This window comes from Betaproteobacteria bacterium, assembly GCA_016720065.1.
In the GTDB taxonomy this organism is placed as follows: domain Bacteria; phylum Pseudomonadota; class Gammaproteobacteria; order Burkholderiales; family Rhodocyclaceae; genus SSSZ01.
On sequence record JADJXY010000002.1, the window covers coordinates 1498481 to 1555875 of the forward strand.

At 60.9% G+C, this 57395-nt stretch carries 57 protein-coding genes and 1 pseudogene (1 of these 58 cut by a window edge); 49 read left to right on the top strand and 9 right to left on the bottom strand.

Annotated features, from left to right (window positions below; translation table 11 throughout):
- The 27 genes from IPM73_10175 (at window position 1) to IPM73_10305 (ending at window position 28589) form a co-directional block, all read left to right on the top strand.
- A complete protein-coding gene (locus tag IPM73_10175; protein ID MBK8918394.1) occupies window positions 1-561 on the top strand; it encodes a hypothetical protein in 561 nt (186 codons plus the stop codon).
- Window positions 558-1580, top strand: a complete 1023-nt coding sequence (locus IPM73_10180; protein ID MBK8918395.1) for an HlyD family efflux transporter periplasmic adaptor subunit — start codon at window positions 558-560, stop codon at window positions 1578-1580. Before IPM73_10175 ends, IPM73_10180 begins: the two co-directional genes overlap by 4 nt.
- Window positions 1581-1815: 235 nt before the next feature.
- A complete protein-coding gene (locus tag IPM73_10185) occupies window positions 1816-4935 on the top strand; it encodes an efflux RND transporter permease subunit (GenBank protein ID MBK8918396.1) in 3120 nt (1039 codons plus the stop codon).
- A 25-nt stretch (window positions 4936-4960) separates the two neighbouring features.
- A complete protein-coding gene (locus tag IPM73_10190; protein ID MBK8918397.1) occupies window positions 4961-5344 on the top strand; it encodes a hypothetical protein in 384 nt (127 codons plus the stop codon).
- Window positions 5345-5356: 12 nt separating this feature from the next.
- Window positions 5357-5785: a hypothetical protein gene (locus IPM73_10195; GenBank protein MBK8918398.1), complete on the top strand. Its 429-nt coding sequence runs from the start codon at window positions 5357-5359 to the stop codon at window positions 5783-5785.
- A 429-nt stretch (window positions 5786-6214) separates the two neighbouring features.
- Window positions 6215-7441, top strand: coding sequence for a TolC family protein (locus IPM73_10200; protein ID MBK8918399.1), 1227 nt, complete (start codon window positions 6215-6217; stop codon window positions 7439-7441).
- Entirely contained in the window at window positions 7438-8004 is a 567-nt protein-coding gene (locus IPM73_10205; protein ID MBK8918400.1) for a hypothetical protein, read from the top strand. The genes IPM73_10200 and IPM73_10205 overlap by 4 nt, the downstream gene beginning before the upstream one ends.
- A complete protein-coding gene (locus IPM73_10210; protein ID MBK8918401.1) occupies window positions 8001-9173 on the top strand; it encodes an HlyD family efflux transporter periplasmic adaptor subunit in 1173 nt (390 codons plus the stop codon). The genes IPM73_10205 and IPM73_10210 overlap by 4 nt, the downstream gene beginning before the upstream one ends.
- A gap of 9 nt (window positions 9174-9182) precedes the next feature.
- Window positions 9183-12287 carry an efflux RND transporter permease subunit gene (locus IPM73_10215; GenBank protein ID MBK8918402.1) on the top strand — a complete coding sequence of 1035 codons (3105 nt, stop codon included), beginning with the start codon at window positions 9183-9185 and terminating at the stop codon, window positions 12285-12287.
- Between the two features lie 24 nt (window positions 12288-12311).
- Entirely contained in the window at window positions 12312-12764 is a 453-nt protein-coding gene (locus IPM73_10220; protein MBK8918403.1) for a hypothetical protein, read from the top strand.
- 121 nt (window positions 12765-12885) lie between these two features.
- Entirely contained in the window at window positions 12886-13326 is a 441-nt protein-coding gene (locus IPM73_10225; protein MBK8918404.1) for a DUF411 domain-containing protein, read from the top strand.
- Window positions 13327-13352: 26 nt separating this feature from the next.
- Window positions 13353-13697, top strand: a complete 345-nt coding sequence (locus IPM73_10230; GenBank protein MBK8918405.1) for a copper-binding protein — start codon at window positions 13353-13355, stop codon at window positions 13695-13697.
- Between the two features lie 79 nt (window positions 13698-13776).
- Window positions 13777-15048: a TolC family protein gene (locus IPM73_10235; protein MBK8918406.1), complete on the top strand. Its 1272-nt coding sequence runs from the start codon at window positions 13777-13779 to the stop codon at window positions 15046-15048.
- Window positions 15045-16661, top strand: a complete 1617-nt coding sequence (locus tag IPM73_10240) for an efflux RND transporter periplasmic adaptor subunit (GenBank protein ID MBK8918407.1) — start codon at window positions 15045-15047, stop codon at window positions 16659-16661. The genes IPM73_10235 and IPM73_10240 overlap by 4 nt, the downstream gene beginning before the upstream one ends.
- A gap of 24 nt (window positions 16662-16685) precedes the next feature.
- The gene (locus IPM73_10245) at window positions 16686-19817 is read left to right on the top strand and encodes an efflux RND transporter permease subunit (protein ID MBK8918408.1); all 3132 of its coding nucleotides are present in this window, start codon (window positions 16686-16688) and stop codon (window positions 19815-19817) included.
- Between the two features lie 258 nt (window positions 19818-20075).
- Window positions 20076-20312, top strand: a complete 237-nt coding sequence (locus tag IPM73_10250) for a DUF2933 domain-containing protein (GenBank protein ID MBK8918409.1) — start codon at window positions 20076-20078, stop codon at window positions 20310-20312.
- Window positions 20296-20682 carry a cytochrome c gene (locus IPM73_10255; protein ID MBK8918410.1) on the top strand — a complete coding sequence of 129 codons (387 nt, stop codon included), beginning with the start codon at window positions 20296-20298 and terminating at the stop codon, window positions 20680-20682. The genes IPM73_10250 and IPM73_10255 overlap by 17 nt, the downstream gene beginning before the upstream one ends.
- Window positions 20683-20891: 209 nt before the next feature.
- Window positions 20892-23240: a heavy metal translocating P-type ATPase gene (locus IPM73_10260; protein MBK8918411.1), complete on the top strand. Its 2349-nt coding sequence runs from the start codon at window positions 20892-20894 to the stop codon at window positions 23238-23240.
- Window positions 23241-23255: 15 nt separating this feature from the next.
- Window positions 23256-23681: a hemerythrin family protein gene (locus IPM73_10265; protein ID MBK8918412.1), complete on the top strand. Its 426-nt coding sequence runs from the start codon at window positions 23256-23258 to the stop codon at window positions 23679-23681.
- A gap of 160 nt (window positions 23682-23841) precedes the next feature.
- Window positions 23842-24108: a hypothetical protein gene (locus IPM73_10270; GenBank protein ID MBK8918413.1), complete on the top strand. Its 267-nt coding sequence runs from the start codon at window positions 23842-23844 to the stop codon at window positions 24106-24108.
- A 106-nt stretch (window positions 24109-24214) separates the two neighbouring features.
- On the top strand, window positions 24215-24718 hold the full coding sequence (locus IPM73_10275; protein MBK8918414.1) for a YHS domain-containing protein: 504 nt from the start codon (window positions 24215-24217) through the stop codon (window positions 24716-24718).
- 227 nt (window positions 24719-24945) lie between these two features.
- Window positions 24946-25293, top strand: coding sequence for a hypothetical protein (locus tag IPM73_10280; protein MBK8918415.1), 348 nt, complete (start codon window positions 24946-24948; stop codon window positions 25291-25293).
- A 190-nt stretch (window positions 25294-25483) separates the two neighbouring features.
- Window positions 25484-25690 (top strand): hypothetical protein, encoded by a 207-nt coding sequence (locus tag IPM73_10285; GenBank protein MBK8918416.1) that lies wholly within the window; start codon window positions 25484-25486, stop codon window positions 25688-25690.
- 181 nt (window positions 25691-25871) lie between these two features.
- The gene (locus IPM73_10290) at window positions 25872-26162 is read left to right on the top strand and encodes a hypothetical protein (protein MBK8918417.1); all 291 of its coding nucleotides are present in this window, start codon (window positions 25872-25874) and stop codon (window positions 26160-26162) included.
- A gap of 304 nt (window positions 26163-26466) precedes the next feature.
- The gene (flgB, locus tag IPM73_10295) at window positions 26467-26928 is read left to right on the top strand and encodes a flagellar basal body rod protein FlgB (protein ID MBK8918418.1); all 462 of its coding nucleotides are present in this window, start codon (window positions 26467-26469) and stop codon (window positions 26926-26928) included.
- Window positions 26929-26944: 16 nt separating this feature from the next.
- Window positions 26945-27187, top strand: a complete 243-nt coding sequence (locus IPM73_10300; GenBank protein ID MBK8918419.1) for a hypothetical protein — start codon at window positions 26945-26947, stop codon at window positions 27185-27187.
- Between the two features lie 73 nt (window positions 27188-27260).
- A complete protein-coding gene (locus IPM73_10305) occupies window positions 27261-28589 on the top strand; it encodes an HD domain-containing protein (protein MBK8918420.1) in 1329 nt (442 codons plus the stop codon).
- On the opposite strand, the gene copK (IPM73_10310) is transcribed toward IPM73_10305, so the two are convergent.
- The 3 genes from copK (IPM73_10310) to IPM73_10320 all read right to left on the bottom strand — a co-directional run bounded on the left by copK (IPM73_10310) (window position 28586) and on the right by IPM73_10320 (window position 29758).
- A complete protein-coding gene (gene copK / locus IPM73_10310; protein ID MBK8918421.1) occupies window positions 28586-28864 on the bottom strand; it encodes a periplasmic Cu(I)/Cu(II)-binding protein CopK in 279 nt (92 codons plus the stop codon). The two genes, IPM73_10305 and copK (IPM73_10310), sit on opposite strands and share 4 nt — an antisense overlap.
- 105 nt (window positions 28865-28969) lie before the next feature.
- A complete protein-coding gene (gene copK, locus IPM73_10315; GenBank protein MBK8918422.1) occupies window positions 28970-29257 on the bottom strand; it encodes a periplasmic Cu(I)/Cu(II)-binding protein CopK in 288 nt (95 codons plus the stop codon).
- 108 nt (window positions 29258-29365) lie between these two features.
- A complete protein-coding gene (locus IPM73_10320) occupies window positions 29366-29758 on the bottom strand; it encodes a CzcE family metal-binding protein (protein ID MBK8918423.1) in 393 nt (130 codons plus the stop codon).
- A 440-nt stretch (window positions 29759-30198) separates the two neighbouring features.
- On the opposite strand from IPM73_10320, the gene IPM73_10325 reads away from it, so the two are divergent.
- The 22 genes from IPM73_10325 to IPM73_10430 all read left to right on the top strand — a co-directional run bounded on the left by IPM73_10325 (window position 30199) and on the right by IPM73_10430 (window position 51069).
- Window positions 30199-30696, top strand: a complete 498-nt coding sequence (locus IPM73_10325) for a hypothetical protein (GenBank protein ID MBK8918424.1) — start codon at window positions 30199-30201, stop codon at window positions 30694-30696.
- Between the two features lie 186 nt (window positions 30697-30882).
- A complete protein-coding gene (locus tag IPM73_10330) occupies window positions 30883-31431 on the top strand; it encodes a lytic transglycosylase domain-containing protein (GenBank protein ID MBK8918425.1) in 549 nt (182 codons plus the stop codon).
- The gene (locus IPM73_10335) at window positions 31428-32102 is read left to right on the top strand and encodes an OmpA family protein (GenBank protein MBK8918426.1); all 675 of its coding nucleotides are present in this window, start codon (window positions 31428-31430) and stop codon (window positions 32100-32102) included. The genes IPM73_10330 and IPM73_10335 overlap by 4 nt, the downstream gene beginning before the upstream one ends.
- A 130-nt stretch (window positions 32103-32232) precedes the next feature.
- Entirely contained in the window at window positions 32233-32583 is a 351-nt protein-coding gene (locus IPM73_10340; GenBank protein ID MBK8918427.1) for a hypothetical protein, read from the top strand.
- Between the two features lie 29 nt (window positions 32584-32612).
- Entirely contained in the window at window positions 32613-32912 is a 300-nt protein-coding gene (traL, locus tag IPM73_10345; protein ID MBK8918428.1) for a type IV conjugative transfer system protein TraL, read from the top strand.
- A gap of 17 nt (window positions 32913-32929) precedes the next feature.
- The gene (traE, locus tag IPM73_10350) at window positions 32930-33496 is read left to right on the top strand and encodes a type IV conjugative transfer system protein TraE (protein MBK8918429.1); all 567 of its coding nucleotides are present in this window, start codon (window positions 32930-32932) and stop codon (window positions 33494-33496) included.
- On the top strand, window positions 33483-34364 hold the full coding sequence (locus IPM73_10355; GenBank protein MBK8918430.1) for a type-F conjugative transfer system secretin TraK: 882 nt from the start codon (window positions 33483-33485) through the stop codon (window positions 34362-34364). The genes traE and IPM73_10355 overlap by 14 nt, the downstream gene beginning before the upstream one ends.
- Complete coding sequence (locus IPM73_10360) at window positions 34361-35746, top strand: conjugal transfer protein TraB (protein MBK8918431.1); 1386 nt, start codon at window positions 34361-34363, stop codon at window positions 35744-35746. Before IPM73_10355 ends, IPM73_10360 begins: the two co-directional genes overlap by 4 nt.
- Entirely contained in the window at window positions 35733-36545 is an 813-nt protein-coding gene (locus tag IPM73_10365; protein ID MBK8918432.1) for a DsbC family protein, read from the top strand. Before IPM73_10360 ends, IPM73_10365 begins: the two co-directional genes overlap by 14 nt.
- Before the next feature lie 2 nt (window positions 36546-36547).
- Window positions 36548-37129 carry a type IV conjugative transfer system lipoprotein TraV gene (gene traV / locus IPM73_10370; GenBank protein MBK8918433.1) on the top strand — a complete coding sequence of 194 codons (582 nt, stop codon included), beginning with the start codon at window positions 36548-36550 and terminating at the stop codon, window positions 37127-37129.
- Between the two features lie 7 nt (window positions 37130-37136).
- A complete protein-coding gene (gene traC / locus IPM73_10375) occupies window positions 37137-39704 on the top strand; it encodes a type IV secretion system protein TraC (protein MBK8918434.1) in 2568 nt (855 codons plus the stop codon).
- Window positions 39701-40069 carry a hypothetical protein gene (locus IPM73_10380; GenBank protein ID MBK8918435.1) on the top strand — a complete coding sequence of 123 codons (369 nt, stop codon included), beginning with the start codon at window positions 39701-39703 and terminating at the stop codon, window positions 40067-40069. Before traC ends, IPM73_10380 begins: the two co-directional genes overlap by 4 nt.
- Window positions 40066-40662: a conjugative transfer signal peptidase TraF gene (traF, locus tag IPM73_10385; protein MBK8918436.1), complete on the top strand. Its 597-nt coding sequence runs from the start codon at window positions 40066-40068 to the stop codon at window positions 40660-40662. Before IPM73_10380 ends, traF begins: the two co-directional genes overlap by 4 nt.
- A 10-nt stretch (window positions 40663-40672) precedes the next feature.
- Window positions 40673-41041: a hypothetical protein gene (locus tag IPM73_10390; protein MBK8918437.1), complete on the top strand. Its 369-nt coding sequence runs from the start codon at window positions 40673-40675 to the stop codon at window positions 41039-41041.
- Window positions 41038-41673: a type-F conjugative transfer system protein TraW gene (gene traW / locus IPM73_10395; protein ID MBK8918438.1), complete on the top strand. Its 636-nt coding sequence runs from the start codon at window positions 41038-41040 to the stop codon at window positions 41671-41673. Before IPM73_10390 ends, traW begins: the two co-directional genes overlap by 4 nt.
- Window positions 41670-42698: a TraU family protein gene (locus IPM73_10400; GenBank protein ID MBK8918439.1), complete on the top strand. Its 1029-nt coding sequence runs from the start codon at window positions 41670-41672 to the stop codon at window positions 42696-42698. Before traW ends, IPM73_10400 begins: the two co-directional genes overlap by 4 nt.
- Entirely contained in the window at window positions 42685-43443 is a 759-nt protein-coding gene (gene trbC, locus IPM73_10405; protein MBK8918440.1) for a type-F conjugative transfer system pilin assembly protein TrbC, read from the top strand. Before IPM73_10400 ends, trbC begins: the two co-directional genes overlap by 14 nt.
- 9 nt (window positions 43444-43452) lie before the next feature.
- A complete protein-coding gene (gene traN / locus IPM73_10410; GenBank protein MBK8918441.1) occupies window positions 43453-45573 on the top strand; it encodes a type-F conjugative transfer system mating-pair stabilization protein TraN in 2121 nt (706 codons plus the stop codon).
- Complete coding sequence (locus tag IPM73_10415; GenBank protein MBK8918442.1) at window positions 45570-45944, top strand: hypothetical protein; 375 nt, start codon at window positions 45570-45572, stop codon at window positions 45942-45944. The genes traN and IPM73_10415 overlap by 4 nt, the downstream gene beginning before the upstream one ends.
- Before the next feature lie 8 nt (window positions 45945-45952).
- Window positions 45953-46816, top strand: a complete 864-nt coding sequence (locus IPM73_10420; protein ID MBK8918443.1) for a thioredoxin family protein — start codon at window positions 45953-45955, stop codon at window positions 46814-46816.
- A complete protein-coding gene (locus tag IPM73_10425; GenBank protein ID MBK8918444.1) occupies window positions 46813-48261 on the top strand; it encodes a conjugal transfer protein TraH in 1449 nt (482 codons plus the stop codon). Before IPM73_10420 ends, IPM73_10425 begins: the two co-directional genes overlap by 4 nt.
- A gap of 33 nt (window positions 48262-48294) precedes the next feature.
- Entirely contained in the window at window positions 48295-51069 is a 2775-nt protein-coding gene (locus tag IPM73_10430; GenBank protein MBK8918445.1) for a conjugal transfer protein TraG N-terminal domain-containing protein, read from the top strand.
- A 4-nt stretch (window positions 51070-51073) separates the two neighbouring features.
- Here IPM73_10430 and IPM73_10435 read toward each other — a convergent pair whose 3' ends face one another.
- From IPM73_10435 to IPM73_10460, 6 genes and pseudogenes are all read right to left on the bottom strand, one after another.
- Window positions 51074-51394 (bottom strand): hypothetical protein, encoded by a 321-nt coding sequence (locus IPM73_10435; protein MBK8918446.1) that lies wholly within the window; start codon window positions 51392-51394, stop codon window positions 51074-51076.
- A gap of 107 nt (window positions 51395-51501) precedes the next feature.
- A pseudogene (locus IPM73_10440) lies at window positions 51502-52416 on the bottom strand (hypothetical protein).
- Window positions 52413-53492, bottom strand: coding sequence for a nucleotidyl transferase AbiEii/AbiGii toxin family protein (locus IPM73_10445; GenBank protein ID MBK8918447.1), 1080 nt, complete (start codon window positions 53490-53492; stop codon window positions 52413-52415). The pseudogene IPM73_10440 and the gene IPM73_10445 overlap by 4 nt, the downstream one beginning before the upstream one ends.
- Window positions 53489-54298, bottom strand: coding sequence for a hypothetical protein (locus IPM73_10450; GenBank protein ID MBK8918448.1), 810 nt, complete (start codon window positions 54296-54298; stop codon window positions 53489-53491). Before IPM73_10450 ends, IPM73_10445 begins: the two co-directional genes overlap by 4 nt.
- A gap of 125 nt (window positions 54299-54423) precedes the next feature.
- Window positions 54424-55596: a hypothetical protein gene (locus tag IPM73_10455; GenBank protein MBK8918449.1), complete on the bottom strand. Its 1173-nt coding sequence runs from the start codon at window positions 55594-55596 to the stop codon at window positions 54424-54426.
- Window position 55597: 1 nt separating this feature from the next.
- Window positions 55598-57395 carry the 3' portion of a hypothetical protein gene (locus IPM73_10460; GenBank protein ID MBK8918450.1) on the bottom strand. The gene runs 125 nt beyond the window's last position, so 1798 of the gene's 1923 nt are visible here — the last part of the coding sequence; its start codon lies beyond the right edge, outside the window; its stop codon occupies window positions 55598-55600.

Genomic DNA, 57395 nt, shown 5'->3' on the forward strand with positions numbered 1-57395 from the left:
ATGAGAACAACAAACACGCTGGCCGCTGTGGGATGGGCCGCCTGGATCGCCCTGGCGGCCCCACTGGCCTGGGCCGGTGACGGGCACGACCATGGCGAGGCGCCAGCATCATCGGCCGGTCCCGCCTCGCCGCGTTTTGCGGCAACGTCCGAAACCTTTGAACTGGTCGGCGTCGTCAATGGCAAGCAACTGACGCTCTATCTCGACCGCTATGCCGACGGCAGCCCGGTCAAGGATGCCCAGCTCGAACTGGAACTGGGTGGCGTCAAAGTCCCCGTCGAACCGCATGCCGAGGGGGAGTTCGAGGCGACGCTGGCGCAGGAACTCAAACCGGGGGTCGTGTCGGTCGCGGCGACCGTCATCGCCGGCGAGGAAACCGACTTGCTGGCTGGCGAACTCGACGTCCACGAAGAGGCACATGACGAAACGACCGCCCACACCCATGGCTGGAAAGAATATGCCCTGTGGGCCGGTGCCGCCGGCGGGGCGCTGCTGCTCCTTGCCGCTCTATTGCGCCGCCTGCGCGCTTCCCGCAACCCGCGTTTCGGAGGTGCCGCATGAAGCCCCGTCTGTTATTTAGCGCCCTATGTCTTTCCTTCTTGTTTTCCTCAACCTTGGTGCTGGCCGGTGATGGCCATGACCACGGCGACGCCTCGCCCGCTGCCAGCGGCAATGGCCCCAAGCGCCAGCCGGACGGCAGCGTCTTCCTGCCCAAACCGGCGCAACGCCAGATCGGTGTTCGCACCCTGCTGGTTGAGCTAGGTGAACTGCCCCGCACCCATGAGCTGGCCGGCAAGGTGGTCATGGACCCGAATGCCGGCGGCAAAGTGCAGGCCATCGTCGCCGGCCGTGTCACGCCGGGGCCACGCGGTCTGCCATTGCCCGGTCAGCCGGTCAAGAAAGGCGAGGTGCTGGCTTACGTCACGCCGGAAGTCGGCGGCAACAGCCGCTCCCTGGCGGAAAGTCGCCTGCGCCGCCTGCGCGAACTGGCCGACACCGTGCCGCGCAAGGTCATCGAGGAAGCGGAAGCCGCCGTCGCCAACGAACAACTGGTGGCGCCGGTCAGCGGCGTTATCGCGTCGGCCAACGTCGTCTCCGGTCAGGTGCTCGAAGCCCGCGAAACCCTGTTCGAGATCGTCAATCCGGAACGCATGCTGATCGAGGCGCTGGCTTTCGATATGGCCATCGCCAGCGATGTCGCCGGGGCCTTTGTCGCCGTTGGTGAGCAGAAGCTGCCGCTGCGCCTGGTCGGCGTCGCCCGCAGCCTGCGTGAGCAAGCACTGCCGCTGACCTTCCGGGGTGAAGGCGGCGCTTTGGCGGCGTTGGCCGTCGGCCAGCCGGTTCGGGTCTTCGTGCAGACGCGCAGCACGGTGCCGGGCATCCGGGTGCCGGCAGCGGCGCTGATGAAGAACCCGGCTAACCAGAGCATCGTCTGGGTCAAGACGGCACCGGAACGCTTTGAGCCGCGCACGGTAAGCGTCGAGCCGCTGGACGGCACCCACGTGGCGGTGACCAGCGGTCTGAAAGCCGGGGATCGGGTTGCCGTCCGCGCTGCGACCCTGATCAACCAGGTCCGGTAAAGGGATGACGATGGAACCTATTCTCGACTCCACCCTGACCTGCCCGATTTGCGGACTATCAGAAAAACTGCACATGCCGACCGATGCCTGCTTGTTCTTCCATGAATGCTCAGGTTGCAAATCATTACTCCGACCCAAACCGGGTGACTGTTGCGTCTTTTGCAGTTATGGCAACGTGCCATGTCCGCCGATTCAGCAGCAATCGGATTGCTGCACACGACGGGAGCGCTAAATCATGTTCAAGTGGCTTCTCGATAACAGCCTTGCCAACCGTCTGCTGGTCATCATCGCCAGCCTGGTGCTGATGGCCTATGGGGCATTCACCCTCTCCCGCACGCCGGTGGACGTGTTTCCTGACCTCAACAAACCAACGGTCACCATCATGACCGAATCCGGTGGCATGGCCGCCGAGGAAGTGGAGCAACTGATCACCTTCCCGCTGGAAACGACCATGAACGGTCTGCCCGGTGTGGAAAGCGTGCGGTCGGTGTCCAGTGCCGGCCTCTCTTTCATTTATGTGACCTTCAACTGGAAAACAGAGATTTTCCGGGCCAGGCAGATGGTGTCTGAACGTCTGTCCTCAATGGAGGAAGGGCTGCCAGCGGGCGTCACGCCGCGCATGGGGCCAATCAGTTCGATCATGGGCGAAATCATGCAGATCGCCATTCCCATCGACACGGCGAAGATTTCGCCGATGCAGGTGCGCGAATACGCCGACTGGGTGCTGCGTCCGCGTCTGATGGCAATCGCCGGCGTGGCGCAGGTCATTCCCATCGGCGGCGAGGTGCGGCAGTTCCAGGTGCAGCCGAACACGACCCGCATGGCGGAACTGGGCATCTCGCACGAGCAGTTGACCGGGGCGCTCAAGGGCTACTCGGCCAACACCTCCGGCGGCTTCCTTGAACTCAACGGGCGCGAATACCTGATTCGCCATCTCGGCCGCACGTCGCGTCTGGACGACCTGAAGAACCTGGCGCTGACGGCCCGCCACGGTCAACCCGTTTTATTGCGGCAAATCGCCGACGTGACCTTCGCACCGGCCATCAAGCGGGGCGATGCCGGTTTCGAGGGCAAACCGGCGGTGATTCTGGGCATCCAGAAGCAGCCGACGGCGGACACCATCCATCTGACCCGGAGCATCGAGGCCGCAGTGGAGGATCTGAAGAAATCGCTGCCGGCCGGCATGGAGGCGCCCAAGGTAACTTTCCGTCAGGCGAGTTTCATCGAGTCGTCGATCAGCACGCTGCAAGGCAAGCTGATCGGGGCATCGGTCTTCGTCGCAGTCATCCTGTTCTTCTTTCTGGGCACCTTGCGCCCGACGGTGATCGCCCTAACCGCTATCCCGGTGTCGATTTTCATGACGGCGCTGGTCTTCGACTATTTCGGTCTGTCGATCAACACCATGACGCTGGGTGGTCTGGCCATCGCCATTGGCGGGCTGGTCGATGACGCCGTGGTCGGCGTCGAGAACGTGCTGCGACGGCTGAAGGAAGACCGGGCCAAGCACCACGATCACCGGATGCATCCGATCGAGCTGGTGGCCCATGCGACGATGGAAGTGCGTTCGGCCATCCTCTACGCAACGATCATCATCGTGCTGGTTTTCCTGCCGCTCTTCGCGCTGCCCGGTATGGAAGGGCGCTTGTTCGTGCCGCTCGGTATCGCTTTCATCGTTTCGACGCTGGCCTCGCTGGTGGTGTCGGTGACGGTGGCGCCGGTCCTGTCCTTCTACCTGCTGCCACGCATGAAGTCGCTCGATCATGGCGACACGAAACTGCTGGCCTGGCTGAAAGCCAGCTATGGCCGCAGTTTGCAGACGGTGCTCAACCACCCCAAAGCGGCGTTGGCGGCCGGTGCCGTCGCCATTTTGGTGGCAGCGGCAGCCGTGCCCTTTTTTCCCAAGACTTTCCTGCCACCCTTCAACGAGGGAACGTTGCTGATCGGCATGCGCCTCAACCCCGGCGTCACGCTGGCCGAGTCGTCGGCTCTGGCACAACAGGCCGAGGTACTGGTCAAGGCGGTGCCGGAAGTCGTGCACGTCGGGCGACGCAGCGGCCGGGCGGAACTGGATGAGCATGCGGAAGGCGTCCATGTCAGCGAACTGGATGTCGGCCTGAAGCCAGCATCCGAAATGACGCGCTCAATGGGCGAAATCTCGGCCGATATTCGCGCCCGCCTGATCAACCTGCCCGCGGCGATTGCCATCGGCCAGCCCATCTCGCACCGGATCGACCACATGCTGTCCGGCGTGCGTTCGCAGATCGCCATCAAGATTTTTGGCGATGACCTCGACACGCTGCGCGGTCAGGCCGATGCGCTGCGCGGCAGGCTGGCCGGTATTCCCGGCATCGCCGATCTGGAAATCGAGAAGCAGGTGCTGGCGCCGCAGATCAAGGTCAGCGTCAACTATGCGACGGCCGCGCAATACGGCGTGCCGACGCCACAGATTCTGGCGACCCTGCAAAGCCTGGTCGAAGGCGAAAAAGTAACGCAGGTGGTCGAGGGCGGCCGGCGCTTTGCGCTGGTCGTGCGCCTGCCCGAGTCGTCCCGCTCGTTGCAAGGGCTGGGGCAGATATTGCTGGAAACACCTGGCGGGCCGATTCCCTTGTCAAAAATCGCCACCATCGAGGATGGCGACGGGCCGAATCAGGTCAGCCGCGATGACGGCAAGCGGCGTATCGTGCTTTCAGCCAACGCGCAAGGTAGGGCGCTGTCCGAGATCGTCGAGGACATCCGCAAGGTGGTCGGCGACAGCAAACTGCCTGAAGGATACTTCATCACCCTGGGCGGACAGTTCCAGGCGCAGGAAGAGGCTTCGCGGCTGGTTGGCCTGCTCTCCATCGTCTCGCTGGTGCTGATGTTTGTGGTGCTGTTCAGTCGCTACAAGTCAGTTGTGTTATCGGCGATGATCATGGCCAACATTCCGCTGGCGCTGGTTGGCGCAGTGTTCGGCTTGTGGATTTCCGGGCAGCCGCTGTCGGTCGCCGCGCTGGTCGGTTTCATCACGCTGGCCGGCATCTCGGTGCGTAACGGCATCCTCAAAGTCAGCCACTACATCAACCTGATGCGCATGGAAGGCGAGAATTTCGACCACAAGATGGTCCTGCGCGGCTCGCTGGAACGTCTCGCGCCGGTCTTGATGACGGCGCTGGTCACCGCCTTTGCGCTGGCGCCATTGTTGTTCGAGGCCGAGCGACCGGGCACGGAAATCCTGCATCCGGTAGCGGTGGTCATTTTCTCGGGCCTGATCAGTTCAACCCTGCTCGATACCTTCCTAACGCCTGTCATGTTCTGGCTGTTTGGCCGCAATGATGTGGAACGTCTGATGGCCGACCGCGATGCCGGTGCGCTTTAATTATTTCTCAACGAAAGGAAAAACCATGAAACCGATTCATCTTTTCGCCGCTGTTACCCTCTCCATATCCGGCCTTGCCTTCGCCGCCGGTGGCCACGAGCATGGGCACGAACACAAACCGCTCCACGGTGGCGTCGTCAGCGAGGTCAAGGATATGGATTACGAACTGGTTGCCAAGCCGGATTTGATCCAGTTGCATTTGCGCGATCATGGCAAGCCGGTGGATGTCTCAAAATCCAACGCCAAACTGACCATCCTCGTCGGCACCGACAAACAGGAAGTGGAGTTGAAACCGGCGGGCCAGCAACTGGAGGCCGCAGGCAGTTTCAAATTTGCCAACAGCAAGATTGTGGCCTTGGTATCCGTCCCCGGCAAAGCCCCGGCAACCGTTCGCTTCGTGTTGAAGTAGAAGGGAGGTCGCATGTCTGCGATCACAAAAATTCTCGCCACATGTTTTCTGGGCGTGACGCTTTCCGGTTGTGCTGGGCATACTCATCGACTGGTATCGGAGAACGACTCGCTATCCGTCACTGGCTCCTTTAGCCACGAAGGCACACAAGCGCCGGTCATGGTTTTGGAACTCGAAGGAGCGCGATATGAGGGGCGGGGATTTGTGATTCAGCATTCTCAAGACCTCACAAAATTACGTAAATTGTTTGGCCCAGGCAAACATTACGACCGAATTACCAGCGGCATGGACAGCGATCACATAAAGAATTCGGCTTCGCCGATACTACGTTCCCAAAGTGGGGAAACAATTCTATGCCTGCTGGCTTGGAGTTCAGGCCAAAGTCCAGCCGGGGTTTGCACGAAGTCTGATGGAAAGCAGATTGATGTTCGTTTCGACTGATTCTGGGTAAGCATGCTTCGGGAAGCATAAAAAACCAAAAAGGCGACAAGCCTATGGCTTTTCTTGCTTCCCAAATAGCGAATGTTCGTTGTGTGCCGTCTTGGTGTCATTTTGAGCTATACCCCAAACGGATGTCAGGGTAGGCCGCTCAAAGAAGTCCAGATAGAGTCAAATATTCAATTTATTGGCACCTGCCACGACAGGGCATAGATTTTTAGCTGACCGAATTCGCTCGGGAAAGGAGTTTAACGGGTCAAAGTGTCGGCTATGTCCGGTTCGGGATATTTCGAAGCGAGGATGAAAGGCAAGATCACTGTGCACCGGTAGGGGTCGCAAGATTACACAAATGTAATTTATAGGTCAGCATCCCGTTGGGCAACGCTCCGTACCATCAGTGTCTATTGATCTGAACTCGGTGAACTTGCCCCAATGAATTGCTCTCCGCCAACGCCAAAATTGCGCGCCGGGACCGGCTTCCTGCTGGTGGCCTTGCTGGCCGCCCCATTTGGTTTCGCTCAGGCGGAAACCCTGCGCGATGTGTTTGAAAAAACATGGGCCAATTCCCCGCAGGGAAAAACGGTCGTGGCGAAACGCGAAGAAGCGAACGCCAGCCGAACCGTTGCTGAATCCTTGTTTCCCGGCACCCCTAGGATAGGCCTAGCACAGCGCACGGACCGCTGGAACGACAATCTCGGCAAAGAAGAAAGCGAAATCGGAATTTCCGTTCCGCTCTGGCTACCCGGTCAAAAATCAGCCCGGATAGCCGTTGCCGAGGCCGATAGCGACGAGAGTCAGCGTAGCATTTCCGCCACCCGGTTGGCCGTCGCTGGTGAATTGCGGACGGCCCTATGGACGCTCTATCTGGCGCAAAGCGAAGCGGCGGTTGCCGGTGAACGTCTGGATGCGGCGGCCAAACTGGAAGCTGATGTGGCCAGGCGGGTCAAGGTCGGTGAAATGGCCCGCTCCGATCTGCTTCTCGTCAAACAGGAAACGAGCAGCGCCCGGGCCGCCGCGGCCGAAGCGAACGCACGTGTGGTACGCAGCACGCAGCGCTACCGGGTCCTGACCGGCAGCGACCGCTTGCCGGACAATCCGCAAGAGTCGGTCATGGCGGCAGCCGCTGACGATATTCATCCCCGCCTGGCGGCCGGGCAGGCCATTGCCGAGCGTGCCCGTGCCGGCATGAAACTGGCCCAAGAGTCGCGCCGCGATTCGCCCAGCATCGGCGTGCAATATCGCCGGGAGCGCGATGCCTCCGGCGCCACTCCACGCGACAGTGTCGGCTTCGCCATCACCATTCCCTTCGCTGGCGAGGTGCGTAATGCGCCCTTGGTTGCCAGCGCCAACACGGCGCTGATCCAGGCCGATGCCCAGTATCAGCGGTTACTGGCCGACGTCGAAGCCGAAGTGAGGGAGGCTGAGGCGCAACTCGATTCGGCCCGTATCGGTGCCGAACTGGCGGTCGAACGCGAGCAAGCCGCCGCCGAGCGGCTGACCCTGATGCGCCGTTCTTTCGAACTGGGTGAAACCGCGCTCGTCGAGTTGCTGCGCGCCCAGACCCAGGCGACCGAAGCCCGCATTGAATTGGGCCGCAGCCGCGCCCGCCTGTCGGCCGCTCAGGCCAATCTGAATCAAGCCCGAGGAATTACACCGTGATCGACAAGCCATTCATCCTGAGTTGGGCAGCCCTAAAAGCCTTTATTGCAGCCATCCTGCTGGCGCTGTCCATGCCGCTCCTCGCCCATGAAGGCCATGACCACGGAGCCCCCGCCAAGCCGGCCGATGTCAACTTGGCACCACGTTTCGAACTGCGCAGCGAAGACCTTGAACTGGTCGGTGTGCTCGCTGGCAAGGACCTGATCATCTATCTCGACCGCGCCGCCGACAACGCACCCATTCCCGGGGCACAAATCGAAATCGAGGGACAGGGGATCAAAGGGATCGCCACCGAGATGGCGGGTGGGGTCTACCAATTATCGGCCTCCTCCCTGACGCAAGCTGGCAAATACCCGCTGACCATCACCGTCCAGGCGGGCGAAATTGTCGATCTGCTTTCCGCCAGCCTGGAAGTTGGCGAAGTAGCAGCCGCCTTGACTGAAGCCGGACACCCTGATCGCAACTGGTGGCTCTACGCCGGAACTCCGCTGTTGCTGCTGGCCGGGGGCCTGATCGTGCGTCGCCTGCGTCGCCAACCGCAACATGGAATTCACTCAGCATGACCGATATCAAGAATCTTACCCGCTACGCCCTGGCTCTGCTCGTGGGCAGCACCCTGGCTGTTCAGGTCTCCGCCCATGGCGGCGAGGACCATGGCGATGAGCAAAAAGCTCCAGTTGCACCGGCACCGGTCGCTGCAGTCGACGCCCAAGGCCAGGTGACGTTCAACGAGCCGGCCTTGCGCTTGCCGGACGGCAGCGTCTTTGTCCCGAAATCGGCCCAACGGCAGTTGAGCCTCCGCACACGGACCGCACTCAAGGGAGAATTCCCGCGCACGGTCGAACTCAATGGCCGCATCGTCGCCGATCCCAATGCCGGCGGCCGGGTGCAGACTTTCCAGAGCGGGCGGATCGAGGCCGGCCCGAACGGGCTGGCCGTGCTTGGTCAACAGGTCAGCAAAGGGCAAATTCTGGCCTGGCTGCAACCGGCTGCAACAGCCCTCGAACGCGGTACTCAGCAGTCGGCCCTGGCCGAATTGGCTGCGCAGGAAAGCGTTCTCGAACGCCGGCTGGCGCGGCTCCAGCAACTGGAAGGCAGCGTCCCGCAGAAAGACATCGAGCAGGCGGAGATCGAACTCGCCGCGTTCAAGAAACGTAAAAATGCGGTGGGTGGCAGCCTCGGCCGCGAAGCCCTGGTCGCACCGGTGAGCGGCGTGGTCAGTGCGGCCAACGTCGCGGTCGGCCAAGTGGTCGATGCGCAGGCGGTGGTCTTCGAGGTCATCGATCCGAAGCGGCTGGCGGTCGAGGCCATGGCCTACGACCCGCTGTTGCTCGACGGACTGACCAAGGCCAGCGCCCCGATTGCCGGCGGCGTCCTCGACCTCGCCTTCGTCGGCTTGGGACGCACCTTGAAGGAACAGGCCATGCCGGTGCTGTTCCGGGTCGAAACGCCGAAAAATGGCGCCCTGCCCGCCGTCGCGGTCGGCCAAACCCTGAAGGTTCTGGCGCAAACCAAGGCCCGCCAAGCTGGTGTGGCGATTCCCGCCGCCGCCGTGGTGCGCAATGCGGCCAATGAATCGGTGGTCTGGGTGCATGAAAGCGCCGAGCGCTTTGTCTCGCGCAAAGTCAAGGCAGCGGCGCTGGACGGTCATTCGGTGGCCGTGACCGATGGCCTGACAGGCGGTGAACGCGTCGTCGTTCAGGGCGCTGCTTCCCTGGCGCAGATTCGCTAAGGGGACGCCGTGTTCGACTTCATAATCAATGCGAGTCTCAAGCAGCGCCTGATCGTACTGGGCGTTTCGCTCCTGCTGATCATCTACGGGGCGCTGACCGTGCGCCAGATGCCGGTGGACGTGTTCCCCGACCTCAACAAACCCATGGTCACGCTGATGACCGAAGCCGGCGGCATGGCCCCGGAAGAGGTCGAGCAACTGATCACCTTCCCGGTCGAATCGGCGATGAATGGCATGCCGGGCGTGACGCGGGTGCGCTCGGTGTCGGGCATCGGCCTGTCGGTGGTCTATGTCGAGTTCGAGTGGGGCAGCGAGATTTACCGCAACCGCCAGCAGATCGCTGAGCGACTCAACCTAGTGCGGGAGCAGTTGCCGCAGGGGATCGTGCCGCAGATGGGACCGATCTCTTCAATCATGGGCGAAATCCTGCTCATCGCCTTGCCGGCCGATCCGGACAAAGCCAGCCCGATGCAGGTGCGCGAATACGCCGACTGGGTTATGCGGCCGCGGCTATTGACCATCCCGGGCGTCGCCCAGGTCATCCCGATCGGCGGCCAGGTCAAGCAGTACCGCGTCGAACCCGATCTGGCCCGCTTGCAGGCGGTCGGCGTCACGCTCGCCGAACTCGAAGCGGCACTGAAGAACTTCGGCGGCAACACGGCCGGCGGCTTCGTCGATGCCGGCGGTCGTGAGTACCTGATCCGCAACATCGGCCGGACGACCCGGCTGGTCGATCTGCAGAACCAGCCGGTGGCGACGCGCAACGGCCAACCCATCCTGCTGCGCCAGGTGGCTGCCGTCACCTTTGCCGCCGGTGTCAAACGCGGCGACGCCAGCTTCAAGGGCAAGCCGGCCGTCATCCTTTCGGTGCAGAAGCAGCCGACGGCCGATTCGGTCGAATTGACCCGTGCCGTCGAACAGGCCATGGCCGAAATGGGCAAGAGCCTGCCGCAGGGAGTCGACACGCCGCAGTTCCTGTTCAAGCAGGCCAACTTCATCGAAGCCTCAGTGCGTAACGTCGAGGAAGCGCTGCGCGACGGGGCGATCATGGTCGCCGTCATCCTCTTCCTGTTCCTGGCCAATTTCCGCACCACCTTCATTTCGCTGACCGCCATCCCGGTCTCGCTGCTGGTCACGGCCCTGGTCTTCAGCTACTTCGGCCTGTCGATCAACACCATGACCCTGGGCGGCCTGGCCATCGCCATCGGCGAACTGGTCGACGATGCCGTGGTCGATGTCGAAAACGTCTTGCGCCGCCTGCGCGAAAACCGAACCTTACCCAATCCCCGGTCGGCGCTGGAAGTGATTGCCGCCGCCTCGAAGGAAGTCCGCTCCGGGGTCGTCTATGCGACCTTGATCGTCGTCCTGGTCTTCATCCCGCTGTTCGCTCTGCCGGGGATCGAGGGCCGGCTGTTCACGCCGCTCGGTGTCGCCTATATCGTGTCCATCCTGGCCAGTATGGCGGTGGCGATGACTATCACGCCGGTGCTCTGCTACTACCTGTTGCCGAAAATGAAGCATATCGACCACGGCGACAGCGCCCTGGTCAAGAAACTCAAGGCCTGGGACGAACGCCTGCTCAACTGGTCATTCGATCGCGCCCGTGCCTTGCTGATCGGCGCTGTCGCCGTCGTCGTCGTCGCGCTGGCCTCCATTCCCTTCTTCGCGAAATCCTTCCTGCCGCCATTCAATGAAGGCACGCTGACCGTCAATGTCGTGCTCAATCCCGGTTCCTCGCTGGCCGAATCGAACCAGATCGGCGCGCAGGCGGAAAACATCCTGCTCGCCGTGCCCGAAGTGACCGAAGTCGGCCGCCGCACCGGCCGCGCCGAACTGGACGAGCACGCCGAAGGCGTCCATTACTCTGAGATCGAGGTCGATCTGAAGGCCTCCGAGCGGGATCGGGAGGCGATCATCGCCGACATCCGCCAGCGTCTGGCCATCCTGCCTGCCGTGGTCAATGTCGGCCAGCCGATTTCCCACCGCCTCGACCATTTGCTGTCCGGCGTCCGAGCCCAGATCGCGCTAAAGATTTTTGGCGACGATCTGGATACCCTGCGCGGCCTGGCCGGCGACCTCAAGGAACGCCTGGCCAAAATTCCGGGCATCACCGACCTGCAGATCGAAAAGCAGGTGCTGATTCCGCAATACAAGATCCATCTCGATTACGATGCCGCCGCCCGCTACGGCGTGGCTTCCGGCGAATTGCTGCAACGCCTGGAACAACTGCTGGCCGGCGAGCGGGTCGGTCAGGTCATCGAAGGCAATCGTCGTTTCGACCTGACCCTGCGCCTGCCGGAAGAAGCGCGCGGCGAACGCGGCCTGGAAAACCTGCTGATCGAGACGCCGACCGGCCGCGTGCCGCTGTCGCTGCTCGCCCGCATCGAGGATGGCGAGGGTCCGAACCAGATCGGCCGGGAGAACACCCGGCGCCGCATTGTCATCTCGGCCAATACCGATGGTTCCGACATGAGCCGGATCATCGCCGACATCCGTGGCGAAATCGACAAAAAGCCCGTGCCGGAAGGCTATTTCACGCTGCTCGAAGGGCAGTTCCAGGCGCAGGAACAGGCGGCCAAGCTGATTGCGCTGCTCGCCGTCGTCTCGCTGACCATGATCTACCTGGTGCTCTACAGCCGCTACCGGTCGGCGGTGCTGACCGCCATCATCATGGGCAACGTGCCGCTCGCCCTGGTCGGCTCGGTCGTCGCGCTGTGGATTTCCGGCCAGCCGCTGTCGGTCGCCGCCCTGGTCGGCTTCATCACGCTGACCGGCATCGCCACCCGCAACGGCATCCTGAAGATCAGCCACTACATCAACCTGTGCGCATTCGAAGGCGAAGTGTTCGGGCGCAAGATGATCGTCCGCGGCTCGCTGGAGCGCCTGACCCCGGTGCTGATGACGGCGCTGGTCGCCGCCTTCGCGCTGACCCCGCTCATGCTTTCCGCCGACGCACCGGGCAAGGAAATCCTGCATCCGGTCGCCGTCGTGATTTTTGGCGGCCTGATCAGTTCGACCCTGCTCGATACCCTGCTGACCCCGGTCATGTTCTGGCTGTACGGCGAGAAGCCGCTGCAACGCCTGCTCGCCGAAAAGGCGCAAGAGTCTTTCTAACCCCCACCTGATGAGGAAAAACCCGTGAAACTCCCCCTGATTCCCAACCTGTTTTTATCTGCTGCCTTGATGTTCGCCGGCAACGCCGCTTTCGCCCACGACGATGCCACCCTCGACAAAATGAAAGCCCCGAATGGCGGCCAACTGCGTATGGCCGGGCCGTATCACTTCGAACTGCTGGTCGACAAAAACAACAAGGAGGCCAAGGACAGTCCGATTACGGTCTATCTCACCGACCATGGTGAGAAAAAGATCCCGGCGGCCGGCGTCAGCGGTACGGCAACGATTCTGGCCGGCAAGTCGAAAGTGACGGTGCCGCTGTCCCCGGCTGGCGACAACAAGCTGAGCGGGGTCGGCAAGTATGTCTCCGATGGCCATATGAAGGTGGTTGTCTCCATCGTCTTCCCGGATAAAAAGACTGAGCAGGCCCGGTTTTCCCCGCTGGCAGCGGAGCATGCTGAAGAGCATAAGCATTGACCGGCAAAAGCCACGGCAAGTACCGTCTGTGCAAATTACAAAAATGTAATCAAGGAGTCAGTCTTTTGTTGGTATTGCTTGGCCATACTGCCCTCAGTCAATCGAACGAGGAGTGATTTCCATGGCAAAGCCGATAACTATTCTGCTGACGCTGTTTGCCCTTGGCGCAGCGGTAAACCTGCCGGCCAGCGCGGCAGATGCGGTCGACGTCTATAAAAGTCCCTATTGTGGATGCTGCGAAAAATGGGTCGAGCATCTGCAGCAGGCGGGATTCGCTGTGCGAACCCACGACGTCAATGACGTGCCGGCTGCTCGCCAGCGGCTGGGCATGCCCGAGCGCCTCGGTTCATGTCACACAGCCAAGGTCGCCGGCTATGTTGTCGAAGGACACGTCCCCGCCGCCGACATCCAGCGCCTGCTCAAGGAAAAACCGAAGGCCATCGGCTTGGCCGTGCCTTCGATGCCGCCCGGATCTCCCGGCATGGAGAGCCCCAAGCCGGTTCCCTACAACACGCTGCTGGTCCAGGCCGGTGGTGCAACCACCGTATTTGCCAAACACTGACCCCTATTCCTCAACAGGAGAAAACCATGAAAGCACTCTTCACCTCAACCCTGATCGCCCTCGTCACCTTGGGTGCTGCGCCGGTTCAAGCGGCTGGCGATCATGCCGGCCACGGCATGGCGATGCAGGCAACTGCTTCCACAGAAATGCAGATGGTTGATGGCGTAGTCAAGAAAGTCGACAAATCGGCCGGCAAGGTGACGCTCTCCCATGGGCCGTTGACCAATCTGAGTATGCCGGCGATGACCATGGTTTTCCGGGTCAAGGATGCGAACTGGCTTGATCAGATGAAGGCGGGCGACAAGATTCGCTTCATGGCTGACAATGTCAATGGCGCGGTAACCATTGTGCATTTCGAACCGGCCAAATAACAACGAGGGCGATGGCATTCCGGGTAAGCCACCCGGAGTGCCCATCGCTTTGTGAAGTCGCGTTTCACAGGGAGGTCGTATGCGACGATTCAGGCTTGCCCCCATTTTCGCCTTGCTAATGGCCATCGGCTTGGGCATGCCCGCACTGGCTCAGGAACCGGCTATCGGCGCTTCGGTCGACAGCCTGCTCGATTTCGCCAAGACGCGGAACCCCGAGTACGCGGCAATGCAGGCTGAAGCGGAGGCCTCCGGCCAACGCATTACATCGGCCGGGGCGCTGCCCGACCCCAAGTTCCGGGCCGAGTTGCGGGACATTACCCGCATGGGCGAGCAGAACGCCACGCTTTCCCCAAGTCGCGTCGGCAGTACCAAATATCTGTTGATGCAGGATATTCCCTGGTTCGGCAAGCGCGACCTGAAGCGGGAAATTGCCGAGTTCGAGGCCGAAGGTGCCAAGGGGCGGGTTATGGGGACATGGGCCGACATCGCCGGCCGGATCAAGGTCAATCATGCCCAGTTGTACTACCTCCACGGCAGTGAACGACTGACCCGCGAAATTCTCGACCTGATGATCCGTCTGGAAAAGATCGCCCAGGTCCGCTACGCCGGCGGCCTGGCCGCCCAGCAGGATGTCATTCGCGCCCAGGTTGAACAGACCACAATGCGCAATGAACTGATCGCGCTGGAAACCGAGCGCCATCATCTGCATGCCCGCCTGAACGCCTTGCTGGCCCGGCCGAGTCGGGCTCCTCTGGCTGAGCCGAGCCAACTGCGGACACTGCCGCCACCGGCCAGACTCGACTATGTCGCCCTCGAAGAGCGCGTCCGCGCCAGGAATCCCCAGTTGTTCGCCGACGAGTCGCGGATCAGAGCTGCCGAAAAATCCCGCGATCTGACCTATAAGAATCGCTATCCCGATATAACGCTCGGCGTCTCGCCCATCCAGTACCAGAACGAGGTCAAGGAGTGGGAGTTGATGCTCGAAATGAATATCCCGCTGCAGCAGTCCTCGCGCCGGGCTCAGGAACGAGAATCCGAATCCATGCTGAATGCGGCCCGGGCGCGCAAGGAAGCGACCGCGAACCAGGTGGTCAGTGACCTCGCGGAAGGTCTGGCCGGTATCGAGGCCGCCCGGCAGACCGAAAATCTGCTAACCAATAGCCTGCTGCCGCAGGCTGAACTGACCTTTCAGGCCGCCTTGGCCGGCTATGAAACCGGCAAGGTCGATTTCGCCACGCTGCTCGATGCCCAGCGGCAAATCCGCCAGGCCAGACAAAATCAGATCAAGGTACAGGCCGAGGCGCAAATGCGCCTGGCGGAAATCGAACGGCTATTAGGGGAAGATCTATGAACAAGGGTGCAGGACTGACCATCGGCGCCATCGCGGTCGCTATAGCGGCCGGCGGCGGCTATTGGCTGGGCGGGAAAGGCGGCACCTCACACGGTGAATCGGCAACACCGGCGACAGCCGCTTCCCCGGAGCCAGCCAAAAAAGAAAAGAAACTGCTCTTCTACCGCAATCCGATGGGGTTGCCCGACACCTCGCCGACGCCCAAGAAAGATCCGATGGGGATGGACTACATCGCCGTCTATGAAGGTGAGGCGGACGACGAGCCGGCGGCCGCCAATCAGATCAAAATCAGTACCGAGAAGGTACAAAAATTGGGCGTGAGGACCGAAGACGCGCAACTGCGCGCCCTCGACAAAGTGGTCCGCGCATCCGGTCGGATCGAGCCGGATGAACGCCGCATGTATGCGATTTCGCCCAAGTTCGAGGGCTACGTCGAGCGCCTGCACGTCAATGTCACCGGCCAGCCCGTTGGCAAGGGGCAGCCGCTTTTCGAGGTGTACAGCCCGGAACTGGTTTCCGCCCAGCGCGAATACGCGATTGCCGCCCAGGGCGTCGAATCGCTGAAGGAAGCCGGCGGACCAGCGCGGGACGGCATGAAGCAACTGGCCGATTCCAGCCTGCTGCGGCTCAAAAACTGGGACATCTCGGAAGAACAAGTCAAGGCCTTGGCCAAATCCGGCGAGGCGAAGCGGACGATGACTTTCCGCTCGCCGGTGGCCGGCATCGTCACCGAGAAAAAAGCCGTCCAAGGCATGCGCTTCATGCCCGGCGAGGCACTCTACCAAGTGGCGGACCTCTCCTCAGTGTGGGTCGTCGCCGATGTTTTCGAACAGGATATCGGCCTCATCAAGACCGGAGCCAAGGCCAAGGTCATGATCAATGCCTATCCGGGCAAGACTTTCGAAGGCACGATCAGCTATGTCTATCCGACACTGAATGCGCAGACCCGTACCGTGCCGGTTCGCGTCGAACTGGCCAATCCGGGGCTGCTGCTCAAGCCGGCCATGTTCGCCCAGGTCGAACTGCCGGTGGGCGCCAAAGGCCAGGTCGTCACCGTGCCGACCTCCGCCGTCATCGACAGCGGTGCCCGCCAGATCGTGCTGGTCCAGCAAGGCGAAGGCCGCTTCGAGCCGCGCGAAGTCAAACTCGGCGCCCGCAGCGACAACCATGTCGAAGTGCTGGAGGGTGTCAAGGATGGCGAGCAGGTGGTGGTCGCCGCCAACTTCCTGATTGATGCCGAGAGCAACCTCAAGGCAGCGGTCGGCGGTTTCGGCCACGCCGCCCACGGCGCCGCCCCAAAAGACGGGCAAGCGGCAGCCTCCGGACAGCCAGCCGCCAAAGGAACTAGCCACCAGGCCGAAGGCACGGTGGATGGCATCGACGCAGCGGCCGGCACGATTAGTCTCAATCACGGCCCGGTCGCCAGCCTCAAATGGCCGGCAATGACGATGGAGTTCACGGTCGCCAACCAATCGCTGCTGCAAGGGCTGAAACCGGGAGCCAGGGTCGCCGTCGAGTTCGTCGAACGGCAGCCCGGCGAATGGGTTATCACGGCGCTCAAGCCGCTGAGCGGCACGCCGGCCGCCGGTGCCAACCCGCACGCCGGTCACTGACCGGTAGCCACGGAGAGTCGCCCCATGTTGGCCAACATTATCGAATGGTCGGGCCGGAACCGCTTCCTGGTCCTGCTCGCCACCTTGTTCATCACCATCGGCGGCATTTATGCCGTGTTGCGCACCCCGATCGATGCCTTGCCCGACCTCTCGGACGTCCAGGTCATCGTCTATACCGAGTATCCCGGCCAGGCGCCGCAGGTCGTCGAAGACCAGGTCACCTACCCGCTGACCACGGCCATGCTGTCGGTACCGAAATCGAAGGTGGTGCGCGGCTTTTCCTTCTTCGGCGCGTCCTTCGTGTACATCATCTTCGAGGATGGCACCGATATCTACTGGGCCCGCTCGCGTGTGCTGGAATACCTGAATTTCGCCTCCAGTCGCATGCCCAAGGGCGTCACCCCCTCGCTCGGACCGGACGCCACCGGCGTCGGCTGGGTCTACCAGTACGCGCTGCTGGCCAAGGACAAGACGCTGGCCGAACTGCGCACCATCCAGGACTGGTACGTCCGCTATCAGTTGACCAAGGCGCACGGCGTCGCCGAAGTCGCATCGATCGGCGGCTTCGTTCAGACCTACCAGGTCACCGTCGACCCGGTGAAACTGCGTTCCTACGGCATTCCGCTGATGAAGGTAGCGCAGGTGATCCGCGACTCGAACCGCGATGTCGGTGGCCGTGTCGTCGAGATGGCCGAAACCGAGTACATGGTGCGCGGCAAGGGCTACCTGCGCGGCAAGAGCGACCTCGAAACGCTGGTCGTCAAAAGCGACAAGGGCACGCCAGTGCTGATCCGCGACATCGCGCGCGTCGAACTGACGCCGGACGAGCGGCGCGGCCTGACCGAACTCAACGGTGAAGGCGAAGTCGTGTCGGGCATTGCCATGGCGCGCTACGGTGCGAACGCGCTGGAAGTCATCCACAACCTGAAAGCCAAGATCGACGAAATCGGCGGCGGCTTGCCCGAGGGCGTCACGGTGCAGACGGTGTACGACCGTTCCGAACTGATCCACCGCGCCATCGACACGCTGAAGCGGACGCTGCTTGAGGAGGCACTGATCGTCGCGCTGGTCTGCATCGTGTTCCTGATGCACGTGCGCAGCGCCCTGGTCGCCATCCTGATGCTGCCGGTCGGCGTGCTGATCGCTTTCATCGCCATGCGCTCGCTGGGCATGAATTCCAATCTGATGAGCCTGGGCGGTATCGCCATCGCCATCGGCGCCATGATCGACGCCGCCATCGTGATGATCGAGAACGCCCACAAGCACCTGGAACGCCTGCCCGAGGAGCACACCAAGGCCGAGCGTGCCGACGCCATGCTCGCCGCCTGCAAGGAAGTCGGCCCGGCGCTGTTCTTCTCGCTGCTCATCATCACGGTTTCCTTCCTCCCGGTGTTCGCGCTGGAAGGCCAGGAGGGGCGGCTGTTCTCGCCGCTGGCCTTCACCAAGACGTTCTCGATGGCCGGTGCGGCGCTACTTTCGGTGACGCTGGTGCCGGTCCTGATGATGCTGTTCATCCGCGGCAAGGTCATGCCGGAAGCAAAGAATCCGGTGAATCGTTTTCTGATCTGGGTCTATCGGCCGATCATCGCCGGCGTCATGCGCTGGAAGAAAATGACCATCGTTGCTGCCGTCGTCGCCTTGGTGGCCTCGATCTACCCGGCCTCTCAACTCGGCTCGGAGTTCATGCCGACGCTCAACGAGGGTACGCTGCTCTACATGCCGGCGTCGCTGCCCGGCATGTCGATCACCAAAGCCGCCGAGTTGATGCAGACGCAGAACAAGATCATCAAGAGTTTCCCCGAGGTCGCTTCGGTCTATGGCAAGGCCGGGCGCGCCAATACGGCGACCGATCCGGCGCCGACCGAGATGTTCGAGACGGTGATCAACCTGAAGCCGGAGTCCGAATGGCGCCCGGGCCTGACCACCGACAAGTTGATTGCCGAACTCGACAAGGCCCTGCAATTCCCCGGCGTCGCCAACGCCTGGACGATGCCGATCAAGGCCCGCATCGACATGCTGTCCACCGGCATTCGCACGCCGATCGGCATCAAGGTCTTCGGCAAGGATCTCGGTGAGATGGAAAAAGTGGCCAAGGAAATCGAGGCCGTGGTCAAAGCCGTGCCCGGCACGACCAGTGCCTTCGCCGAGCGCATCACGGGCGGCTTCTATCTCAATATCGAACCGGACCGCGAGCAACTGGCGCGCTACGGCCTGGCCATCGGCGACCTGCAGGATGTGATCGGCACGGCGCTGGGCGGTGAGATGGTGACGACCACGGTCGAGGGGCGGGAACGTTTCGGTGTCACCGTGCGCTACCCGCGCGAATTGCGCTCCGATCCGCAGCAGATCGCCCGCGAAGTGCTGATCCCGACCATGGACGGGGCGATGATTCCGCTCGGGCAACTGGCCAAGGTCGTTGTCGCCAAGGGCGCACCCAGCATCCGTACCGAAAACGCCCTGCTCTCCGCCTATATTTATGTCGACATCCGCGACCGTGACATTGGCAGCTACGTGGCCGATGCCAAGAAGGCGGTCGCCGAACAGGTCAAGTTCCCGGCCGGCTACTACGTGACCTGGAGCGGCCAGTTCGAATACATGGAACGGGCCATCGAGAAAATGAAGATCGTCATCCCGGTGACACTGCTTTCGATCTTCCTGCTGCTCTACCTCAATTTCAAGCGCATTACCGAAACGCTGATCGTCATGCTCTCGGTGCCCTTCGCGCTGGTCGGCGGCATTTGGCTGATGTGGTGGCTCGGCTACAACCTGTCGGTCGCCGTTGCCGTCGGTTTCATCGCGCTGGCCGGCGTTGCGGCCGAGACCGGCGTCATCATGCTGATCTATCTCGATCATGCCTGGGAGGAACTCAAGGCCAAGCGGCGCGCCGAGGGCCAGGTACCCGGCCTGGCCGATCTTTACGAGGCGATCATGGAAGGCGCAGTCGAACGGGTGCGACCGAAGATGATGACGGTCGTGGCAATCATGGCCGGCCTGCTGCCCATCATGTGGGGTACCGGCACCGGCTCGGAAGTGATGAGCCGCATCGCGGCGCCGATGGTCGGCGGCATGATTTCTTCGACGGTCCTGACCCTCGCGGTGATTCCGGCAATCTACGCGCTGGTTAAACAGTGGCGCCTGAATCGGGGTGTCGAGTAATGAATCTTATCAACGCAAGGAGAACGTGATGTCGAAGAAGCTCTTGGTGGTTGCTGTGACGGTAGTCGGACTGTTGCTGGGCGGGTGTGCCAGTAGTGAATATGCGGGCGGCTCCGGAAACGACTCGCACGCCGGTCATTCCCACTAATCGGTTCCCATGCTTGGCACCAGAGCCGCCAAGCAAGGCACCACCAGCCAGCCGCTCATTTTCTGTTCTACCGCTCCACCCGGTGTCAATCAAGAACAAGGAGTCAGCTCATGAAAGCAGAATCTGAACATCATCACCCCGAGCCGTGGTATCGATCTCGTGGCGCGGTCGTCGCTGCCATGATCGCGGTCATCCTGGGGTTCTTCATCGTTCGCGAGCATTGGGAACATCTAGCCGGACGGTGGATTTATTTGCTCCTTCTGCTCTGTCCGTTGATGCACTTCTTTGGTCACGGCGGACATGGCGGTCACGGCAAGGAAAAAGGCAGCGATGAACAAAATTCGTAGACGACAGTTCGCCGTGGGGTTGATCGCGTTGTTCAGTCTGTCGGTGCAAGCCCAAAGCTGGCAGGTGCCCAAACCCAGTCCAGGCCTGATGCCCAATCCGGCAGCCGGCAAGACACTATTCGCGAAACATTGCGCGGCCTGTCACGGTACGGAATTGAAAGGTTCGGACAAGGGACCGCCTCTCCTGCACCGCATCTACGAGCCCTCGCACCATGCCGATGCCGCTTTCCAACTCGCCGCCAAGAACGGCGTGCGCGCCCATCACTGGAAATTCGGCGATATGGCGCCGGTGCCGCAGGTAACACCCGACGACGTGGCACACATCACGGCCTATGTGCGCAGCGAGCAGCGCAAGGTTGGTATCGACTAAATAGAAAGTAGTCATGAGGCAAAATCTGGCTGGAGCCTGTGCAACTTTAGCAAGATCCCTTTTGCGGTCGGCTTTCTCTCCTGCGCGACTGTTGCTGATGGCCTTGCTGCAGAGCAAGGCCAATTTTTTCTAAATTGGCCCACGGGGCATGCTGGATCAACTTTGAGCAAATTGCATAGTTGTGATTTTTTGATTAAAGGGAAGTAGCCATGACCAGCGAACACTCAGGGCAACATCACGACCATGCTCATCATCACAACCATTCGTCGTCGGTTTTGAAATCCATGTCGAGCAACGTTATCGATCCCGTCTGCGGCATGACCGTCAAGCCGGACTCGGCCCATGCGACGGATCTGGATGGCATCCATTACCGATTCTGCAGTGCCAAATGCAAGTCAAAATTCGATGCCGAACCGGCGCGCTACCTGGCGCCCGAGCCTGAAGAGGCCGCCGTTCCGGGCGCCGAGTACACCTGCCCGATGCATCCGGAAATCCGGCAGATCGGCCCCGGCACCTGCCCCAAGTGCGGCATGGCGCTCGAACCGCTGCTACCCGATTTAGACAAGGACGAGGACAACACCGAGTACCTGGACTTCCGCCGCCGCTTCTGGGGCAGCCTGCCGCTGACCGTGGTCGTGGTCGTCCTGGCGATGGTCGGGCACCGGCTGGAAGGTCTATCGCCAGCGGCCCGCACTTGGGGCGAACTGCTGTTCAGCCTGCCCATCGTGCTCTGGGCCGGCGCGCCGTTCTTCGTGCGGGGCTGGCAGTCGCTTGTCCAGCGCAGTCCTAACATGTGGACGCTGATCAGCCTCGGCACCGGTGCGGCATTCGCTTACAGCGTCGTGGCGGCGCTAGCGCCTGGCCTGTTTCCACCTTCCTTCATTGCCCACGGCCGGATCGGCGTTTATTTTGAGGCGGCAGCGGTCATCATCTCGCTGACCCTGCTCGGCCAAATGCTTGAACTGCGCGCCCGTTCGCAAACCACGGCCGCCATCAAGTCGCTGCTCGGTCTTTCCCCGAAGACGGCCCGCCGCATCAACCCGGACGGCATAGAGGAGGATGTGCCGCTGACTCATGTCCATGTCGGCGACATGTTGCGCGTACGTCCTGGCGAGAAGGTGCCGGTAGACGGCGCAGTGATCGAAGGTTCGAGCGCCATCGATGAGGCGATGCTCACCGGCGAGCCGCTGCCGGTAACGAAACGCCCCGGCGACCAGGTGATCGGTGCCACCATGAACACCGCCGGCAGCCTGGTCATCCGTGCCGAGAAGGTCGGCGCCCAGACCATGCTCGCCCAGATCGTCCAGATGGTCGCCCAGGCCCAGCGCTCGAAGGCGCCGTTGCAGCGGCTGGCCGACGTCGTCGCCGGCTATTTCGTCGTCGTCGTGGTCGCCATCGCCCTAATCAGTTTCTTCGCCTGGGGCTTTTTCGGCGGCGAGCAGGGCTGGGTCTTCGGCCTGATCAACGGCGTCTCGGTGCTGATCATCGCCTGCCCCTGCGCCCTCGGGCTGGCGACGCCGATGTCGATCATGGTCGCCACCGGCAAGGCGGCGACCCAGGGCATCCTGTTCCGCGACGCGGCGGCCATCGAGCGGCTGCGCGAGGTGGACACGCTGATCGTCGACAAGACCGGCACCCTGACCGAAGGGCGGCCGGCCTTCGAACGCGTGCTAGCTGCACCCGGCATCGCCGAGGACGAAGTGTTGCGCCTGGCGGCCAGCCTTGACCAGGGCAGCGAGCATCCGCTGGCCGACGCCATCGTCCGCGCCGCCCGGGAACGCGGGCTGGCCCTCGACAAGGCCGAGCAGTTCGAATCGGCCAGCGGCATCGGCGTACGCGGAACGGTCGGCGGCCAGCGCCTGGCCCTCGGCAATGGGGCGCTGATGGCCGAGGACGGCATCGATATCGACGCCCTTGGCAAGGAAGCGGAAACCCTGCGCCAAAGCGGGGCCAGCGTCATGCATCTGGCGGCCGACGGCCGCCTGCTCGGTTTGCTGGCGGTCGCTGACCCAATCAAGGCGAGCACCCAGGAAGCCCTGACCATCCTGCGCCAGGCCGGGCTGCGCATCGTGATGGCCACCGGCGACGGCCTGACCACCGCCCGGGCGGTCGGCGCCAGCCTGGGCATCGACGAAGTGCACGGCGAGGTCAAGCCGGCCGACAAACTGGCGCTGGTCGAACGCCTGCAACGTGAGGGACGCATCGTGGCGATGGCCGGCGACGGCATCAACGACGCCCCGGCGCTGGCCAAAGCGGATGTCGGCATCGCCATGGGTACCGGCACCGACGTCGCGATGAACAGCGCCCAGTTGACGCTGGTCAAGGGCGACCTGCGCGGCATCGCCCGCGCCCGTCTGCTCTCCGTCGCAACGGTCGGCAACATGCGCCAGAACCTGGCCTTCGCTTTCCTCTACAATGCCCTCGGGGTACCGGTCGCGGCCGGTATCCTCTACCCCTTCTTCGGGCTGGTGCTGTCGCCGGTGATTGCGGCCGCGGCGATGAGTCTGTCGTCGGTCAGCGTGGTCGGCAATGCGCTGCGTCTGCGCGGGCAACAATAAAACAGAGATCTGCTGATGTCCTCACGATTGCCTGGCATAACTACCCAATACGAATGGCGCGACTGCTACAGCGTCGGGAACGCCATCATCGACCAGCAGCATAAAAAGATGTTGCTACTGTGTGCTGAGTCGGAGAAATGCTTGGAGAGCGCCGGTCCCGAAAGTTGTGAAAAATTTCATGATCTCCTCAACGAAATGGCTGTCTGTGCCAGAGAGCATTTTGCGAAGGAAGAAGAATTGCTGCTTGCGCGACATTACCCGATGCTGGCCGAGCACGCAGAAGAGCATGAACGATTCCAAACCGCGCTAGTCGATTTTTTAGTCTCCGCAGTGCAAGGCGAACAAGACAAGACCGGGGTGTTCCGTTTCCTGTCCGAATGGTGGATTCACCATATCCTCGTATCAGATTTGGACTGTAAGCCGTATTTCGAAGAAAGCTGAGCCCTTACGGAATACTCCTCAACATCAGATTGCACCGCAGTTTCCTGACATAAATGTAATCAATAAGTCATCCCGGTGACAGTTGCGAAAGCGCAGACTTCAAAGTGTCAGGTATTTATCAGCGATCCGACATTTCTCACCACTCTTCTGGAGATCCATCATGAAATTGCAATCCACGCTTTCAGCAATCCTGTTGGCCACCGCCGCGCTGTCCTTGGGAGTCCAAGCCGCCGACGCCGACAAAGCAGCGCCTGCCGCAGAAATGAAGATGGAGCAAGGCGCCAAGCCCGCCAAGGCAGTCAAGCCGCACTCGCACGTTGAAGAAAAAACCGGCGTTCCGCAAAAGGCGCCGGCCGCCGTTGATCCCGACAAGAAGAATGCTGCGCAGGACAAGGACAAGCACTACCACCCCCGGGATATGAAATAACGGGTTTCCGTTACCAGGCTGTTCGCAGAAGCCTGCACAGTTCGGCTGACTTGGTATACGGCTTGGCACTGATTGAGATGGCGCCAAGCCGGGAGGGAGAGCGACCGTGACAAAAGCCGTGACCACAAGCCGCGATCCGGTGTGCGGCATGGCTATCGAGGTCGCTCGCTCCTCACGCTTCATCACCTATCGCGGCATGCTCTACCACTTCTGCTCGGCCCACTGCCTCGAACGCTTCAATGATATCCCGGCCCTCTACACCGGCTCACAGCGGATTGCCGATATCCGCCCCATCCCGAAACGACGCAAACTGCGACTGGCGAACGGCAACGAATCGGACATCCAACGCGCCGGCCGACGTGTCGGCGAAATGATTGGGGTAATCTCCGTCATCACGGGGAAAAACCAGCTGCTGGTCGAATACGATTTGAGGAAAACCATCCTCTCCCAAATCGAAGCGGTGGCCACCGCCGAGAGCTTGCGGTTTAAAGATGGGTTCCATGGCTTCAGACGACGCCTTTGGAAACTGGCGGAAGCCAACGAGTTGGAAAATGCCGCCCACCCCGGACCCGGAGCCTGCTGTAACCGGCCTCCCGTCAGGTTGCGCTGACCGAACCCGCGAAACGACGGCATCTACCTTTTCCGGACATCTGTCGAATTCCATGCACCGAGTGCTGCGGGCCAATGCCTGCGATGCGACTACCGGCTGCATTGACGCGTCGCGAAAGCCCAGATTTATCATTACATTTCGCCAGCTGTTTTGTAATTCGATGGTTATGTTGTCGACAGTCGCCGGGTCGCACACTGGATACATCATTACAAGCAGAGGAGAAGATCATGCGTATCGCACTCGCTCCAATTCTTGCCGGGATTGCCTTTCTGACCCTAACGGCATGCACCTCGGTGCCGTCGGTCGGTGAAATTCCGGCGAGCATTGCCAATGCCACCACAGCCGCCGAGCACCAGCGAATAGCTGCCTATTTCGCGGAGAAGGCGGCCAGCTACGATGCCGAAGCGGCTTGGCACGAAAAAATGGCGCTCTCCTACGCGAGCCGCCCGAAAGGCGATCTGGCGGCGATGCAATCTCACTGCCGCTCGCTGCAGGCGCAGTTCACCAATGCCGCCAAGGATGCGCGCACCCTGGAACAGGCACACCGCCAATTGGCCGGCAACTCCGGCAAATAGATGCGGTCACGGCAGGCAAGCCGTTGCCCTAAACGTTCGCGTCGCGTAATCCGAAATAAATAGCGCGCCGCCACTCTCGACAGCCACAAGGTATCGCCCACAAATTGCCAAAGGAATACAAGGAAAAAGGCGAGGACTGACAAGTAATCGCCCTTTTGATTGAGTCAAACCAAAGTTCAAGGAGATTTTCATGGCTATCGATTCCATTAGCCGCAATACCATCACCAGCGCTACGCGCCAGCCCGTCGAGAGTCCACTAACCCAAGAGCTAAAACAAGCCGAACGCCAGGAAGTCAGGGCGCAAGAAGTCTCACAGCGCCAAGCAGAGGAAACGTTACCGCCGGTTGTGAATATTCAGGGCCAAACCACCGGGACGCTAATCAACATCGTCGCCTGAGTTGGGGAACGTGTTTGGGTGAAAAGCACTTGGGCCGACAGTTTGGCCAAAAACGGTTCCCGCCCGCTATGTTGTTGCACCTGACATTTGAATGACAAACTTGTAACCGCGGGGTTATGTATGCGTCAGTCTCACCGCCGCATACTGCAATTATTCAATATCCTGGATAAAGGAAGAAAAAATGCTGGAAGTTGCTGATCGATTGAAAAGCCAGTGTCAGTCACAACTTGAACTGACCTTGAATCTTTGCAATTTAGGGCTGGGATGCTGCGAGCGCCTAACGGAAATCAATGGACAGTTTGCCCGAGCACTCCTGACTCAGGCCGGAACGGATAGCCAGTCGTGGCTGCGGGGTGATGCGAGCGGTTTCATGGTGGGAACGGGGCGGACCGTCCTGGATCATTGGGCTTCGATGCTCGCCTGTTGCACTGATTTTCAGCGGCAGGTATTGACCGGTTTGGCAAAGAAATGACCTCTTGTTCGGTGGTGGGGCGTAACTCCGGCACCCAACGGTCAGGCAAGCACTAGCCGGCCCGCAGTCGAGTTCGCGCGCATCAGCAAGTAAAGCCCCAATGCCGCGGATCGACGCCATCGCCAATTCTCCACCCCTTCAGCCGCCGGTCGATGGCGGTCATGCCAATCACGGCGCCACGGCGGGAGCCTCTTTTGCCGATGCGCTTTCGCAAGCCATCGGCCAAACTGGCGCGGCAGCACCGCATGGCAAGCATGGTGGTGGCACTACCGGCAATAGCCAGCATGGCGGGCATGGTGGCGGCTTGACTTCGTCCAGCAGCGAGCCGCACCCGCAGCATGTTCCCTTGTCCAGCCAGGCACAGGGCGGAAAAGAACATAGCGTTCAGGAAATGGCCCTTGGAGTGCGCGCCTACCGCCAGCAGGTGATTGCCTCCAATATCGCCAACGCCGATACGCCCGGCTACAAGGCGGTGGACATCGATGTCGAGGAAGCCATGCGCATCGCCCGATTGGCCTCCCAGGTGCTACCAACAACGCTGGCGACGACCGGCAGCGGCCACATTTCCGGGATGGCTGTTTCCGCCCAGCCACCCTATCCACTCAAGTACCAGGTGCCGAGCCAGGATAGCGCGGACGGCAACACGGTTGATATGGATGTCGAGCGCACCAAGTTTTCCGATAACTCGATCATGTACCAGTTTTCAGTTGATCGGGTTAGCGGCCACTTCAAGATGCTGATGGAGTTGTATCAGTCCTTGAAATAAATGACATCGCCTTTCCATGGAACTTCACAAACCTCCTGAACATGGTGATCGCTGCACCTGTCGTATGCTCGCCGCGGCCGTCGGTTGTAATCCCAAGACTTTGACTTATAACTATTGCCGAACGGTGCTGCAAAAACGTTGGTTTGTGGAGTGCAATCACGGTTGCTGCAATGAGCAAAAAACCGTCGCGCCCCGTGATGCATGGCACGATCTTGGGCCCATCGACCCGATCAAGGCTATCCTGATCATCAACGAGTGATCGATCAACTCATGCCCATCATGAATGCCCAAACCGGCTTTTACACCGCCAACCCGGAAGGCGCCCCGCCCAAATGAAAAACGCCACCCTACCGCAAACTCCCCGGCAACTGCGTTGGATGCTGGCTAGCAAGTTGGGAGCCACCTCGATCTTGATCGGACTGGCAGCAGGAGGGGGCTCGTACCTGCTCGAAACGTCGAGGACCGAGCAAGCGGCACTGGATCGCGCGACGACCAGCGCCCGCCACTTCGAGTCGCCGGCCATGCAAATGGCCTTTGATGGAAAAGCACAGGAGGAGCACGGTACACTCAACCGCCTGCTGGATCGAACCCGGTTTGTCGGCATTCGCGTATTCAGCCCGAGCCGAGCGCTGATCTACGAAACTTGGGAAGATATTCCGGCAACCCTCGTCGCTGCCGCCAAGTCCCGGCAGCATGACTGGCCGGAACGCGGTCAAAGTCACCGAAACTGGATCGAAGTGTCAGGCGAACGGCTGATCCAAGTCGTCTTGCCATTGTTCGGGAGCGATGATTCGCTGGCCGGCTATGTGGAAGGCGTCAGCCGTCTCGATGAGGAAAGCTTGCTAGCTCAGCGAGAACAAGTCCGCGCCGCAGCCCTGACCGCCACCTTGTCTGTCCTGCTCACGGCACTGCTACTCTATCCCTTGCTGTTGGCCATGCTGAAGCAATCGACCGGGCTGTCCCGACGCCTGCTGGACTCCAATCTCTCCCTGATGCACTCCCTCGGCAACGCCGTTGCCAAGCGGGATTCGGATACCGACGCCCACAACTACCGGGTCACTTACTATGCAGTCGCTTTGGCCGAGGCGATGGGCCTGCCGGAAAAGGAGATTGCCGATTTGGTGGTCGGCGCTTTTCTGCACGATGTCGGCAAGATCGGCATTCCCGACCGCATTCTGCTCAAACCCGGCAAACTGACCGCCGAGGAATTCGAAATCATGAAAAGCCATTCCCTGCTCGGCACCGAGATCGTCGCCGGGAACCGTTGGCTGGCGGGCGCGGCGCAGACCATTCGCCATCACCATGAGCGGTTTGACGGTGCTGGCTACCCAGACGGCCTGCGCGGCGAGGCGATTCCCCGTATTGCCCGCGTTTTTGCAGTGGTTGATGTCTTCGACGCACTAACCTCGAAACGCCCCTACAAGGAGCCGATGACGCTCGCTGAAGCGCTGAGCATTATCGAGAGAGATGCCGGTCAACATTTCGACCCGTTGGTCGTTGCCGTATACATCAAGATTGCGCCTGGCTTGTACACCAAGGCGGTGCAGGTTGACGATGCCGAATTGCGGCAGGGAATGCGCATGTTGCTTTCCCGCTATTTCAAAACAGAAACGGCCCCCGAAGAAGGAGCCGCTTTCGTAACGACACAGTCGGTGATTTAGCCGCGATGATCCTTATGGAGCAGACTGTCGAGACGCATGACTTCGTCACCATGCATAATGATCTTCTGGCCATCCTTGGCTTCCATCACGGTGTCTTTCTTCATGCGCACCGCGCGGCCAAGTTTGTCTTCCATGCCCATTTTTCCGTCCTTGAAAATGTAGACCGTGGAGCCATCTTTCAACTCGATCGATTTTTCAACCTGTGCCGCATCCACGGCAAATGCGGTCGCCGTAACGGCACTCATCGCAACAACCATCAACAATTTTTTCAGCATTTTGTTTCTCCACTAATTTAACGCACTGGTAATACCTCTGTTTGCAACGCTTACAAGCGTTCAACTTGCTTGATAGCCGCTTCACGCTCCGTGAGAGTCGATCGATTAGCCGCCCTCATGCCCTTTCTTGAGCAGAGAATCGAGACGCATGACTTCGTCGCCGTGCATGATGATCTTCTGACCATCCTTGGCTTCCATCACGGTGTCTTTCTTCATACGCATGGCGCGACCATATTTATCCTCCATGCCCATTTTGCCGTCCTTGAAGATGTAGACCGTCGATCCGTCTTTCAATTCGATCACCTGCTTGGCAGCAGCACGGGCTTCATCAGAAGCAAACGCAGTAGCGGTCACCGCGCTCATCGCGACAACCATCAACAGTTTTTTCAGCATTTCTTTCTCCTTGAGAGTAATGGACTTGCATTTCAATGCTACCTACGAGAACCTGTCAGCTCCCCGACGAGGCAATGACATTTGTGTCATCGCCTCGTAATCTTTCACTCAGCCGCCGGTGTAGGCCGGGTTCTCCGTGACATACACCGTCACGCCCTCAGCCCCCGGAATAACCTTGGCAAGCGGAAACGACGCAGTGCCCAGGGTATCGAACGTCCAGGTGACGCTCTTGCTGCCAACATTGATCCGGATGGTTTCGAGGCGTGTGACATTCAGGTACTTGGTGCCGCTGTCGATATTCACCTCCCGAACAGCTGCGCTGGACGCTGCGTAGCCGTAGGGCGCGAGTTGGTTGGTGGTCGGCTGACTCTTGGATTCCGAGACATGTGAAAGCCAGTGCAAACTCTGCCCTTCTGAGTAGTCCTCGTGGGCATAGCTGGTTCCGGCAACAGAAAAACCGAGAGCAGCGATCAGGGTTAGTTTGGCAATGTTCGTTTTCATGATTCTCTCCTTGTGAGATCGGGTTAATCGTGTCGGACCTCTTTCGTCCAACCGTGATGTCATCTTAGGAGTGCGCTACCAACAGGACGCTGACCTGGAGATTACGTTTCTGATAGCCAATTTGTAATTTCCTGACAGGTTTCCAGATGCCGCCAAGCCAATTACCCAGATTGGGCCATCACGAAAATTAACCATGAAATGCGCCTGAAAAAAATTACGTGGTCAGCACATTTGTTGGAGAGGCCCTCATGAAACTTACCGCAGATAATCTTGCAACCTTTCATACACATGTACTGATAACGTAAGTCCCCCTTTCCCGACCTCGATGGCGAAATCCCCCTCATAAGCTTCCCATTCCCGGGAGACGCCCCAGGTGGCACCGCCTACTCTTCGACCATGCGCTCGCAAGCGCAATACGTCACCGAATCGAGGTCAGGCCCATGTTCACTGCTGCATCGACGACGCACCGGCACAACACAATTCCCCGTCCGCATCAGAGCGGGCAGCAGGAGATCATCGAAACCCGTCTGTGGCTCGAAGAGCACGATTGGCTGTACCGGTTGCTACGCAGCGAGACCAATGTATCGCCGACCTTTCGTTTCCCCGACCTCATCAGCGCCTGCGTTTCGCAGGTCTTCGCCCTGCCGGATGCGCCCACACGCATCTTCCGCTTCCTCGGTACCGAGTTGGTGCTGCGCTCGCCGCAAACGCCGCGCCGCCGCGAATCGATGTGGCGGAACCAATATCAGCTACTGCAGGAATTGCAACGCTCCCCCGCCAACCGGCACCCCAACCCCAAGTTCCAACTCGACCAACTGACAACGGCCTGCGTAGCACTGTGCCGGATGCCGGATCCGTTAGGCACGAGCGTCTTGCAGCAGGCCCGCCTGAATATGGTGGAGCGTTCCCAACTCGAGCGTCTAACCGCATCTGGTTAAGGGCCACTTGACCTCAAATCCGCCCCCAGGCGTACCCCACCCACGCTGATCCGTTCGCTCATCGTCACCTTGCCCGGTTAGACCCGGACCGACCCGAATCCCACCCAGGCAGTCCGCTCACCGCTGACTACCCAGACTTGGCTGCCCGCTTGGCGGTCTGTCCCGATTCCGTTCGAGAGGTGATCAATGCGTTCGTCGTCCTTTGTCTCCCTGGCTACCCTGGCTGTCATGGCAACGCTTTCTCCCCACGCTTTGGCCTGCTGGGGAGAGGCAGGACAGCGCTATGGCGTGTCAGCCGACCTGCTCTATGCGATCGCCCGAGTCGAATCGAACCTGAACCCGAAAGCCGTCAACAGCTCGCACTTTCAACGCACCAAGTCCTACGACATTGGACTCATGCAGATCAACAACCGTCATCTCTCGGTGCTGTCACGCCACGGCATCAGGGAATCGGACCTTTTTGATCCTTGCACCAACATTCAGGTTGGTGCCTGGCTGCTGTCCGATCTGTTTTCCCGGCACGGAACGACCTGGGATACGGTCGGTGCCTACAACGCAGCCTGCTCGCGGCTCAAAGGCGAGGCTTGCGCCAAGGCCCGCGCCCAATACGCCTGGCGGGTTTACCGCCAATTGCCGGCCCAACGGAGCAGCCAATTCGTCAAGGCACCGAACGCGGTCAAGCCGGCGGCCTCGGGCGGGATGCTTGCAATGATGTCGGTGCGGGTGGCGCGATGAGATTTGGCTCACTACGCCACTGGACGCTCGGCCTCATGGGCGGCTGTACCCTCCTGGCCGCCGCGTGCAGCCTGTTCCCCACGCCGGTGTCACCCGATCACCAGGCAATCCTGCAGCGCGCGGCACCGGCGCAGTTGGCCCAACTCGATTTCGGCCAGCAGGCGAGGTTTGCACGCTGCATCCCACCCGCCTGCCCGATCCGTACCGCCAAGACACTCGCGCTGGAACCCCCTGACCCATCGGCCAAGCGCACCGATGCTTCCATCCCAACCGAGCCCTCCCCGTCCGCTGTACCGTCAGCCCCGACACCGAAGAAGGAAGTCTTCCGCACGCTCACCCTGCGCTTTGGCCTTGGCAGCGCCAAGCTGAGCCCTGCCGCTCGCACCCAATTGAATGAGGCGATGGCTGACCTCAAGTCGACACGCCGCATCACGATCCTCGGCCGTACCGACAACACGGGGCCGCTGGCCTTCAATGATTCGTTGGCTCTGGCGCGCGCCCTGGCTGTCCGCGACCACCTGCTCAAGACACATCCGAGACTGACGCCTGCCCTGACCATCAAGGCACAAGGCGGGTGCTGCTTCATCGCCCCGAACGATACCCAAGCCGGCCGCACGCAAAACCGCCGGGTCGAGGTGGTTTTTCAGATGAACGAGGGCCTGCCGCCATGACGCCGGGCGGCCCGATCTCCGTATTTGCAGCCTTTCACCCGCCGAGCATGCGCTCCCACCTGCAGGGCATCCCGATGCCCACCTGCCTTTTCCACCCCATTCAACGTTCGATTCTTCCCCGGAGGTACTCATGAACACTGCTGTGCTGGTTTCTTCCCCCCGTGTTGCCGCGCGCAAACCGATCATGGTCGCGATGCTGCTGGCGACGATCGCTCTCGGCCTCGGCATCGCTTTTCCCGGCTACGCCCTGGACCTGGTCGCCTTTACCGGCATCACCGGCCCGCTGACCTCGGCGCTGACCCAGATCGCCGCGCTCGGCCCCGGCATCAAGGCCCTGGTCGGCTTCGTCGGGTTCGTGGTCGCGCTCATCTCGCTCTCTGCACTACGCAACTTCGGTCCGGTCCTGTTTTACGTGGGCCTCGCCATTTTTGCCGCCGTGGGTCTCGTGATCGCCGGCGCGATCATGGGCGCAGTGATCTGAAACGCCGGCATCGACCCCAGGAGTCCGACATGCAAGCAGACACCTATATCCCACGGCGTCTCGATGACCAATGGAAAATCGGCTTCTGGGATGTCGATGTCGCCGCGCCGATCCTGTTCATGTTTTTCGTCGGCTACATGTCCGGCAGCAAGACCTCGTTCGCCGTCTGCATGGCGGCGGGCATCTTCGTCTCGCGCTGGATATCGCGCATCAAGGCGGACAAGCATCCGGCCTTCGCCATCCACTGGCTGTACTGGCACCTGCCGGCCAGTCCGCTGACCACGATGCGTGCCACGCCACCGTCCCACATCCGCCGCATGGTCGGCTGAGCCCAGGAGAAAAACCCATGGACTTCGAACGACTCAACGGCGACATCAAGGAAATGCGCCGCCGCAACCGGGGGCTGAGTCTCACCGTCGGCGTCCTGGCGGCCGGCCAGATTCTCGCCCTGATCGTCATCCTCAACCTGCTCGGTACGGTACGCACCATCGTCGTGCCGCCCTCAATCGACAAGACCTTCTGGGTCACCCGTGACAAGGCCAGCAGCGAGTACCTGGAGCAGATGGGCAGTTTCATTGCCTGGCTGGTCCTCGACGTGACGCCGGCCTCAATCGACTGGAAGAAGGACATCCTGCTTGGCTACGTCGAACCGGAACAGTACGGCCCGCTGAAGACCCGGCAGGAAGTGGAAGCCGAACGCCTGAAGCGCATCAACGCCGCCACCGTCTTCGCGCCCCAGCAACTGGTCCCTAGCGAGGAAGGCCAGAGCGTCGTCATTCGCGGGCGGCTACGCACCCTGGTCAACGGGTTCGAGACGGCCAACGACCTCAAGGCCTATCGGGTCGAGTTCAGCTACGCCGGTGCGCGTATGCATCTGAAAAGTTTCAAGGAGGTAGCCAATGTCGGCAACTGATACCCACCCGGCTCTATCCAGATCGGATTCCAAGCCGGCGTCGAAACACGGACGTACGATGAGCGCTGTTCTGGCCATCGCCTGTGTCGCCAGCATGACGGCCCTGCCCGCCCAGGCTCTACAACTCGTCGAGGCCAGCGACGGCGCGGCGGTCGAAGCCATCCTGTCGATCCGGGAACCGACCCGCATCCGCATCGAAGGGATGTCGATCACTGACGTTTTCGGCAACATCCATTCGAGCCAATGCGGCATGGCGGCAGCACTTCCCGCCAGCCCAGGCATGGCGCCCGCCGGTACCGGTTCATCGCCGATCAACCCAGCCGGCGAGATCGCACTGACCTGCGACCGCGACAAGGGCGAAATCTATGTCCGTCCGGTCGGCGATTCCGTCAAGCCGATCAACCTCTTCGTCGCATCGGCCAACGCCACCTACACCTTGCTGCTGCGTCGCTCGGATACACCGGCGGACACGATCGTCATTCGCGACAGGACGCCGAAGGCATTGAAGCATTCGACATCGGCTCAGAATCCGGCCAGTCCGTCACCCAACCAGGTACGGGCCATGAAGGCGCTGCTGGTGGCGATGGCTTCGGATCGGGTGCCACCGGATATCCGGGTCGAAGAGACCCACGGCATGCTCCCGTTGTGGAACGAGGCGCGGTTTTCCCGGGTGCGCCAGTACGACGGGCGCGGCCTGGTCGGCGAGAAATACCTGCTGCAGAACATCAGCGATGGGCCCATGGTGCTGGCCGAACCGGAATTCGACCGTGAGCAGGGCAGCGTCGTTGGCATCGCCGTCGAGCACCATAATCTTCGTCCCGGCGAGAGCACCAGCGTCTATGTAATCCGCCGCGGAGAGGCGCCATGACGACGCCGCGTCAGTGGATGCAAACGCTGCGGGGTTTGCCGCAGCAATTGCTGCAACACCTCTCCCCACGGCAACGCCAGTACGCCATGCTCGGCGCCCTGATGGCCGGCGGCGTCGGGCTGCTCTGGTCGATTTTCGCATTCACTGCGGGCAGTCCGCCAGTGAACACCGCGCAACCCGCCTCCGGGTCGGCCAGTTCGGTCACCAACATCGGCGTGATGTCGCCCGGCGCCCAGGTCAATCCGGTCGATCAATGGGTCGGCACGGCCGGGCGCAAGCTTGCCCAGTACGAGAACGAACGCGAAGAACAGGGACGACTCAACAAGGATCGCCAGACCTTCGAAGCGAAAACGATGCAGCGCTTTGCCGAACTGGAACAGCGACTGACTTCGACCCAGCAGGCCGCCGCTACGCCCCAGCCGCCCACACCAGTCCCGACCATGCCGAGCAGCATGCCGCCAGCGGCGAGCCTGCCCCCAGCTCCGCCGCCGTTCAAGGGCTTGCCCACAGGAGCAATGCCGAGTGGCACGCCCGGCGACCTGCTGGCGCCGACCTCCATGCAGGCACCAAGCCCAGGGATCACCCGGATTACGGTGGCCGAGCGCTCCCTGCTCGCCAACACGGGAGAGAAAGCCGAACGCGCCGCAGGCGCTGGAGCGCAAACAGCCCCCCGGACCGTCTCCACCTTCCTGCCCGTCAGTTTCACCCGTGGCACGCTGTTGGGTGGCCTGGATGCACCCACCGGCGGTCAATCGCAATCCAACCCGCACCCGGTCCTGATCCGTCTTTCAGACAACTCTTTCCTGCCCAACCGCTTTCGTGCCGAATACCGGGAGTGCTTCGTGGTGGCCGCCGGCTATGGCGACATCAGTTCCGAGCGAGCCTACCTGCGCACCGAGAGTCTGTCTTGCGTGCGAACCGACGGCGCAACGCTGGAAGTCAAGATCCAGGGCTCGATCTATGGCGAGGATGGCAAGGTCGGCATGCGCGGGCGACTGGTCACCAAACAGGGACAGATGCTCGCCAACGCCTTGCTGGCCGGCGTGGTCAGCGGCATCGGCCAGGGCCTGGCGACCTCGTCGACCGAATACAGCACCTCGGCCCTCGGCACGGTCGCCAGCGCCACCGGTTCCGACGCCTACCGCGCCGGACTCGGCGCCGGTGTCGGCAAGGCCCTCGACCGGCTGGCCCAGTACTACATCAAACTTGCCGAGAACACCTTCCCGGTCATCGAAGTGGACGCCGGCCGCGAGGTCGATGTGGTGATCACCAAGGGCGTGCGCATCGATGTACCGATGACAACCGGCGAGTCCGCTTCCGCCCGCTTCGCCAATTCCCCTGAAACCCGTTACCTGGAGACCTCGGACGATGGCAACTACTAAACCCATACGCCGGCGAGCACTCATCGCTGCCTTGAGCACGATCCTTTTAGGCACCTGCTTCGCCGTCAATGCGGCCACGCCCGACGAGACGCAGTTGCTGTCGGCCTTGCAGAAAGCCCATCCGGGAACGCAGTTCTCGACCATCGCCCGGACGCCCGTCGCCGGCCTCTACGAGGTCTGGATGAACGGCAACGTCGCCTACGTGCCGGCCAAACAGCCACGCTACTTCCTCTTCGGCCACTTGTTCGACACCCAGAGCATGAGCGATCTGACCGGTCCGAAACTGGCGCAGGTCAGCAAAGCAAAAAACCCCGGTGAAGCGCCCCAGAAAAACACCTCCACTGCAGCAGCCCCGATCCGCTTCGAACAGTTGCCACTGAGCGATGCGGTCAAGACCGTGCACGGCGCTGGTCAGCGTCAGTTGGCCGTTTTCAGCGACCCGAACTGCCCTTACTGCAAACAACTGGAAGCGGAACTGGTCAGCCTCGACAACATCACCATCTACACCTTCCTGCTGCCTTTCCTGGGTGAGATGAAACCGATCGCCATCTGGTGTGCCGCAGATCGCACGGCGGCCTGGCGGCGCCTCATGCTCGACGGCGACGACAGCCTGCTCAACAACGCCTCTGCCTGCGACCACCCGATCGGTCGCAACCTGGCGCTGGCCCACCAACTCGGCGTGCAGGGCACGCCCACACTGATCTGGGCGGATGGCACCCGTAGCGAAGGGTTCGTCGGGCGAGCCTTGATCGAAGCACGGCTCGCTGCGACTACATCGCAAGTTGCACCGGAGAAATAGCCATGAAAACGCTGATCTTGCGACTCGCTGCTGTTTGCCTGCTTCTCCCCTTGGGCGCCTGCATGAACATGTCAGGCTTGGGCGGCGACTCGAAGTACGCCTGCAAGGCCCCCGATGGCGTCGCCTGCGACTCGGTGTCCGGCACCTATGCCAACGCCCTTCACAACAACCTGCCCAGCCAGCAGGCACAACGATCCGCTCGCCGGCAGAAAGAGACATCCGAAGAGAACACCCCCTCCACGCTTGGACACCCTATTTCATTGGCAACAGCCAACCTTTCCGGGATGTCCGTAACGCCCAAACCCCTACGTACCCAGGCCCGCATCCTGCGGCTGTGGATCAAGCCTTGGGAAGACGCCGACGGCGATCTCTACGACCAGGGCTACGTCTATGTCCAGGTGGACAACGGCCAGTGGCAGATCGACCACGTGCAACGCCAGATCCGTGATCTCTATGCGCCGCTGAAGCCCCCGCCCAAGCCGGCCACTGAGGCGGCTGCCGAACCCGGCGCCGGTACACCGTCCCCCCTGCCGATGCTGCAACGCCCGCCGCTGTCCGGGCCCGGCGCCACCCCTGCACAGTGAGGTCAAAATGAACACCGCCCACAGCGATCCCCATTTTGTCCGCCAGCGCGACCACGCCAATGCCCCGCGCTTTCCCTTCGGAGAACCGGCGGACTCGCCGGCCGAACAGTTCGCCAGCTGGCTGCCCTACTCTGCCTATCTCGCCACCGAGAAGATTTTCGTGAACCGCGACAGCATGGGCGTCATGCTCGAATTGATGCCGCAGTCGGGGGCCGACGAGCGGATGGCGGAAGTGCTGATCTCGCTCTACGCCAATTGCCCGCCCGGCACCGGCATCCAGTTCCATCTGTTCGCCTCGCCGCAGGTGCGCAGCCAGTTGCGCCAGTACGCCAATCTGCGGGTCGAGGATGAGGACCAGGCCGAGCAGGCCAAACAATGGGGCCGTCCGGCGCGCAACGAAAACCTGTTCCGCAAATTGGCGCGGCAGCGCGTCGACCATCTGCTGCAGGGAGCGCAGAAATCGCTGACCGCCGGCTTTCATTACACGATCCGGGATTTCCGCCTGATGCTGAGCGTCGCCTTTCCGGGCGACCCGGAAGACCTCAACAAGCGCGACGAACTGCTCGCCCTGCGCGACTCGATGTCGTCCAGCCTGCGCTCGGCTTCGCTGCCCAATCGCGTTTGCGATGCCGCCGACCTGATCAACTGGTGTGCCTTATTCACCAATCCCGACCGCATCTCACAGACCGATGCGCCGGACCTCAACTACGACGACGGTCGAGAACTGCGCGACCAGATCGTCGATTTCGATACCATCCAGGACCCGCATCCGAGCGGCCTGACTTTGTGGAAGGAAGCCAGTCCCGATGTATTGGAGGCGCGCTTCTACTCGATCAAGAGTTTTCCGGAACGCTTCGCCCTGTGGCAGATGGGGTCGCTGATCGGCGACCTGATGCAGCCGGCCTTGCAGTACAGCGCACCGTTTCTGCTCACCCTCGGCGTCCAGGTCCTCGACCCCAACCTCACCAAGTCGGTGGTCACCGCCAACCATGTGCGGGCAACGCAGAACGCCAAATCGAAGATGGCCGACGTCATGCCGGACGTCAACAAGAAACTGCAGGACTGGACGGCGGCGGCCGATGCCATCGACACCGGCGGCAACCTGGTCAGCCTCTACCACCAACTGGCGATATTCACTGCACCCAACAAAGCGGTCGCCGCCCACGAAGCCGCCAATGCGATCTGGCGCGGCCGCGGCTTCCAGCTCAACGCCGATGCCTACATGCACCGCCAGGCCTTGCTCGCCAGCCTGCCGATGACGCTGACCGAGAAATTCCACAAGGATCTCGTCAAGATGCGCCGCGTCACGCGCAAGACCATGGCCAATGCCATCCACATGGCGCCGCTGATTGCCGAGTGGCGCGGCACGCGCACGCCGGCCCTGGTTTTCGGGGGACGGCGCGGCCAGTTGATGACCCTCGATATCTTCGACAACGATCTCGGCAACTACAACTTCGCCATCATCGGTGCCCCCGGCTCGGGCAAGTCGGTACTGATGAACGAAATGGCCTGGTCCTACCGCGCCATCGGCGCCAAGGTCTGGATGCTCGACCTCGGTCGCAGTTTCGAGAAGCTGTGCCGCAAGGCCAAGGGCACCTATATCGAGTTCCGCCCCGACGTGAATATCTGCCTGGACCCGTTCACCCACATCGTCGACATCAACGAGGACATCGACATGCTGGTGCCCGGTATCGCCAAGATGTGCTCGATGCAGCACACCCTGGAAGAGGTGCAGTACAAGGCCATCTCGGCCATGGTCCTCAAGCTCTGGCGCGAATACGGCAATGAACTGCGCATCACCGGGCTACGCGACGCCTTCAAGAGCGGGAGCATCGAAGAGCTGGGCGTGGTCGGCGACCAGCGCATCAAGGACCTCGCCATCATGCTCAACCCCTATTCGCGCGGCGGGCAATACGAGCGCTTCTTCGAAGGCCGCAACAACATCGACTTTTCCAATGACTTCATCGTCATCGAGAACGAGGAACTGAAACGCCGGCCCGACCTGCACGCTGTCGTCAATATTCTGCTGCTCCACCGGATCACCGGCGAGATGTACCTCACCCGCAACCGGCGCAAGGTGCTCTTCGTCGACGAGTTGAAACAGCAACTGGGCGATATCGGTGCCGACGATCCGGTCAAGGCTGCCGTGATCGAGGAAGCCGCCCGCCGCGCCCGCAAGTACGGCGGCGCGCTCGGCACAGCGACCCAGAGCGCCGACGACTTCTACGGCTCGACCCAGATGGAAGCGGCCTTCAACTGCTCGGACTGGGTTTTCCTGCTCCGCCAGAAACCGGAATCCATTGAAATGCTCGACCGTAAGGGCCGGCTGACTATGGACGAACCGAAGAAGCGGCTGTTGAACTCTCTGCGCACCGAGGCCGGCGTCTTCTCCGAGTTGTACATCTCGTCGCCGGTCGGCGAAGGGGTCGCCCGCAACATCCTCGATCCGGCCACCCACCTGCTGTTCTCCAACAAGCTGGAAGACAACGCCCCGATCGACGAATTGCGCGCCCAGGGCCTGTCCATCGACGAGGCGATCAGCGAACTGCTGCGCCATCGGGGGCATACGGTATGAAACCGAGCGCATCCCAGTTATTGGGTCATGGCTTGCTGACGCTACTCGTGGTGAGCGCCGCCCTGGCCGCCTACGACCGGCTCGTCCTGCGCCCCGCGCTGGTCATCGGGGTGGTCGACGTGGCCGAGGTGTACCGCGCCAAGGAAGCTGAATTTACCCAGATCCTGACCAAGGCCAGTTCCGAGGAAGACCGGCAAAAAGCCCTGTTCATGGCGAGAACCTTTGCCCAGCGCCTGCCGGTCGCCCTCGAGGAACTGCCGCGCGAATGCGGCTGCCTGGTCGTCCTCAAGGCGGCCGTGGCCGGACCGACCCCGAACACCATTGATCTGACGGCCGTACTGCGCAGAAAGGTAACAGCGCCATGAATAGCGATCCGCTTCAACAGGCAGTTGCCCGCCCCGCAGCAAGCCCCGACCGTGGGTGGCGAATCCTCGGGTGTGTGGGCAACTTTCTACGCCATGCCCGCCAGCGCTGGTACCTCTACCTGCCGATCATCGCCATCTGGAGTCTGGCCTATGTCCGCCTCTTCGTCGATGCGACACCGCGAGTACCGGTCCTTTTCAACTGGACACCGAGCCTGCCTTATCGCATTGCCTGGCTGCAGCACGGCCCGCACCAACTGCAGCGGGGCGACTTCATCGTTTTCTCCTTTGCCGGCGAGGCACAGCAGCGCTATCCGGGGCTGCAGGGTCAGCCTTTCTTCAAGATCGTCCGCGGTTTGCCGGGCGATACCGTCACGGTCAGCGGCCGGCAGGTTGCCATCAACGGCGAGGATGTCGGTGCCGCCAAGACAAAGGCCTATGACCGCCGGCCACTCGCGCCGATTGCGCCGACCGTCATCCCGCCTCGCTACTACTACGTGCAGGGCACCAGCCCCGACTCCTTCGACTCGCGCTACCAGGAAAGTGGCCTGGTCCGGGCGGAGCAGGTGATCGGCGTCGTGGTCCCGCTGTTCTGAGCCGCCAGCCATGCCCCGTCCCCTCCTCACCCTCGCGCTGTTCGGTCTTCTGACATCCTCCACGGCATGGGCCCAGAGCCCTCTGGTCGGCGCTCCAACGCAAGGAACTCAGCCCTCCGACAACGTGCCACTGGCCGACTATCTCGGCCTGCTCAGGCAAATCGCTCCCGCCGCCGAAGCCGGGGCGCGGGATTACCTCGCCGCTTTCGCGCGGCGCTGCGGTCGCCCCCTGACGCCGGCCGAATTGCGCCGGGCCATGGCGGACGGTGCCGGCGATCCGGCACTGATGGGACTGATCCGGGCGAACCACCTGGGCGACACCGCCGGGCGCGAACAACTCGCCGGACAGATCCGCTGCCCGGGCCAGGCGACGCGATGAAACGCCTGATCGCCATCCCGTCCCTGCTCTTCGCGCTGCTGCTGGTCGCGCCAAGCGCGCGAGCCCTTGATCTGGGCGTCATCGGACCGAGCTATGAGATCAGCGAACCGCATCTGCTGCACATGATCGAACAGCGCCTACGCGCCAAGGAGCGTAGCGGCGAACTCAAGCGCCTGGAAGATCAAGCCCGGGAACGCGGTATCGCCACCGTGAGAAACCCGCCGCCGGTCGCCGGCCTGCATTCGACCGAGATGGCCCGGACCTTCTACTTCGACCCGAGCTTCACGCTCGACCGCAATATCCTCGGCCCCCGGGGCGAGTTGCTATTTGCCGCCGGCACCCGCAAGAACCCGCTGGAAGTGGTGTCGCTGTCCCGGCATCTGCTGTTTTTCGATGGACGCGATCCAGCCCAGGTCGGCCGTGCCCGGCAGTTGATCGCCTTCTACCAGGGGCGGGTCAAGCCGATTCTGGTCGGCGGCTCCTACCTCGAGCTGATGAAGTCATGGCGCATGCCGGTCTATTTCGATCAGCAGGGTCTGCTCACCCGCCGCCTGGGCATTACCCGGGTTCCTGCCCTGGTATCGCAGGAAGGGCTGCGCCTGCGCATCGACGAACTGGAGGTCGTGCGATGAGCCAACGCTGCTTCGTAGCCAGACTTCCTATCCTCCTGGCACTACTCCTCGGCCTCTCCACTCCGCCGGCCCTGGCCGCCGGTACCGCCACCTGCACCGGCAAGTTTCCGAATCCGATCACCGATATCTGCTGGTCCTGCATCCTGCCGATCAGCATTGGCAGTGCGCGCATCGCCAACTTCGGCGACCAGGAGGATACCGACAATCCACCCAATCCCGTCTGCAGTTGCCTGGTCAATCCGATCATCGGTCTGTCCATCGGCTTCTGGGAGCCGGCGCGCCATGTCGAAGTGGTGCGCAAACCCTTCTGCCTCGTCTCCCTCGGCGGCGTTGACCTCGACCCGGGTATCCCGGCCCCCGAGGCGGCTCGCTTTACCCGTCCGGAAGGTGATGGCGACGGTGGCGGTTTCTATCAGGCGCATTACTACCTGAACCCGGTGATGTACTGGCTGGAAGTGGTCACCGACTTCCCTTGCCTCGAAAAGAGTTCCTTCGATCTGGCCTACATGACCGAAGTCGATCCCTTGTGGGCCGACGACGAACTGACCCTGATCCTCAACCCCGATGCCGTGCTGTTCGCCAATCCGGTCGCCATTGCCGCTTGCGCCGCCGATTGCGTGGCGGCCTCGGTCGGCTTCGGCATCCGCGAGATGTTCTGGTGCGCCGGTTGCCAGGGTGGCGTCTATCCGCTCAACGGGCACGTCCCCTACCACCTCGGTGGGGTGCGGACTGCCGCGCTGATGGCCCAGCGCTTGAGCGCCAAGATGCACCGCGAGTTGGTGGCCTGGGGCTGGCATGGCAAAGATGGTCTGTGCGGGCCGTACTTCGAGCCGGTGATGGACAAGACCGCCTACAAAACCCAACTCACCTACCCCATTCCCAACACCGACAAGGAGGCCGGCCGCTGTTGCCAGCCGTTCGGGCGGACCACCGTGCTCTGGGGAGCCGGCAAGGAATACCCGGTGCGTGGCGAGGACTTCGCCTTCATGTTGTTTCGCAAAAGGAATTGCTGTGTCGGCTACTGATTTCCATCGAATCCTCGCCCCCCTGATCCTCGGCCTCAGCGCGGCACTCGCTGCCGGCAGCCCGGTTCAGGCCCAGACTACGCCAGTCGTCACGGAGGCGGACATCGAACGCGCCCGGCGTGAGACCCGCACGGTCACCGAGCAAGACATCGAGTTGGCGCGGCAGAAATACGCCCTGCCGAGCGAGGCCGATCGCAGATCTGCGCCGCAGAACAGCCCGAACCTGGAGGCGCTACCCAAGCCGGCGACGTCCGTGCCGGTCGACCTGGAAGCGCTGGCCCGCGGCTATGCCGGGCAATCCGATGCGATGACGCGGGCGCAGGGGCTCGCTACCGGTCCAGGGCTTTTCATATTCGTCAGCCTGACCATGCCCCGCGCCACACTGCAACGTCTGGTCGACCAGGCGGCGCGGGCCAAAGCCGCCATCGTCATCCGCGGCTTCGCGAACGGCTCGCTGCGCGACACGGTCTCCCAGGTCCAAGGCTTGATCGGCAAACAGCAGGTCGCCATCCAGATCGATCCGCTGGCCTTCGACCGCTTCGCCATCAGCAAGGTACCCAGCTTCGTCTTGGTGCGCGACGGAACACGCCCGGTTGCCTGCGCCAGTGGCAGTTGTGCACCCGCCGACAGTTTCCTGCGCGCCACCGGTGACGTCAGCCTGGATTACGCGCTGGAACATATGCAGCGCTCGGCACCAGGCTTCAGCCCAGCCGCCGAACTCTTCCTGAAACGCCTCGGAGGATAGGTAATCCCCATGCGCCGCCTGATCATCTGGATCACGCTGTTCTGCTTCATCACGACGCAGAGCGCCGCCATCGCCGGGCCGTTTGAAGAAGGCGCAGCCGCCGGGCAGGCGGTCAACCCGGTCATTCGCGGCACGGTAAATATGCCCAGCGCCGCGAGCGCCGTGCCGGAGTACACCACGACGCCCCCCGAAACGGCGTATTACGGCCAGCCCAACTTGTCCGGTGCGGCCAATGCTCGCCTGAGTACCTGCGCGGCCAGTACCAACGATCCAATCTGCCAGGCCCAGGACGGCGCGCTGACCTCGGCCAATACCCCCCGTCCGGCGATCTCCGCCTACGATCCGGCGGTCTCCGCGGCCCGCGACATCGCCCGCAATCCGTCGAGCACACTGGGCAGCCTGGCCGATTATTACTCGGGCTGCACCACCGCCGAGGTCGGCATTGCGGCGGGCACCACGACCAAGGTTTGCAATCGCTACAGCGGGGTCGGCAACTACACGACGCGGCGCGATCTGACGGTTGAGATCGACCTCCAGCCCAGTTGCGTCGAAGGCACTTGGGTCGCCCACGGTCAGGTAAACCGCAACGGCGCCGACTACATGGTGGCGGAAGCGCAATGCCAACTGCGCAGCGATGGGCTGCAGCGTTTCCGCTTCTATGCGGCCGGTGGCCAAGGGGCCTGCATCGGCTGGCAGACCGTCGACCTCCCGACCGCACCGGCCACCCAGGCCACCTATGTCACCAACCTATCCCCCCATTGGGAGGGCAGTTGCTGGAGCCCGTTCACGGTCAACATGATGCCCGGTTCAGGCTGCACAGCCGGGACGTGCAATTACACCTTCCAGTTCAGCGGTTTTGGCGGATTCGTGAAGTGGAACCTGCCCCTGTCGTTCGTCCAGCCGGCCATGGTGCAACACGAGACCGATGTCTGGGTCGACAAGAGTGCCGTGCTGAACGCTGGCGGGCGCTGCACCGTCACCACGGCCGACACCTGTGTCGACGGCCCGGCGACCAAGGCCATCGAAGGCCGCGCCGTGACCCGTGCCTGCTGGTCCTATGAGCGCACCCTGACCTGCACCTCGGGCGCCCCGGTCGACGAGTGCGCACCGCTGGCCAGCAGCGGCTGCACGCCAGCCAGCAGCACCTGCAAGCAAATGAATGTCGGCAGCGGGCTGTGCGAGATCACCCAGGACACCTATACCTGCCCGGTCGCCGCGCAAACCACGACCACCGCTTCGAACTGCCCGGCCAACGTCTATTGCCTGGGTGCGAACTGCTTCAACACCAGCTACACCAACGATGCCGACTTTGCCCGTTCGATGTCGCTGATGGAAGCCGGACGCGAAGCGGGCGTGTATCTCGACACCACCAAGATGCAGGTCTTCAAGGGCGAAGGCAACCGTTGCCGCGACCGCCTGCTGAAGAACTGCTGCAGTTCCGACTCGGCCGGCGCCGGCATGACCAACCAGAGCCTGTTCGGCACCGGCTCGAGCCTGGTCTACGACGTGCTGATGAATTCCCAGAACCGCGAGTTTCTCTATCAAGGGATGCAGGCCTTGCTGCTCGGCGGCGGTTTCAGCGGCAGCTTCACCACTTATGGCATCACCGTTGCGGTCAACGGTACGGCACTGCCGGCCAGTTCGGCCGTGCTCTATTCCGGTGAAAGCCTGGTCGTCGCCTTCGACCCCTGGTCGCTGGTCATTGCAATCGTCATCTACATCATCATGTCGATGTCGTCCTGCAACGAGGAGGAAGGCAAGCTCGCCATGAAGGAAGGGGCTGGACTGTGCCATACCGTCGGCACCTGGTGCTCCTCCTGCATCCGCATTTTCGGCAAATGCGTCTCCTGTATCGAACACAGCACCGGCAAGTGCTGCTTCAACAGCAAATTGGCCCGCATCGTCAATGAGCAGGGCCGCGTGCAGGTCGGCAAGGGCTGGGGCTCCGGGGAAAGCCCCGACTGCTCGGGGTTCACTATCGCCCAACTCCAGAGCCTCGACTTTGCGGCCATGGACCTCACCGAGTTCTACGCATCCATCGTTCCGACGCTACCCAATGCCGGCGCGCTACAGGGCAGCAACGCCGCCCGCCTGACAACCTGCTACTACGGACAGGGGAAGTGCCAATGAAGATCGCCTACGCCGCTGCCTTGCTCGCCGGATTCGCGGCGCCCACCCTCCCCGACGAGGTGCCCAGAGCCCCGGTGGCGGATCCGCGACCGGTCATGTTGGCCGCCCTTCGATCCGTCGATGGCGAGGCCCACGCCATCCTCAGCGGCGAGATCGCCGAGGCGCTCACCCAACGCTTTGCTGCTACCTCGCCAATCTACATCGATGTCACGACCGAGAAGCGCTACGCCCAGACCGGTTGTGCCCGCTTAAATGTCAGGTTCTGGCAGGACGGGGTTTTACTGCCCGGCACCTCGGTTCCGCGCCGCCAGACCATGGATTTCGGCATCAACTACTGCCTCGATGGCCGGCCACCGCAATCCCTGAAGTAGGGCCACGCATGACGATCCGCAACCGCCCCGCCCTCCTCCTGCTGCTGACCGTTGCCGTGATGCTCGGTAGCCATAGCGCAGTGGCCCAGGACGCTTCCTCGCGCTATTGGGCCGACAGTTGGCGCGGCTGGCATTTCTATGAAGCACCAGTGCCGGAAGAGAGTGAACGTCCATTACTTCCAGGCAAGGCCACGCCAACTGCGCCACCGACACAACCCTCGCGGGCACCGGAACTGGTCGAATTCGAACGCCTCCAGAAAACCCTGGAAGAAACGCGCAACATCGCCATCATGCGACCGAGCGAAGCCAATGTCCGGCGTTACATGGAACTGGAGTCCCAGGTCGTCGCCCGCGCTTCCTACTTTGCGGATGTCGCGCAGCGCGTTGCCTGGGTCACACCGCAACTGGACCCGACCCTGCAGGGCCGCCCGGTCAATGCCAAGGCCCTGGAGGTTTTCGACCAAGCAGAACTGGTGGATCGCTCGCGCGCCATTGCCGATCTTGGCAAGGATCACGTGCTGTTCTTCTTCTACCGCTCGGATTGTCCGTATTGCCATGCCTTCGCGCCGACCTTGGCCGCCTTCCAGGCCCGTCACGGCATCCAGGTCGTTGCCATCAGCGTGGACGGTGGTCCGCTGCCGAGTTTCCCCAATGCCCGCCCGGACAACGGCATTGCCACCACCCTGAAGGTCAGCCAGGTACCCGCCGTTTTTCTGGCCCAGCCCTTCACCGGAAAGATCTCTCCCATCGGCTTCGGGGTGCTCTCGGAATCCCAGTTGCTTGAGCGCATTGCCGTCGTCTCCGCTCCGCAGGGCGAGGTGATGCTGCCCCCAACCACGCAAGGTCCCGCCCAACCTCAGGAGGCGCCATGACACATTACAACCATTCCCTATTTCGGCGGACCGCTGCCGCCGTCCTGGCGTTGCTGCTGGCGACCCCGTCCTTTCAACTACAGGCCGGCGATCTCAACAGCGAGGTGAACAACATGTTCAACAATCTGGGCGCCATTGGTAACTACACGGCGCCCGGGGCCTTCCGTGGCCAGACCTTCAATACCTACACCGGCGGCAACTTGATGATGCGTTCGCCGAACAAGGTTTATCAGCTGGCCGCCATCCAGTTCCCCAGCGCCAAGGCCGGCTGCGGCGGCATCGATGTCTTTGGCGGTTCCTTCTCGCACATTTCGGCGACCGAGTTCAAGAACATGCTGAAGAACATCACGGCCGCCCTGCCGGGGATCGCATTCCAACTCGCCCTGGAAGCGGTCTCGCCGCTGCTCGGCGGGCTGACCAAGTGGGCCAAGGGGCTGGAGACCTGGATCAACAATGCCCGCATCAATTCCTGCGAAACCGCCAAGGCCATTGTCAGCACAGCAGCCGAATCGGTTGGCTACAGTTCCCAGGAAACCTGTGCCGATCTGGCCATCGAGATGGGCATGGAAAGCGATCGGGATGCCGCGCGTCGGCGCTGTGCGACGGATCGGCCCAGCATTCTGTCGTCAGCACGCTCCTCGGGCGACCCGAAGGTAAAAAACAAGGCGCCCTTCGTCGGCAACCTGACCTGGAAAGCCTTGCAGTACACCGGCGCCTATCTGGATGACCAGGAGCGCGAACTGATCATGAGTCTGGTCGGCACCATTATCTATTACCCGGAAGAATCGGCCCGCGATCCCGAACCGATTGCGCCGACGCTGACCTCGATCAGCCAGTTGCTCTACGGCCAGGGTGCAGCCGCCGGTACGGATGTTGTGCAGCATGTCTTGAAGTGCAACGACTACAGCAATTGCGACGTCGTCACCTTGAACAGCGCGTACACCCACACGCCCTTTACCGCCAAGGTCGAAGTGATCATGCGGTCCATTGCCGAGAAGATCACGACGCGCACCGCCATTCCCAATAACTCGGCCGAGGTCGGCTTCGTGAACCAGACCACTGAGCCGGTCTACAAGATGCTCTCCATCGGTACCAGTATCCCGGGATCGGGTTTGGCCGACAGCCTGATCGCCCAGTACCGCGACGTGATTGCCGCCGACTATGCCTATGTCTTCCTCGAACGCAATCTGCGTCTGGGCATGGCCGCGCTGGACAAGAACTACACCCTGCAGCAGTCGCAACGCGAGCAGGCCAACCAGGTCCGGCAGCGGGCGCAGGCCATGCTCATTCAACTTTCCCAGGAAAAGAACCTGCTCTATCAGAAGGTCGGCTCCTTCCGGGCGGTCTCGAACCACCTGGAACAACTCGAACGCCAATTGCGCTCCAGCATGCCGCAACACGTGATGGACATGCTCGGTCAGCAGGCTGCTTACCTGTCGCAGTAGCACTGACGCGATTGCGCGACTGGAGAATGCACCATGTGGGAAATCTACGCTTACCAGAATGCCGACAGCCTGTTCGGTGTCTTCAATGCCGCGGCGGCGATCCACGCCTCGGGCGACTACGCCGCTGCTCTGGCAGCCGTGGCCTTCTGCGGATTTGTGGCCGCCCTGGTGGCCTATGCTTTCGCCCCCGAGAAACTGCAGGGCTGGAAGTGGTTGGGCACCGTCGTGCTGGTTTTCTCGGTACTGATCGTCCCCAAGGTCACGGTGGGCATTGTGGACAAGACCGGCGGTTCTGCCGTCAAGATCGTCGGCAACGTGCCCTTCGGGGTGGCCGCGCTAGGCGGCATCACCAGTACCATCGGCAATACGCTGACCAGTCTGTTCGAGACGGCCTTCCAGGTTATCCCGGGCGTAGGAGCGCTCCCAGTCGAACTGAGCTACCAGCAGAACGGACTGATGTTCGGCAACCGTCTGATCCGCGAGACCGGCAACGTGGTGTTTCGGGATCCGGCTTTCCGCACCGACCTCATCAATTTCATCCACAACTGCACGACCTACGACCTGATCGATGGCACGCTCGATCCGGCAGTCTTTTCTGCATCGGACGATGTCTGGCCGCTGATGGCCTCACCCAATCCGGCGCGCTTTTCCACGCTAACCGGCGCTGGCGGCAGTGTCGGCGTCGATACCTGCCCCAATGTCTATCTGAGCCTCAATGGCCGCTTGCCAGCCCAGATCACCCGCATCCAGGGGCGCCTGGCCTTTCAGCTCAATCCGACCTTGCCCGGCGCTGCCGCTGCAGCGGCCATCGCCGGACAAATCCAGCAGGCCTATCTCAAGAACAGCATCGCCACCGCGGCGGCGACCGCTGTCGACATCATCCGGCAGAATGCCATGCTCAACGCGATCGAGGACACGAGCAAGATCGTCGGCCAGAAGGTCAATGATCCGGCGGCGATGGTGTTGGCGGTGGGCCGAGCGCAGGCGGTGGCCCAGCAGAACGCGACTTGGCTTAACTATGGCAAGGTGGCCGAGCAAGCCTTGCCCGTTTTTAGAAACGTGGTTGAGGCGGTGACCTACGCGATGTTCCCGCTCTTCGTGATGCTCCTGTTGCTCACCAGTGGACGGGAAACACTGCTGGCCTTCAAGGGCTATGCGGGCGTGCTGATCTGGATTCAGCTGTGGCCGCCGCTCTATGCCATCCTGAACTACATGGCCTCAATCTATGCGGCCTACGACCTTGCCGCTGCGGCCGACCTCGGAACGGGAGGCAAATCGCTGGCGTTGCAGACTGCTTCAACGATCTATTCTCGGGCGATCTCGGGGGAGGCCGTTGTCGGTTACCTCGCCATCAGCATTCCTTTCATTGCGTGGGCCGCCCTGAAGCGCATGGAGAACTTCGGGACCGCACTGGTCGGTGGTTTGTCGGGGCTGCAAGGGATGATCTCGGGTGGCACCTCGGCCGCCGCCGTCGGTAATGTCTCGATGGGGAATGTCGGTATGGACCAGATGCAACTGGCGCCCAACCGTACGTCGGCATTCATGGGCAGTTGGCAAAACGACATCTCCGGAAATACGTTCTCGTCAAATGCATTGACCGGGCGTACGGCTGTCAGCTTGCTGCGCAATCAGGGGTTTGCTTCCCGGATGGTTTCGATGCGAGTGTCAGAGCAAGACGTCGCCCAAGCCAGCAAGCAGGTCGATGCCGCACAAAACGAAGCCGTCGCGGCCAGCACCGAACGATCTGCCATCTTGTCAGAGGCATTCTCTCGAGGATTGAGCAAATTGCGCTCATCGCGTAGTAGCAGCGGCTCCACATCCAGTAGCTTCGAGCAAATGGGAGAAACGTTGAACGAGATGAATCAAATTACCAAGAGCGTCGCGGAAAATACAGGACTGAGCCAAGCGCAGGTCGCACGCATCGCTTTCGGTGCAGCCGGGCATATCGGCATCAACACAGGTTTCGCTGGAGGCCAGTTGAGAGCAAGTGCGGAGAAATCCTATCTGTCGAGTCTATCGTTACAGGAGCAGAAAGCGCTGGCCAGCATGAGTGGAGAGCAGTTGGTCGCGTTCAAGCAATTTGGCGACCGCGTATCCCGGGATACCAGTTTCTTGAATGCACTCTCCAGCGACTCCCGTGGCGCCCATGAAATGTCGTCCCGACTCGGTTCAACTGTCGCGCGCTCCGAACGAGCCGAAGCGAGCCTTGCCGAGCGCATCAGCTTTGCCGAGCGCGTATCGTCGGCCTACGAAAAAGGCGAGTCCATTTCCATCGACATTGCACAGGACCCTCATAATCTTGAGATGTTTATGCGCTACGCCGAGGAATACGGTGGCGACAGTGCGGCGGCTCATGCCTTGATGGAATCGGAATTGGCACGGCAATCCTTGCGCCCGAACCGGGTGTTTTCCGACGGGACGGCACTGCCTGCTTCCTTTGGGAAGATTCGGGATCAACATATACAGCAGCGAGGCAATACTACGCTGACACCCGACATCATCGGTCAGCATCAATCCGATCGAGATCAAATCTCACACTTTGAAAATACCGCCCCATCCCGAGGAAGCACACCGGCGACATCACCAATCCGAGAGGAAGTTCATGCCCGCGGCAATCAAATTCGCTCAGACGCTGGATCACGCCGCGCCGACTTCGACTCCAAGGCTGAGATCATCAAGACTGATGACGGAACGCTCGAATCGAAGAAATCGCTGCTTGTGCAATCTGGCAAACAGGTAGGCAGAGACGCAGGGGCGACATTCGATAATGCCAAAGAGGTGGTGAGCGACTTGCTTAAGAAAAAGTAAGTCATCAGCCGGCGGAGCCTCGATCCCACCGATGCATTTCGCCCTCGCTGGCTCCTGATTTCGCAAACGGTGAATGCCCTTCGTCACGCCAGTAGTTTGCCGCAATGTCTTTCGATGAAGTGCCATCACTTGGTAATTTGCTTTCGCCCCACCCAAGGGATCGTCCCGTTTTTCCGATGCCGGCCAGAGCCCCGCCAATGGGCGCCGCGAAAAGTACGCCAACGCCCATCATCACAAGGCGGGTTCCCCAATCGCTATCCGTAACGGAGAGCCAACCGATCAGGGCGCCCACTGTGGTAAATCCCACGAAGATGAGTTTTCTCATTTCGACCTCCTGGATTCAGCCTACATCGAGCGGAGCAAGCTGCAAGGCAGTTTCCAATCAGTCAAGCATCATTTCCACCACCAAGGCCTGCTGCCTCAGAGAATTTCTCATGCAGAGCTCTTTTTTCTCAGAGCCAACTGGATCATCCCGAACAGCCGATGGAACAGATAATCGACTTGATCCACGTCGATGACGGGCACCTGATTGACCTCTGAATGACGAATGAGATGGCTATTGCCGATGGATGTCAGTTCAATCGCTTCATTCTCCAGTCGCTCCCAAAGTGACGGTTCTGCAGAGATGGCGTCGAGAATGATCTTGATAGATTTTTTCTTATCGCTGGGGTCTGCAAGAGACTTGAGCCGCTCCCACCCATCCCACAAGCGCTCCAAGGCCTCGCGGCACACCAGAGGATTTCGATCAGAAAACTTGATCCGACATTCGTCCAGCATGTTGTCGAGGGTCCGGTCGCCAGTCCGAAAAATTGTCCGTTTCAAGTCCTCGCCAAGTACCGGCGGCAGGACACGCACAATGCGGCCGGTCGACAACATTTCGAAGGCCACGCCATTGCGCGAAAAGATCCGATTGACCGTCGCCCGGAACTCTTCTTGTCCGGGCTGCTGATCGAAGGTGAAATGGTGGTGATTGAAGAAGTCGTGGAGTTTCCCTGGTATCGGCTTCGCCACTGAAGCGTAGACGAACTCGACGAAATTCAGGATCAGTAATGTGTCCGGTGCAAAAGGCTCACGCTGCTACAGGAAACTGTCATCCACCAACCTGGACGTTTCGAGCGGCCACGTTAATCCCGGCATTTCTGCAACTACGGAAGCGGCGATGACATCCTGATCACAGCCACAAATAGCTTGCCCATCTGGGCAACGCTCCGGAAAATGCAAACCGAAGGCGCCGCTGTTAATCAGTCCCTGTACCGTCGCCACTACACCGTCCCAGACAACGGGTGAAATGACCTGTTCAGTCCGCGCGCGGGGGCCATTTTCTCGATCACTGAAATAATCGCTCACGTGCGTGATTCTTTCTGCATCAGTGTCTCTGTAACTACCGCGCTGTTTACGACCTCTTCCAATCGTTCGATGCTGGACAGTACCGCACTGAGTGTGGGAATTTCACCAAAAACCATGCTGGCCATGGCTTCGTAGTCCCTGGATAACGCGTCATGCATGGCCGCACTCGGGGTCAACGTGTAGGAGCCAGGGTGGGCTGTCTCTAAACCTAAATCGGCGCTGCCGAAAAAAAACCTGGCGTGATGAGCGCAATCGATGGCGAGTACCTGATCGGCTTGCCACTCAGGCGACGCGGCAGCCTGCATCAGTTGGTGCACGTCATAATAGTGGCGCGAGACGCGCTGCCCCCCGTGCCTCAGCTCTCCGCGACGATCGTGCCACTGCCGCAAGCCATGCAAGATGATGACCTTGTCCCAGAAGGTGCGTTCTGGCTTTACCGTGGTCACGTTGTTGACGGTGAGATCCAGCGCGGGCAAGTCCTGCGCGACATATGGTGTGACTGTTGCCGCAATGTGGGGGTCGAGTGCCGACTTCGCACCGGATTCGATTTTCACGGCGGAACGAATGTAATCGTCGCTTGTAGGCGTGACGGCGGGATACCAGAACAGAAGCGTCTGGCCGTCTTTGTCCCCCGGATCGAGTTCCAGGTGAAAGTGGCCATCGGGAATGACGGCGCTGGCAATCTGCGTAAACTGATCTGCCATTGGGCCAGCGATATAGGTTTGGCAAGCCACCCGGATAGCTTCAAGTCGTGCCCGTCGCTTCTTGCCGCTCAAGGCATCCAGGTCGGCCACGTCGACAGCCTGTCCCAAATCATCACGAAAAACCGTGATATCAATGTCCTCGGAAAAACGGGAGATCAGGCCAAAAGCCTTGGACAGGGAGGTTCCACCCTTGAATAGAAGCCTGGGACCACCAGCGGCTAAGCTGTTGAACAGAGCATCCAAGGTCCAGCAGACCCAGAAGTCCTTTTCGACGTTCTGGACTGCTGTACCCAAGCGAGCGGCTGTGCCGAGAAACAAATCAAGTCGATCGCCATCGGCGGCGGTGATGACATCGCGGAAAGAAGGATTCAACGCATGCCCCTTACGCCTTTTGTCCAAGTAGGATCGACTGGGGGTTTAACCCCGCTACGCACCGGCAAAGTCATGGGTACGGCGCCCAGAGGATCGCAACCGGGTAGATCACGGACCAGACTCTGCATCCACGCCGGTAGCACGCTGAAGCCATTGCGCAGATCCTGGCAGATTGCGGCCCCTTGGACAGAATCGACGAGCAGTTGGCTTAGTCGGTTTACGATGCGGTCATGATCAGAAACCAGCGTGTCTTTCAGCCAATGTAGGGCCTGCACAACTCGCATGGCGGGACGACCAGCCCAATAAAGGCGACTCGGAGCGGTTTGCTTGAAGTCGATAACGAGTTGGTCGAGTTTGATCGCCCGGCGACGTGCGTCGGTATGAATGGTAACGCGAGCCGGAACGGCATCCGTCAGACCAAGATCATTGGCTGCAGTCATCCCGTCCACCAGCAGGCGCAGCTGGTCCCGTCTCGCGATAGCATCGATGATCGCGCGATAGTCGGGTGTGGTGGGACGCTGGGTCAGACAGTTGATGCCGGGCTTGTCGTACAAGCCTCGATCAATACGCCGCAGGTCACCTGCCAGCACCATGCGCTGGAGTGTCTTGTCAATCGCATCACGGTTACCGAGATGTGCAAAGTCCGTAGGTACCCAGACATGGCCGGGACCGGCGACATTGATTTGCGACGAGAGGGCAGATTTGAGATCAGACATAGTGCTCATTGTCCGATATTTGTATAACTTCTTCGGACAATTTGCAAGAAGAGATGTCCGAAAACTGTAGATAAATTTCGGACAAACCATAGAAATGGTCCAGTACGATCAAGGTAAAGACCTAGGATTATCTTGCCGGTGAGCGAGCTCGAAATTCTGTCGCTTAGGCAGTCCTCTCTATGTCGAGACCGTTGAACTCGGCTTCCGATATGAGTTCAGGAGTAAGCCTCTCCGGTCAGCAACATCGCGAAAATATCCGGCTTCGAGCCCTTGAGATCTTTAACTGACGCCAAATACCGCTTCGGTTCGGCGTGTGGGATGGCCACGCCGTATTTGGCGTTCAGGTCGGCGGGCCGCATCTCAAAACAGGCCAACCCCGCCCCTAGCGTTACCAACTTGCTACCAAGCGGGGTCACGACGATCCTGCATCCGCCGAGGATCTTCATGCTGTCCTTATAGCGTTGCATTGCCTTCAGAAGTTGTCTATATGCCTCGAATGGGTTGGACTCGTGCACATGCAAGATGTTGGTCGTCGGAGTTCTGCGGCTTGCAAACAGCGGCGTTGCGTACTCCACCAACAGGTCGTCTGCGCGCCGTGGATTCAAGGATGGATGCGGAAGTACGGGGCAGATTTCCGCCGAGTCGGGAATCTCCGCGAGTGCCATCAGCTTTTGCAACTGACTTACTCTGTTCTCGCCCAAAATTGGGAACCAAACGAGCGGCCAATCTCGCACGCTTTCAGCATGCATTGCGCCAGTAAACCCAGGTATAAGAACGAGATCGTTGCTTGGGTCTTCCGCACGTATTTTCCCGTCCAGCCGAGCGTCTTCCCCAACAAGGACCTGAAAATTGACACCGTTCGCTGCCAAGGGATGCAGGCCATCCTTAAAGACGTTCTTGTTTGGAATAAGCCTGTTGAGCAAGCTCGTCATCAGTGCCAAGTAGGCAACTCGCGGCAGCGAACTGACGTCGAGAACGATGTCAGTTTGATCGATCACTTCTTCGAGCACCGCCCGTATTCCCATACTGAGCGCGGCGCTTGCGCTGATGTCGTCTTCACCATTCGAGGATGAGCCAATAGGGATATTCTTTACTGAACCGAGCGGGGCAAAGATCGCCTCCAAGCGGGCTGCATTTTCTTCTGTGAGTTGGGCAATCTCCTCTTCAAGCTCATAGTCGGTAAAACCGACAAGAAGCAACTGAGCACTTTCGATATTTCGCCCGGATGCTTGCAGGCTATTGACCATCTCCTGCATGACAGGCTGGGCACGAACGTCGAAGCCACGACCCGCAATATAGAGCAGGCGAACCGGGCGTTTTTCGAAAAGCCGATCCCACAATTCGTGGACGCCATTTCCCCGACGAAAGACATAGTGGTCCCAAAGCACGTTAGTTCATCTCCAGACGACGACGACGGATGGGGACAAGGCCTCTCTCCATCCAATCGATCATTTCAGTCGCGGTGACATCCTGCCAACCACCTTGTTGCAAAGGGAGGTCGTAGTGGGCACAAAGAGTTCGGTTTAGATAAAAGACAGTACCGCTTTCTCGAGATGTACTGGCAGCACTCTGCTTGGCCAGCAGAAGGTTCTCCGCAGCGCATTCGGCCAGAACACGAATTAGCAGTGTGCTTTTCTCGGTGAGTGCCTTCGTTGCCGACCCGAGTTTGTGCAGTTCGCTCTGTGAAAGGCGCACGCCGGTGACGCCCGGTGCATACGGAGCATTTGGCGCGAATGTTTTTTCGCGGCAGAAAACTCCCACGGAATCCAGAAGGCGTTGTGCGCGCAAACCCTCAGTGTGACTCTTGGGAATGAACTCTCGCTTGCGCTTGGCTGCATCCTTTAGCAATTTCTCTTGCTCGAGCGGGGTAAGGGTCAGTTCTGGCTTGCGAAGCACCTGCTTGTTCTGCATACCGACATAGAGTGCTGCCGCCAATGAAAGCAGTTCCTCGACGTTGGCACTTGCCATCACACACAATCGATCAAGGCCGAAGTAGTAGGGAATCTTCAGTTCGTCGTGCATAAATATTTCCGCGGCACCCCGAACCTGTGAGTTATCGCGGTCATCCAACTCCACTGCCGACAGGGCCATATCAAGGGTCATCTGACGCTTCGATTCATCTCGCGCAAGTAAGATCCGAGTGACATAGAGTTCAACCAATGAATCGATGCTTGCCTCCACACTCCGCTGTTCCGCTCGGGCCAACCACTCGCTATATCGAATGTTGCTTTCGTGTCGTTGAACATCGTCGCGAAAGGCCTGAATGCCTCTGTCTACCTCTGTCCTGATTTCGTCGAGAACTAGTTCTCCGCGCAAGCATTGGGAGAACGAGTTGGATGCGACGACATCCTGTATCAACATCCTCCGATCCAAGATACTTTGCGCAAACGTTGCGAACTGATAAGGGCCTTTCGGCCCACTCCACATTTCTTCCAGCGCGTACTCGTGAATGTCTCTGCCTTGTCGGACACCTTGTGAAAGTAGGCCATCGCCGAGCGCAATGGATCGTTCAGCGAGCCAAATAGGGATGGTTGAGCGCTGAACAGCAAGCTCGTCGATCAACAGCGCCCGTTGCTTTCGGCGAAGCTTGTGTAGGTCATCGATCATCAGCAAGCGCTTTGATGCAACTTGGCGTCCATCGACGACGAATTGCACTGACTGGAGCCACACCGCACCCTCGAACTGAAAGTGAGATGGCATGTCCGCTGTGTTCTGTCCGACAAACGCATCGATCTGCGCATAGACACGCTGCTCATGTTGCTCCGCCCAATCGGCAAGCGCCCGAGCGCTGGCTAGACGGGGAATGCCTTTCAAATCATTTGCCTGTTCGGCATACTCCAGCCGAATCGTATCAAACTGCTCTGGCGTGCTGAAGCCGAGCAATGCTCCTACACTACGAAGTGTTCTCAAGACCACCCGGCAGTCCAGAAGCGCACGAAACAATCCTTCGTGTTTGATATCTGCGCCAGGAGGGAGATCTGCGTAGCCGGAAGCGCAAGAGAGCAATACTCCAAGAAACTGAGGTCGATCCTGATCGTCCAGCACTCCTCGCGATACAAGTTTCTGGAAAGACTCAGCCAACTCTGGTGATCTGCGTGCAGTCCAAAATCCGCGCAAAGCTGTTGGCGTGAATGCGCGCAAGAGCGTGGTTTTTCCGGCGCCAGGAGCGCTTCTGAAAATATGGATG

Excerpts from the sequence above, each read along its gene's own strand:
- IPM73_10235 (MBK8918406.1), top strand. The coding sequence starts at position 13,777 with ATGCGACGATTCAGGCTTGCCCCCATTTTCGCCTTGCTAATGGCCATC.
- IPM73_10450 (MBK8918448.1), bottom strand. The coding sequence starts at position 54,298 with ATGGTTTGTCCGAAATTTATCTACAGTTTTCGGACATCTCTTCTTGCA.
- traV (MBK8918433.1), top strand. The coding sequence starts at position 36,548 with ATGAAAACGCTGATCTTGCGACTCGCTGCTGTTTGCCTGCTTCTCCCC.
- traF (MBK8918436.1), top strand. The coding sequence starts at position 40,066 with ATGAATAGCGATCCGCTTCAACAGGCAGTTGCCCGCCCCGCAGCAAGC.
- IPM73_10390 (MBK8918437.1), top strand. The coding sequence starts at position 40,673 with ATGCCCCGTCCCCTCCTCACCCTCGCGCTGTTCGGTCTTCTGACATCC.
- IPM73_10380 (MBK8918435.1), top strand. The coding sequence starts at position 39,701 with ATGAAACCGAGCGCATCCCAGTTATTGGGTCATGGCTTGCTGACGCTA.
- IPM73_10435 (MBK8918446.1), bottom strand. The coding sequence starts at position 51,394 with ATGAGAAAACTCATCTTCGTGGGATTTACCACAGTGGGCGCCCTGATC.
- IPM73_10180 (MBK8918395.1), top strand. The coding sequence starts at position 558 with ATGAAGCCCCGTCTGTTATTTAGCGCCCTATGTCTTTCCTTCTTGTTT.
- IPM73_10245 (MBK8918408.1), top strand. The coding sequence starts at position 16,686 with ATGTTGGCCAACATTATCGAATGGTCGGGCCGGAACCGCTTCCTGGTC.
- copK (MBK8918422.1), bottom strand. The coding sequence starts at position 29,257 with ATGCTGAAAAAACTGTTGATGGTTGTCGCGATGAGCGCGGTGACCGCT.
- copK (MBK8918421.1), bottom strand. The coding sequence starts at position 28,864 with ATGCTGAAAAAATTGTTGATGGTTGTTGCGATGAGTGCCGTTACGGCG.
- IPM73_10305 (MBK8918420.1), top strand. The coding sequence starts at position 27,261 with ATGAAAAACGCCACCCTACCGCAAACTCCCCGGCAACTGCGTTGGATG.
- IPM73_10230 (MBK8918405.1), top strand. The coding sequence starts at position 13,353 with ATGAAAGCACTCTTCACCTCAACCCTGATCGCCCTCGTCACCTTGGGT.
- IPM73_10210 (MBK8918401.1), top strand. The coding sequence starts at position 8,001 with ATGACCGATATCAAGAATCTTACCCGCTACGCCCTGGCTCTGCTCGTG.
- IPM73_10175 (MBK8918394.1), top strand. The coding sequence starts at position 1 with ATGAGAACAACAAACACGCTGGCCGCTGTGGGATGGGCCGCCTGGATC.
- IPM73_10425 (MBK8918444.1), top strand. The coding sequence starts at position 46,813 with ATGACACATTACAACCATTCCCTATTTCGGCGGACCGCTGCCGCCGTC.
- IPM73_10250 (MBK8918409.1), top strand. The coding sequence starts at position 20,076 with ATGAAAGCAGAATCTGAACATCATCACCCCGAGCCGTGGTATCGATCT.
- IPM73_10285 (MBK8918416.1), top strand. The coding sequence starts at position 25,484 with ATGGCTATCGATTCCATTAGCCGCAATACCATCACCAGCGCTACGCGC.
- IPM73_10325 (MBK8918424.1), top strand. The coding sequence starts at position 30,199 with ATGTTCACTGCTGCATCGACGACGCACCGGCACAACACAATTCCCCGT.
- IPM73_10335 (MBK8918426.1), top strand. The coding sequence starts at position 31,428 with ATGAGATTTGGCTCACTACGCCACTGGACGCTCGGCCTCATGGGCGGC.
- IPM73_10340 (MBK8918427.1), top strand. The coding sequence starts at position 32,233 with ATGAACACTGCTGTGCTGGTTTCTTCCCCCCGTGTTGCCGCGCGCAAA.
- IPM73_10290 (MBK8918417.1), top strand. The coding sequence starts at position 25,872 with ATGCTGGAAGTTGCTGATCGATTGAAAAGCCAGTGTCAGTCACAACTT.
- IPM73_10355 (MBK8918430.1), top strand. The coding sequence starts at position 33,483 with ATGTCGGCAACTGATACCCACCCGGCTCTATCCAGATCGGATTCCAAG.
- IPM73_10195 (MBK8918398.1), top strand. The coding sequence starts at position 5,357 with ATGTCTGCGATCACAAAAATTCTCGCCACATGTTTTCTGGGCGTGACG.
- IPM73_10255 (MBK8918410.1), top strand. The coding sequence starts at position 20,296 with ATGAACAAAATTCGTAGACGACAGTTCGCCGTGGGGTTGATCGCGTTG.
- traL (MBK8918428.1), top strand. The coding sequence starts at position 32,613 with ATGCAAGCAGACACCTATATCCCACGGCGTCTCGATGACCAATGGAAA.
- IPM73_10330 (MBK8918425.1), top strand. The coding sequence starts at position 30,883 with ATGCGTTCGTCGTCCTTTGTCTCCCTGGCTACCCTGGCTGTCATGGCA.
- IPM73_10270 (MBK8918413.1), top strand. The coding sequence starts at position 23,842 with ATGAAATTGCAATCCACGCTTTCAGCAATCCTGTTGGCCACCGCCGCG.
- IPM73_10200 (MBK8918399.1), top strand. The coding sequence starts at position 6,215 with ATGAATTGCTCTCCGCCAACGCCAAAATTGCGCGCCGGGACCGGCTTC.
- IPM73_10430 (MBK8918445.1), top strand. The coding sequence starts at position 48,295 with ATGTGGGAAATCTACGCTTACCAGAATGCCGACAGCCTGTTCGGTGTC.
- IPM73_10190 (MBK8918397.1), top strand. The coding sequence starts at position 4,961 with ATGAAACCGATTCATCTTTTCGCCGCTGTTACCCTCTCCATATCCGGC.
- traN (MBK8918441.1), top strand. The coding sequence starts at position 43,453 with ATGCGCCGCCTGATCATCTGGATCACGCTGTTCTGCTTCATCACGACG.
- traE (MBK8918429.1), top strand. The coding sequence starts at position 32,930 with ATGGACTTCGAACGACTCAACGGCGACATCAAGGAAATGCGCCGCCGC.
- IPM73_10280 (MBK8918415.1), top strand. The coding sequence starts at position 24,946 with ATGCGTATCGCACTCGCTCCAATTCTTGCCGGGATTGCCTTTCTGACC.
- IPM73_10400 (MBK8918439.1), top strand. The coding sequence starts at position 41,670 with ATGAGCCAACGCTGCTTCGTAGCCAGACTTCCTATCCTCCTGGCACTA.
- IPM73_10225 (MBK8918404.1), top strand. The coding sequence starts at position 12,886 with ATGGCAAAGCCGATAACTATTCTGCTGACGCTGTTTGCCCTTGGCGCA.
- IPM73_10360 (MBK8918431.1), top strand. The coding sequence starts at position 34,361 with ATGACGACGCCGCGTCAGTGGATGCAAACGCTGCGGGGTTTGCCGCAG.
- IPM73_10185 (MBK8918396.1), top strand. The coding sequence starts at position 1,816 with ATGTTCAAGTGGCTTCTCGATAACAGCCTTGCCAACCGTCTGCTGGTC.
- IPM73_10300 (MBK8918419.1), top strand. The coding sequence starts at position 26,945 with ATGGAACTTCACAAACCTCCTGAACATGGTGATCGCTGCACCTGTCGT.
- IPM73_10420 (MBK8918443.1), top strand. The coding sequence starts at position 45,953 with ATGACGATCCGCAACCGCCCCGCCCTCCTCCTGCTGCTGACCGTTGCC.
- traC (MBK8918434.1), top strand. The coding sequence starts at position 37,137 with ATGAACACCGCCCACAGCGATCCCCATTTTGTCCGCCAGCGCGACCAC.
- IPM73_10240 (MBK8918407.1), top strand. The coding sequence starts at position 15,045 with ATGAACAAGGGTGCAGGACTGACCATCGGCGCCATCGCGGTCGCTATA.
- traW (MBK8918438.1), top strand. The coding sequence starts at position 41,038 with ATGAAACGCCTGATCGCCATCCCGTCCCTGCTCTTCGCGCTGCTGCTG.
- IPM73_10365 (MBK8918432.1), top strand. The coding sequence starts at position 35,733 with ATGGCAACTACTAAACCCATACGCCGGCGAGCACTCATCGCTGCCTTG.
- IPM73_10415 (MBK8918442.1), top strand. The coding sequence starts at position 45,570 with ATGAAGATCGCCTACGCCGCTGCCTTGCTCGCCGGATTCGCGGCGCCC.
- IPM73_10320 (MBK8918423.1), bottom strand. The coding sequence starts at position 29,758 with ATGAAAACGAACATTGCCAAACTAACCCTGATCGCTGCTCTCGGTTTT.
- IPM73_10265 (MBK8918412.1), top strand. The coding sequence starts at position 23,256 with ATGTCCTCACGATTGCCTGGCATAACTACCCAATACGAATGGCGCGAC.
- IPM73_10260 (MBK8918411.1), top strand. The coding sequence starts at position 20,892 with ATGACCAGCGAACACTCAGGGCAACATCACGACCATGCTCATCATCAC.